Origin of the sequence: uncultured Bacteroides sp., from assembly GCF_958445495.1 — a bacterium.
Taxonomy (GTDB): domain Bacteria; phylum Bacteroidota; class Bacteroidia; order Bacteroidales; family Bacteroidaceae; genus Bacteroides.
Window position 1 is genome coordinate 57,672 of the sequence record NZ_CAUCSQ010000008.1, and the last position, 57,671, is coordinate 115,342.

Annotated in this window: 51 protein-coding genes, 1 tRNA gene and 1 pseudogene (2 of these 53 cut by a window edge); 28 read left to right on the plus strand and 25 right to left on the minus strand. The window is 46.3% G+C overall.

Translation table 11 applies throughout. From position 1 onward, the window contains the following. Positions 1 to 472 carry the 5' portion of a porin family protein gene (locus Q5076_RS04390; protein WP_303011161.1) on the minus strand. The gene continues 329 nt to the left of window position 1, outside the view, so 472 of the gene's 801 nt are visible here — the first part of the coding sequence; the start codon lies at positions 470 to 472; its stop codon lies beyond the left edge, outside the window. A 57-nt stretch (positions 473 to 529) separates the two neighbouring features. After that, a complete protein-coding gene (locus Q5076_RS04395) occupies positions 530 to 1,615 on the minus strand; it encodes a PCMD domain-containing protein (protein WP_303011162.1) in 1,086 nt (361 codons plus the stop codon). Between the two features lie 133 nt (positions 1,616 to 1,748). Between Q5076_RS04395 and Q5076_RS04400 the strand changes: the two genes are divergently transcribed. After that, the gene (locus tag Q5076_RS04400) at positions 1,749 to 3,032 is read left to right on the plus strand and encodes a serine dehydratase subunit alpha family protein (RefSeq protein ID WP_303011163.1); all 1,284 of its coding nucleotides are present in this window, start codon (positions 1,749 to 1,751) and stop codon (positions 3,030 to 3,032) included. Positions 3,033 to 3,105: 73 nt separating this feature from the next. On the opposite strand, the gene Q5076_RS04405 is transcribed toward Q5076_RS04400, so the two are convergent. Further along, positions 3,106 to 3,696, minus strand: coding sequence for a peptidylprolyl isomerase (locus Q5076_RS04405; RefSeq protein ID WP_303011165.1), 591 nt, complete (start codon positions 3,694 to 3,696; stop codon positions 3,106 to 3,108). A gap of 477 nt (positions 3,697 to 4,173) precedes the next feature. Here Q5076_RS04405 and ilvD point away from each other — a divergent pair, with 477 nt between their 5' ends. The 5 genes from ilvD (at position 4,174) to ilvC (ending at position 10,245) form a co-directional block, all read left to right on the plus strand. Beyond that, the gene (ilvD, locus tag Q5076_RS04410) at positions 4,174 to 5,976 is read left to right on the plus strand and encodes a dihydroxy-acid dehydratase (RefSeq protein WP_303011167.1); all 1,803 of its coding nucleotides are present in this window, start codon (positions 4,174 to 4,176) and stop codon (positions 5,974 to 5,976) included. Between the two features lie 62 nt (positions 5,977 to 6,038). Beyond that, positions 6,039 to 7,736, plus strand: coding sequence for a biosynthetic-type acetolactate synthase large subunit (gene ilvB, locus Q5076_RS04415; RefSeq protein ID WP_303011168.1), 1,698 nt, complete (start codon positions 6,039 to 6,041; stop codon positions 7,734 to 7,736). Between the two features lie 93 nt (positions 7,737 to 7,829). After that, complete coding sequence (ilvN, locus tag Q5076_RS04420) at positions 7,830 to 8,387, plus strand: acetolactate synthase small subunit (protein WP_303011169.1); 558 nt, start codon at positions 7,830 to 7,832, stop codon at positions 8,385 to 8,387. Further along, positions 8,387 to 9,130 (plus strand): acyl-[acyl-carrier-protein] thioesterase, encoded by a 744-nt coding sequence (locus tag Q5076_RS04425; protein WP_303011170.1) that lies wholly within the window; start codon positions 8,387 to 8,389, stop codon positions 9,128 to 9,130. The genes ilvN and Q5076_RS04425 overlap by 1 nt, the downstream gene beginning before the upstream one ends. 71 nt (positions 9,131 to 9,201) lie before the next feature. Then, positions 9,202 to 10,245, plus strand: coding sequence for a ketol-acid reductoisomerase (gene ilvC, locus Q5076_RS04430; protein WP_303011172.1), 1,044 nt, complete (start codon positions 9,202 to 9,204; stop codon positions 10,243 to 10,245). Positions 10,246 to 10,647: 402 nt separating this feature from the next. Here ilvC and Q5076_RS04435 read toward each other — a convergent pair whose 3' ends face one another. Next, a complete protein-coding gene (locus tag Q5076_RS04435; RefSeq protein ID WP_303011173.1) occupies positions 10,648 to 12,591 on the minus strand; it encodes an AAA domain-containing protein in 1,944 nt (647 codons plus the stop codon). 64 nt (positions 12,592 to 12,655) lie between these two features. Here Q5076_RS04435 and Q5076_RS04440 point away from each other — a divergent pair, with 64 nt between their 5' ends. The 6 genes from Q5076_RS04440 (at position 12,656) to Q5076_RS04465 (ending at position 20,524) form a co-directional block, all read left to right on the plus strand. After that, entirely contained in the window at positions 12,656 to 14,899 is a 2,244-nt protein-coding gene (locus Q5076_RS04440) for an aconitate hydratase (RefSeq protein ID WP_303011238.1), read from the plus strand. Further along, the gene (gene icd / locus Q5076_RS04445) at positions 14,889 to 16,109 is read left to right on the plus strand and encodes an NADP-dependent isocitrate dehydrogenase (RefSeq protein ID WP_303011174.1); all 1,221 of its coding nucleotides are present in this window, start codon (positions 14,889 to 14,891) and stop codon (positions 16,107 to 16,109) included. The genes Q5076_RS04440 and icd overlap by 11 nt, the downstream gene beginning before the upstream one ends. Positions 16,110 to 16,133: 24 nt before the next feature. Continuing rightward, positions 16,134 to 17,477, plus strand: coding sequence for a citrate/2-methylcitrate synthase (locus Q5076_RS04450; protein WP_303011175.1), 1,344 nt, complete (start codon positions 16,134 to 16,136; stop codon positions 17,475 to 17,477). 179 nt (positions 17,478 to 17,656) lie between these two features. After that, positions 17,657 to 18,418, plus strand: a complete 762-nt coding sequence (locus tag Q5076_RS04455) for a DUF1295 domain-containing protein (protein WP_303011176.1) — start codon at positions 17,657 to 17,659, stop codon at positions 18,416 to 18,418. 35 nt (positions 18,419 to 18,453) lie between these two features. Beyond that, the gene (locus Q5076_RS04460; protein ID WP_303011178.1) at positions 18,454 to 19,680 is read left to right on the plus strand and encodes an NADH:flavin oxidoreductase; all 1,227 of its coding nucleotides are present in this window, start codon (positions 18,454 to 18,456) and stop codon (positions 19,678 to 19,680) included. Next, on the plus strand, positions 19,673 to 20,524 hold the full coding sequence (locus Q5076_RS04465) for an SDR family oxidoreductase (protein WP_303011179.1): 852 nt from the start codon (positions 19,673 to 19,675) through the stop codon (positions 20,522 to 20,524). The genes Q5076_RS04460 and Q5076_RS04465 overlap by 8 nt, the downstream gene beginning before the upstream one ends. A gap of 432 nt (positions 20,525 to 20,956) precedes the next feature. Here Q5076_RS04465 and pfkA read toward each other — a convergent pair whose 3' ends face one another. The 3 genes from pfkA to cmk all read right to left on the minus strand — a co-directional run bounded on the left by pfkA (position 20,957) and on the right by cmk (position 23,755). Next, positions 20,957 to 21,937 (minus strand): 6-phosphofructokinase, encoded by a 981-nt coding sequence (pfkA, locus tag Q5076_RS04470; protein ID WP_303011180.1) that lies wholly within the window; start codon positions 21,935 to 21,937, stop codon positions 20,957 to 20,959. A 180-nt stretch (positions 21,938 to 22,117) separates the two neighbouring features. Continuing rightward, a complete protein-coding gene (locus Q5076_RS04475; RefSeq protein ID WP_303011181.1) occupies positions 22,118 to 22,984 on the minus strand; it encodes a 4-hydroxy-3-methylbut-2-enyl diphosphate reductase in 867 nt (288 codons plus the stop codon). 75 nt (positions 22,985 to 23,059) lie between these two features. Next, positions 23,060 to 23,755, minus strand: coding sequence for a (d)CMP kinase (cmk, locus tag Q5076_RS04480; protein WP_303011183.1), 696 nt, complete (start codon positions 23,753 to 23,755; stop codon positions 23,060 to 23,062). A gap of 220 nt (positions 23,756 to 23,975) precedes the next feature. Here cmk and Q5076_RS04485 point away from each other — a divergent pair, with 220 nt between their 5' ends. The 9 genes from Q5076_RS04485 (at position 23,976) to Q5076_RS04525 (ending at position 29,885) form a co-directional block, all read left to right on the plus strand. Beyond that, a complete protein-coding gene (locus tag Q5076_RS04485; RefSeq protein ID WP_303011184.1) occupies positions 23,976 to 24,659 on the plus strand; it encodes an energy transducer TonB in 684 nt (227 codons plus the stop codon). Between the two features lie 68 nt (positions 24,660 to 24,727). Beyond that, positions 24,728 to 25,702 carry a polyprenyl synthetase family protein gene (locus Q5076_RS04490; RefSeq protein ID WP_303011185.1) on the plus strand — a complete coding sequence of 325 codons (975 nt, stop codon included), beginning with the start codon at positions 24,728 to 24,730 and terminating at the stop codon, positions 25,700 to 25,702. Between the two features lie 22 nt (positions 25,703 to 25,724). Then, positions 25,725 to 26,441: a hypothetical protein gene (locus Q5076_RS04495; protein WP_303011186.1), complete on the plus strand. Its 717-nt coding sequence runs from the start codon at positions 25,725 to 25,727 to the stop codon at positions 26,439 to 26,441. Further along, the gene (locus Q5076_RS04500) at positions 26,435 to 27,211 is read left to right on the plus strand and encodes a TatD family hydrolase (RefSeq protein ID WP_303011187.1); all 777 of its coding nucleotides are present in this window, start codon (positions 26,435 to 26,437) and stop codon (positions 27,209 to 27,211) included. The genes Q5076_RS04495 and Q5076_RS04500 overlap by 7 nt, the downstream gene beginning before the upstream one ends. Positions 27,212 to 27,332: 121 nt before the next feature. Continuing rightward, positions 27,333 to 27,420, plus strand: a tRNA-Ser gene (locus tag Q5076_RS04505). 74 nt (positions 27,421 to 27,494) lie between these two features. Continuing rightward, the gene (locus tag Q5076_RS04510; protein WP_303011189.1) at positions 27,495 to 28,295 is read left to right on the plus strand and encodes a MotA/TolQ/ExbB proton channel family protein; all 801 of its coding nucleotides are present in this window, start codon (positions 27,495 to 27,497) and stop codon (positions 28,293 to 28,295) included. Positions 28,296 to 28,301: 6 nt separating this feature from the next. Continuing rightward, on the plus strand, positions 28,302 to 28,787 hold the full coding sequence (locus Q5076_RS04515; RefSeq protein ID WP_303011190.1) for a hypothetical protein: 486 nt from the start codon (positions 28,302 to 28,304) through the stop codon (positions 28,785 to 28,787). A gap of 34 nt (positions 28,788 to 28,821) precedes the next feature. Then, positions 28,822 to 29,415: a biopolymer transporter ExbD gene (locus tag Q5076_RS04520; RefSeq protein WP_303011192.1), complete on the plus strand. Its 594-nt coding sequence runs from the start codon at positions 28,822 to 28,824 to the stop codon at positions 29,413 to 29,415. A gap of 2 nt (positions 29,416 to 29,417) precedes the next feature. Then, positions 29,418 to 29,885: a biopolymer transporter ExbD gene (locus Q5076_RS04525; protein WP_303011193.1), complete on the plus strand. Its 468-nt coding sequence runs from the start codon at positions 29,418 to 29,420 to the stop codon at positions 29,883 to 29,885. A gap of 437 nt (positions 29,886 to 30,322) precedes the next feature. Here the strand turns inward: Q5076_RS04525 and Q5076_RS04530 are convergent, their stop codons facing one another. After that, positions 30,323 to 30,859 (minus strand): GNAT family N-acetyltransferase, encoded by a 537-nt coding sequence (locus tag Q5076_RS04530; protein ID WP_303011195.1) that lies wholly within the window; start codon positions 30,857 to 30,859, stop codon positions 30,323 to 30,325. A 51-nt stretch (positions 30,860 to 30,910) separates the two neighbouring features. After that, positions 30,911 to 32,188 (minus strand): IgA Peptidase M64, encoded by a 1,278-nt coding sequence (locus tag Q5076_RS04535; RefSeq protein WP_303011197.1) that lies wholly within the window; start codon positions 32,186 to 32,188, stop codon positions 30,911 to 30,913. A gap of 152 nt (positions 32,189 to 32,340) precedes the next feature. Between Q5076_RS04535 and Q5076_RS04540 the strand changes: the two genes are divergently transcribed. After that, positions 32,341 to 32,820 (plus strand): Lrp/AsnC family transcriptional regulator, encoded by a 480-nt coding sequence (locus Q5076_RS04540; RefSeq protein ID WP_303011199.1) that lies wholly within the window; start codon positions 32,341 to 32,343, stop codon positions 32,818 to 32,820. A 44-nt stretch (positions 32,821 to 32,864) separates the two neighbouring features. Here Q5076_RS04540 and Q5076_RS04545 read toward each other — a convergent pair whose 3' ends face one another. The 6 genes from Q5076_RS04545 to Q5076_RS04570 all read right to left on the minus strand — a co-directional run bounded on the left by Q5076_RS04545 (position 32,865) and on the right by Q5076_RS04570 (position 37,620). Then, positions 32,865 to 33,353 carry a dihydrofolate reductase gene (locus Q5076_RS04545; protein WP_303011200.1) on the minus strand — a complete coding sequence of 163 codons (489 nt, stop codon included), beginning with the start codon at positions 33,351 to 33,353 and terminating at the stop codon, positions 32,865 to 32,867. 225 nt (positions 33,354 to 33,578) lie between these two features. Continuing rightward, complete coding sequence (locus Q5076_RS04550; RefSeq protein ID WP_303011201.1) at positions 33,579 to 34,373, minus strand: thymidylate synthase; 795 nt, start codon at positions 34,371 to 34,373, stop codon at positions 33,579 to 33,581. A gap of 147 nt (positions 34,374 to 34,520) precedes the next feature. Beyond that, positions 34,521 to 35,792 carry a cardiolipin synthase gene (gene cls, locus Q5076_RS04555; protein WP_303011202.1) on the minus strand — a complete coding sequence of 424 codons (1,272 nt, stop codon included), beginning with the start codon at positions 35,790 to 35,792 and terminating at the stop codon, positions 34,521 to 34,523. A gap of 199 nt (positions 35,793 to 35,991) precedes the next feature. Then, positions 35,992 to 36,321: a DUF5056 domain-containing protein gene (locus Q5076_RS04560; RefSeq protein WP_303011203.1), complete on the minus strand. Its 330-nt coding sequence runs from the start codon at positions 36,319 to 36,321 to the stop codon at positions 35,992 to 35,994. Beyond that, positions 36,302 to 36,853, minus strand: coding sequence for an RNA polymerase sigma factor (locus Q5076_RS04565; RefSeq protein WP_303011204.1), 552 nt, complete (start codon positions 36,851 to 36,853; stop codon positions 36,302 to 36,304). Before Q5076_RS04565 ends, Q5076_RS04560 begins: the two co-directional genes overlap by 20 nt. Then, on the minus strand, positions 36,850 to 37,620 hold the full coding sequence (locus Q5076_RS04570) for a DUF6249 domain-containing protein (protein ID WP_303011206.1): 771 nt from the start codon (positions 37,618 to 37,620) through the stop codon (positions 36,850 to 36,852). The genes Q5076_RS04565 and Q5076_RS04570 overlap by 4 nt, the downstream gene beginning before the upstream one ends. A 107-nt stretch (positions 37,621 to 37,727) precedes the next feature. On the opposite strand from Q5076_RS04570, the gene Q5076_RS04575 reads away from it, so the two are divergent. Beyond that, entirely contained in the window at positions 37,728 to 39,272 is a 1,545-nt protein-coding gene (locus Q5076_RS04575; protein ID WP_303011208.1) for an rRNA cytosine-C5-methyltransferase, read from the plus strand. 47 nt (positions 39,273 to 39,319) lie between these two features. Here Q5076_RS04575 and Q5076_RS04580 read toward each other — a convergent pair. From Q5076_RS04580 to Q5076_RS04605, 6 genes and pseudogenes are all read right to left on the minus strand, one after another. Beyond that, positions 39,320 to 39,583, minus strand: a pseudogene (locus Q5076_RS04580) (hypothetical protein); the annotation flags it as partial. 56 nt (positions 39,584 to 39,639) lie between these two features. After that, on the minus strand, positions 39,640 to 40,833 hold the full coding sequence (locus Q5076_RS04585) for a TolC family protein (RefSeq protein WP_303011209.1): 1,194 nt from the start codon (positions 40,831 to 40,833) through the stop codon (positions 39,640 to 39,642). Positions 40,834 to 40,847: 14 nt separating this feature from the next. Beyond that, positions 40,848 to 43,967 (minus strand): efflux RND transporter permease subunit, encoded by a 3,120-nt coding sequence (locus Q5076_RS04590; protein WP_303011210.1) that lies wholly within the window; start codon positions 43,965 to 43,967, stop codon positions 40,848 to 40,850. Between the two features lie 76 nt (positions 43,968 to 44,043). Further along, positions 44,044 to 45,276: an efflux RND transporter periplasmic adaptor subunit gene (locus Q5076_RS04595; protein WP_303011211.1), complete on the minus strand. Its 1,233-nt coding sequence runs from the start codon at positions 45,274 to 45,276 to the stop codon at positions 44,044 to 44,046. Between the two features lie 88 nt (positions 45,277 to 45,364). After that, a complete protein-coding gene (locus Q5076_RS04600) occupies positions 45,365 to 45,775 on the minus strand; it encodes a DUF6769 family protein (protein WP_303011213.1) in 411 nt (136 codons plus the stop codon). A gap of 89 nt (positions 45,776 to 45,864) precedes the next feature. After that, positions 45,865 to 47,502: an ABC-F family ATP-binding cassette domain-containing protein gene (locus tag Q5076_RS04605; protein ID WP_303011214.1), complete on the minus strand. Its 1,638-nt coding sequence runs from the start codon at positions 47,500 to 47,502 to the stop codon at positions 45,865 to 45,867. A gap of 126 nt (positions 47,503 to 47,628) precedes the next feature. On the opposite strand from Q5076_RS04605, the gene Q5076_RS04610 reads away from it, so the two are divergent. Beyond that, the gene (locus tag Q5076_RS04610; protein ID WP_303011216.1) at positions 47,629 to 48,027 is read left to right on the plus strand and encodes a response regulator; all 399 of its coding nucleotides are present in this window, start codon (positions 47,629 to 47,631) and stop codon (positions 48,025 to 48,027) included. 296 nt (positions 48,028 to 48,323) lie between these two features. Here the strand turns inward: Q5076_RS04610 and Q5076_RS04615 are convergent, their stop codons facing one another. Together Q5076_RS04615 and Q5076_RS04620 are read right to left on the minus strand one after the other, a co-directional pair. Next, entirely contained in the window at positions 48,324 to 50,573 is a 2,250-nt protein-coding gene (locus tag Q5076_RS04615) for an inorganic phosphate transporter (RefSeq protein WP_303011217.1), read from the minus strand. A 90-nt stretch (positions 50,574 to 50,663) separates the two neighbouring features. Next, positions 50,664 to 52,763, minus strand: a complete 2,100-nt coding sequence (locus Q5076_RS04620; protein ID WP_303011218.1) for an RNA degradosome polyphosphate kinase — start codon at positions 52,761 to 52,763, stop codon at positions 50,664 to 50,666. A 55-nt stretch (positions 52,764 to 52,818) separates the two neighbouring features. On the opposite strand from Q5076_RS04620, the gene Q5076_RS04625 reads away from it, so the two are divergent. From Q5076_RS04625 to rfbB, 3 genes are all read left to right on the plus strand, one after another. After that, the gene (locus Q5076_RS04625) at positions 52,819 to 53,310 is read left to right on the plus strand and encodes a metallophosphoesterase (protein WP_303011219.1); all 492 of its coding nucleotides are present in this window, start codon (positions 52,819 to 52,821) and stop codon (positions 53,308 to 53,310) included. 78 nt (positions 53,311 to 53,388) lie between these two features. After that, positions 53,389 to 54,258 (plus strand): glucose-1-phosphate thymidylyltransferase RfbA, encoded by an 870-nt coding sequence (gene rfbA, locus Q5076_RS04630; RefSeq protein ID WP_303011221.1) that lies wholly within the window; start codon positions 53,389 to 53,391, stop codon positions 54,256 to 54,258. A 21-nt stretch (positions 54,259 to 54,279) separates the two neighbouring features. Continuing rightward, positions 54,280 to 55,416 carry a dTDP-glucose 4,6-dehydratase gene (rfbB, locus tag Q5076_RS04635; RefSeq protein ID WP_303011222.1) on the plus strand — a complete coding sequence of 379 codons (1,137 nt, stop codon included), beginning with the start codon at positions 54,280 to 54,282 and terminating at the stop codon, positions 55,414 to 55,416. On the opposite strand, the gene Q5076_RS04640 is transcribed toward rfbB, so the two are convergent. Further along, complete coding sequence (locus Q5076_RS04640) at positions 55,392 to 56,303, minus strand: 1,4-dihydroxy-2-naphthoate polyprenyltransferase (protein ID WP_303011223.1); 912 nt, start codon at positions 56,301 to 56,303, stop codon at positions 55,392 to 55,394. The genes rfbB and Q5076_RS04640 overlap by 25 nt on opposite strands. 89 nt (positions 56,304 to 56,392) lie before the next feature. Between Q5076_RS04640 and Q5076_RS04645 the strand changes: the two genes are divergently transcribed. After that, positions 56,393 to 57,442: a metallophosphoesterase gene (locus tag Q5076_RS04645; RefSeq protein WP_303011224.1), complete on the plus strand. Its 1,050-nt coding sequence runs from the start codon at positions 56,393 to 56,395 to the stop codon at positions 57,440 to 57,442. Here the strand turns inward: Q5076_RS04645 and nadD are convergent. Further along, positions 57,420 to 57,671 carry the final stretch of a nicotinate (nicotinamide) nucleotide adenylyltransferase gene (gene nadD, locus Q5076_RS04650; RefSeq protein ID WP_303011225.1) on the minus strand. 342 nt of this gene lie beyond the right edge of the window, so the window shows 252 of its 594 coding nt (coding positions 343–594); its start codon lies beyond the right edge, outside the window; it ends in the stop codon at positions 57,420 to 57,422. The two genes, Q5076_RS04645 and nadD, sit on opposite strands and share 23 nt — an antisense overlap.

The following is a 57,671-nucleotide window of genomic DNA, read 5'->3' on the forward strand; positions in this document are numbered from 1 at the left end:
AGCGGCCGCTTATTTTGTAGGCGGCTGTCAGGGGGACGGTGAGCCCCGCGGTGTGTACTTTGGTCTTTACGCCTCCTGTCCACATGCCGCTGACCCGTTCGCCTCCTTGTCCCAGAATTTCCATGCCGTAGTTCTTTACGGTGGCTTTGGTAGTCATCGCCTTGTTTTCGAGCCGCAGCCCGACGGTGACGCCCAATTTGTCCCGGACGGCGAACCATTTGGTTATTTCTCCTCCGATACTGATAGCCAGGGTGGGATTGTAGCCGTCTACCGAACGGATTTCCACAGGCAGGGGCAGCGGTGCCGTGCCGCCGATGTTGAATCCTGCTTTTATCTCGTATTCCAGTCCGCGGAGGGCGGAACGGACGAGTGTCTCGTTCCTGTCAACCTGGGAGTAGCCGGGCAGGGCTGTCCCTATGCATACCGACAGGCAGAAGATGAAAGAAAAACGGTTGAATCTTGTTGTTTTCATAAAAATGGGTTTATTCGTATGTAGTGCCGTCCTTCGGGCGGAAGAGCCCGGAGGGGCTTAGTTTTCCGGATGGTAAACGAGTTCTGCTTCGTCAATCAGCAGGGTGCTTCCGACCGCGCCGTTGAAATAGGCGCCTTCCAGGCTTGAAGTGAATACGATGGACAGGTTGTATTTCCCTTTTTTCAGCTTTTCCTTGTCGATGTATCTGCCGGGGAGCGTGACGAACGGGAGTTTGAAGTAGGTCCATTCGTCCGTTTCTCCGGCATTGTCTATGCGGGCGACGGAGACCAGGCTGGGGCTGGTGAAGGTATTCGTCCCGTCGAGGGTGGGGACGGATTCGCTTGTTTCGTACATGATGGCATAGATGTCGCATATGTCGCGTTTCCCTTCAACGTTTTTGCCTCCTTCCGTGAATTTGTCTCCCGCCTTGTATTTGTAGTATCCTGCAAGGAACGTGGGGACATGGCGGAACGGGAGCCCGAACTTGGTGGCTTCCAGCGGTTTGCTCATGGCGTTGTTTACATCGAAAGAGCCGATGAACAGGTTTCCGGCGGCGATGGGCATTCCTACCAGGCTGCCGAAGAACCCGGTGCTGCGCGTGACTAGCGACAGGCATTTGCCGGCTTTTCCTTCCGTTGCCTGGAAAGTGGGGTAGTCGTCTGCCGTCTTGGCTACTCCGGTCATGGCGTAACCGGCGTTTCCGCTCGCCCATTCCATCGTGACTTTCCCTTTTTCGCGTTCCACGAATATGTAGTACTTCTTTCCGCCGAGCGTGTCTTCAAAGCTGTAGTCGGTGGCGAGTTCCGTGTCGATGACGGATACTCGGTAGTTTTTCTTCCAGATGCCGTCGGCTGCCGTGACGGTATATCCTTGCGGGGATTCGAAATTGCGCACTGTTCCGCTTGCCGGGTCGATTGTGGCTCCCGGGGTGAGTGTAAATTCCGGTTCGAGGGTGGAAACGTCCGTGCCCGGACCGACGAATAGTGTCACCGAATTGTTGTTGATGATGGGGCTGGTAGTCATTTCCACGTCGGGAAGGCTGCAGCTTAGTATGTCCGCTTCCGCATTGGGGGCTTCTTTGCGGATGCAGGAAGATGAAACGAGTGCCGGCAGTAAACAGGCGATTACGTGTTTTGCTTTCATTTTTCTACTGATTCTTTCTGTTAAAGTTCGGTTTTCGGGAAGATTAATAACAATATGGAATTTAATTTGTTCGGAATAGGGTGTCCGGTAGAAAAGAATTTTCTATTTTTGTAACTGTAAACTTTAAGAACGCATGAATGAATCTGAAAGACAGCAAATTATAAAGCTGGTTAAAAGGGAAGTGATTCCTGCCATCGGATGTACGGAACCTATCGCTGTGGCTCTTTGTGTAGCCAAGGCAGCGGAGACATTGGGAATGAGGCCGGAAAGAGTAGAAGTACTGTTGAGTGCCAACATACTGAAAAATGCGATGGGAGTGGGCATTCCCGGAACAGGCATGGTGGGGCTTCCCATTGCTGTCGCGCTGGGGGCGTTGGGCGGCAAGTCCGATTACCGGTTGGAGGTACTGAAAGATTGCACTCCGGAAACCGTGGAACAGGGGAAGCGGTTTATTGCCGAAAAACGAATCTGCATTTCTCTGAAAGAGGGCATTGCGGAAAAGTTGTACATCGAGGTGGTTTGCCATGCCGGCGGGAAGACGGCGAAGGCTGTGATTGCCGGCGGACATACTTCTTTTGTTTATCTGGCGTCGGACGGCCGTGTGCTGCTTGACAAACAGCGGGCTGCCGATGAGGAGGAGGAAGAGGCGTTTCCCGAACTGAGTCTTCGGAAGGTGTATGACTTTGCGCTGGAGGCTCCTCTGGAGGAAATCCGTTTTATCCTTGATACCGCCCGTTTGAATAAGGCTGCCGCCGAGCAGGCGTTTCAAGGCGATTACGGGCATGCGTTGGGTAAAATGCTCCGCGGTACGTATGAGCACAAGATTATGGGGGACAGTGTGTTCTCCCACATCCTTTCTTATACTTCGGCTGCTTGCGACGCGCGTATGGCTGGGGCGATGATTCCTGTCATGAGCAATTCCGGCAGCGGGAACCAGGGCATATCCGCCACGCTTCCCGTGGTGGTCTTTGCCGAGGAAAACGGCAAGACTGAGGAGGAGCTTGTCCGCGCCTTGATGTTGAGCCATCTCACCGTGATTTATATCAAGCAGAGTCTGGGACGTCTTTCCGCTTTATGCGGCTGTGTGGTAGCCGCCACCGGTTCCAGTTGCGGAATTACGTGGTTAATGGGAGGTAATTACAACCAGGTCGCTTTCGCTGTTCAGAATATGATTGCCAACCTGACGGGCATGATTTGTGACGGGGCGAAACCGAGTTGCGCGCTGAAAGTGACGACCGGGGTGTCTACTGCCGTATTATCGGCTATGATGGCGATGGAAAACCGCTGTGTGACTTCTGTGGAGGGAATTATCGACGAGGATGTGGACCAGAGTATCCGCAATCTTACCAGGATAGGGTCGCAAGCGATGAATGAGACGGATAAAATGGTATTGGATATAATGACTCATAAATGTTGATTGATGAAGGCGGGGGAGGATTAGGAGGCTGTATCCGGAACCGGTTCCGGATACAGTCTTCTAATTTTCCGGCTTAGTGGCAATGTCCGCCTTCGCATCCGCAGTTGTCGCCGCATTCGTGGTCGCCGCAACCTTCGCCGCAGCTTCCGCATCCGCAACCGCATCCTTCGCCGCTCATCAGCTTTATCAGCTCTTGAATCTCTTCATTGGTGGCGGGGCGGTTTTCAATGACTTCGCCTTCGAATATCAGGTCGGCGCCCGCTAACGGATGGTTGAGGTCTACTACTACCACATCCGGCTTTATCTCTACCACGCTGGCATTCACCCGTTGTCCTTCGTTGGTCTGCAAAGGAACGATGTTTCCTTCTTTTATATGTTCGCTGTCGAATTTGCCGTCAATCTCGAAAATATGTTTGGGAAGGTCTATGACGTGTTGTTCGTCATATTCTCCGTATGCTTTGTCCGCCGGAATCGTGAAATCGAATTTGTCGCCTTTGGAAAGAGGGGTTAGCTGGTTTTCAAAATCTTCAAGGGTCGTACCCAGGCCTGAAATGAACTGGAAAGGGTGTTCCGCCTTGGCTTCTTCGAACAGTTCTTTTTCTCCGTCTTCCATTGTGTATAGTTTGTATGCAACGGTAATGTACTTGTTTTCTGCTGTTTTCATCTGATTTTTTTATTTCTGATTAATAAATTCCTGGAATATAGGCCGGCAAAGATACGAATTATTTGCTTGTCCTTGGGTATGGGGAAGGTAAATTTCAGATTATTAAGTGCTTTTGTCAGGAGGGGAAGGCGGGGGATAGGGTTAGACAATCGTTGTAAATTCAACCGTTAAGTGATAAAATAGAGAAATAATGCCGCTGTTTTCTTACAATTATTCGCTTTTATGTGATTTTTTTCTTCGATTTGTTTGGAGATAATAAAAAAGCCCTTACCTTTGCAGCACGAAAATAAAGCATAAGGAAAAATGAATATGTTACATACATCTATTAACCTGGCAGTCTTGCATATTATTCGCGTCGTGGTGGTCCCATCAAGAGCGTGAGAAAGGTTTTATGTATGTGTTCGTACCGTAAAAGATAGAATTTGGAGCCTTTCTCACTTGTGTGAGGGAGGCTCTTTAATTAAAAGATGGATTGAAATGAAAAAGCAGTTACGCAGTTCGTTTAGTACGCAAGGCCGTAGGATGGCGGGAGCCCGTGCATTGTGGGCGGCCAACGGCATGAAGAAGAGTCAGATGGGAAAACCTGTCATTGCAATCGTTAACTCGTTCACGCAGTTTGTGCCGGGACATGTGCATCTGCACGAAATCGGACAACTGGTGAAGGCGGAGATTGAGAAGCTGGGATGTTTCGCTGCGGAATTCAACACGATAGCGATTGATGACGGTATAGCGATGGGGCATGACGGGATGCTTTATTCGCTTCCCTCGCGCGATATCATAGCGGACAGCGTGGAGTATATGGTGAATGCGCACAAGGCGGATGCTATGGTGTGTATCAGTAATTGCGACAAAATCACTCCGGGCATGTTGATGGCGGCCATGCGCCTGAACATACCTGCCGTGTTCGTGTCGGGAGGCCCGATGGAGGCGGGAGAATGGAACGGACGGCATCTGGACTTAATCGACGCGATGATTCAGTCGGCGGACGAAAGCGTAAGCGACCGGGAGGTGGCCGATATCGAACAGAATGCATGTCCTACGTGCGGGTGCTGTTCCGGCATGTTTACCGCTAATTCCATGAACTGCCTGAACGAGGCTATCGGACTGGCTCTTCCGGGCAACGGGACGATTGTGGCTACGCACGAAAACCGTACGCAGCTTTTCAAGGATGCCGCCAGGCTAATCGTGGAGAATGCGAGGCTGTATTATGAGGAAGGGGATGAAAGCGTGCTTCCCCGCAGCATTGCCACCCGTCAGGCGTTTCTGAATGCCATGACTCTGGACATAGCGATGGGAGGCTCCACCAATACGGTCCTGCATTTATTGGCGGTGGCGCATGAAGCGGGGGTGGATTTTAAGATGGACGACATAGACATGCTGTCGCGCAAAACTCCCTGTCTTTGCAAGGTTGCCCCGAATACGCAGAAATATCACATTCAGGATGTGAACCGTGCCGGCGGCATTATCGCTATCATGGACGAATTGGCGAAAGGCGGCCTGGTCGATACTTCCGTCCGCCGTGTAGACGGAATGACCCTGGCGGAGGCCATCGGCAACTATTCGATTACCGCTCCGGGCGTATGTGAGGAGGCTATCCGGAAATATTCGAGCGCCGCCGGAAATAAGTTTAATCTCGTACTCGGCTCGCAGGCTGCCTATTATAAGGAATTGGATACGAACCGTACGGACGGGTGTATCCGTGATTTGGAACATGCTTACAGCAAGGACGGCGGGCTTGCCGTATTGAAAGGCAACATTGCGCAGGACGGTTGCGTGGTGAAAACGGCGGGTGTGGATGAAAGTATCTGGAGGTTCACCGGTCCCGCTAAGGTGTTCGATTCGCAGGAAGCGGCGTGCGAGGGTATTCTGGGCGGCCGGGTTGTCAGCGGCGACGTGGTTGTCATTACGCACGAAGGCCCGAAGGGCGGTCCCGGCATGCAGGAGATGCTTTATCCTACCTCTTATATCAAATCCCGCCATTTGGGGAAGGAATGCGCTTTGATTACCGACGGGCGTTTCAGCGGCGGGACTTCCGGGCTGAGTATCGGGCATATTTCTCCCGAAGCGGCTGCCGGAGGCAATATCGGCAAGATTGTGGACGGGGATATCATTGAAATCGACATTCCCGCCCGGACGATTAACGTGCGGTTGACGGATGAAGAACTGGCCGCCCGTCCGATGGCTCCCGTCACTCGTGACCGTTGCGTATCGAAGAGTTTGAAGGCTTACGCCAGTATGGTGAGCTCCGCCGATAAGGGGGCAGTGAGAATAATCGATTGACGGGCGGCGGTTTGCCGCATTGTCTTCGAATAATAAAATCGTCAAACAGTAAATCAGAATAGATGAGTAAAGATTTAATAACAGGTGCGGAGGCGTTGATGCGTTCGCTGGAACATCAGGGGGTAACTACTATTTTCGGTTATCCGGGCGGTTCTATCATGCCGGTATTTGATGCTTTGTACGACCATCAAAGTACATTGAACCATATTCTGGTCCGTCACGAACAGGGGGCTGCCCATGCGGCGCAGGGGTTTGCCCGCGTATCGGGGCAGGTAGGCGTATGTCTGGTGACGAGTGGTCCCGGAGCGACCAATACCATTACCGGCATTGCCGATGCCATGATTGACAGTACGCCTATCGTTGTGATTGCCGGGCAGGTGGGAACGGGTTTTCTCGGTACGGATGCTTTTCAGGAGGTGGATTTGGTGGGCATAACGCAGCCTATCTCCAAATGGAGTTATCAGATTCGCCGCGCGGAGGATGTCGCATGGGCGGTGGCGCGTGCGTTTTATATCGCCAGTAGCGGTCGTCCCGGTCCTGTGGTGCTGGACTTTGCCAAGAATGCGCAAGTCGAGAAAACGAAATACGAACCTACGAAACTGGATTTTGTCCGTAGTTATGTTCCGGTTCCCGATACGGACGAAGAGGCTGTGAAAATGGCTGCCGAACTGATTAACAATGCCGAACGTCCGCTGGTATTGGTGGGACAGGGCGTGGAGCTGGGAAATGCCCAGAACGAGCTGCGTGCCTTTATCGAAAAGGCGGATATGCCTGCCGGATGCACTTTGCTCGGACTTTCCGCTTTGCCTACCGAACATCCCTTGAATAAAGGCATGTTGGGAATGCACGGTAATCTGGGACCGAACATCAATACCAACAAATGTGATGTATTGGTTGCTGTCGGCATGCGTTTTGACGACCGTGTGACCGGTAATCTGGCTACTTATGCCAAGCAGGCGAAGGTCATCCATTTCGATATTGACCCGGCGGAAATAAATAAGAATGTAAAGGTGGATGTGGCTGTTTTAGGGGATTGCAAGGATACGCTGGCCGCCGTGACCCGGCTGTTGAAGGAGAACAAGCATACGCAGTGGAATGACAGTTTCAGGGAATATGAGAAGGTGGAAGAGGAAAAGGTGATTCGCCCGGAACTTTATCCTGTTACGGATTCGCTGACTATGGGGGAGGTTGCGCGTGCCGTGAGTGAGGCTACCCGCCACGAGGCTGTGCTGGTGACGGATGTCGGGCAAAACCAGATGATTTCCGCGCGTTATTTTAAATATACCAAAGAACGGAGTATCATTACTTCCGGCGGATTGGGGACTATGGGATTCGGCCTTCCCGCGGCTATCGGGGCTACTTTCGGCGCTCCGGAACGTACCGTATGCGTGTTTATGGGAGACGGCGGGCTGCAGATGAATATTCAGGAGCTGGGCACTGTCATGGAACGGCGGGCTCCGGTTAAAATCATCTGCCTGAACAACAACTTCCTGGGAAATGTGCGCCAATGGCAGGCGATGTTTTTCAACCGCCGTTATTCGTTTACTCCGATGCTGAATCCGGACTATATGAAGATTGCTTCCGCTTATGATATTCCTTCCAGGCGCGTTTGCTCGCGTGAGGAGCTGAAAGAGGCGATTCATGAGATGCTGGCTACGGACGGCCCGTTCCTGTTGGAGGCGTGCGTGGTGGAAGAAGGTAATGTCCTGCCGATGACTCCTCCGGGCGGTTCGGTCAACCAGATGCTGCTGGAGTGCTGAAATGATTATTAACTATCTGTTTTGGGTCTTGGATTGAGGCGACGTTGCCGGTCGCATCCAGGTTCGAGATTCAAAGTTCAAAATTCAAGATTGATGAAGACATTATATACTATTATCGTTCATTCCGAAAACATTGCCGGATTGCTGAACCAAGTGACAGCCGTGTTTACCCGCCGACAGATAAATATCGAAAGCCTGAATGTTTCCGCCTCTTCCATTAAAGGCGTGCATAAATATACCATTACCGCCTGGACGGATAAGGATACCATCGAGAAGGTGGTCAGGCAGATAGAGAAGAAGATTGATGTGATTCAGGCGCATTATTTTACGGAGGATGAAATCTATTTCCACGAAATCGCCTTGTACAAGGTGTCTACTCCTGCATTCCAGGAGAATCCGGAAGCGTCTAAATTGATTCGTAAGTATAATGCGCGTATCGTGGAGGTGAATCCGGTGTTCTCGATTGTGGAGAAAAACGGCATGAGCGAAGACATAACTTCGCTTTACGGTGAACTTCGGGCATTGAATTGTGTTTTGCAGTTTGTCCGTTCGGGACGTGTGGCGATTACGACCAGTTGTTTTGAACGGGTGAACGAGTTTCTGGACGGACGGGAAGCGAGATATAATGAAAGCAAAAAACAACAGGAATAATGGGTGAAGGAAATAAAATAGGGGTTTATAAGTTCGTGGCGGAACCGTTCCATGTGGATTTTAACGGACGTCTCACTATGGGGGTGCTGGGAAACCACTTGCTGAACTGTGCGGGTTTTCATGCGAGTGACCGTGGTTTCGGCATCGCGACGCTGAATGAGGATAATTATACGTGGGTGCTTTCGCGCTTGGCGGTCGAACTGGACGAGATGCCTTACCAGTATGAGGATTTTTCGATTCAGACGTGGGTGGAGAATGTCTACCGCCTGTTTACAGACCGTAACTTCGCTATTCTCGACAAGGACGGCAGGAAGATTGGCTATGCGCGTTCCGTATGGGCGATGATTAACCTCAAGACTCGCAAGCCGGCGGATTTGCTCGCATTGCATGGGGGGAGCATTGCGGATTATGTGTGTGACGAACCTTGTCCCATAGAAAAGCCTTCCCGCATTAAAGTGACGGGCGGACGGCCTGTAGCCGGCTTGACGGCGAAATACAGCGATATAGATATTAACGGCCATGTGAACAGCATCCGTTATATCGAGCATATCCTTGATTTGTTTCCGATTGATGTGTACAGGACGAAACGAATCCGGCGTTTTGAAATGGCGTATGTGGCTGAAAGTTATTTTGGGGACGAGCTTTCTTTTTTCTGTGATGAGGCGGACGGGAATGAGTTCCACATAGAAGTGAAAAAGAACGGCAGCGAGGTTGTCTGCCGCTCGAAAGTGATATTCGAATGAGTGATTGAAGAAGATAACATAAATTAATAACGGGCGGCGTAAGCTGCCGAAACTAAAAAACAAAAAAGAAAATGGCACAGTTGAATTTTGGCGGTACTATTGAGAATGTAGTAATCCGTGATGAATTTCCTTTGGAAAAGGCTCGTGAAGTATTGAAAGATGAGACAATCGCCGTAATCGGTTATGGTGTGCAGGGTCCCGGACAGGCATTGAACTTGCGTGATAACGGTTTCAATGTGATTGTCGGCCAGCGTCAGGGAAAAACTTACGATAAAGCGGTAGCGGACGGATGGGTTCCGGGTGAGACTTTGTTTGGCATTGAGGAAGCTTGCCAGAAAGGCACGATTGTCATGTGCCTGTTGTCTGACGCTGCGGTAATGTCCGTATGGCCTACTATCAAACCGTATCTGACTGCGGGAAAGGCTCTTTATTTCTCCCATGGTTTTGCTATTACGTGGAATGACCGTACGGGAGTGGTTCCTCCTGCCGATATCGATGTGATTATGGTCGCTCCCAAAGGTTCGGGCACTTCTTTGCGTACCATGTTCCTCGAAGGACGCGGATTGAATTCTTCTTACGCTATCTATCAGGATGCTACGGGAAAGGCTATGGACAGGACGATAGCGCTGGGTATCGGTATCGGTTCGGGCTATTTGTTTGAAACGACTTTCCAGCGTGAGGCTACTTCGGACTTGACCGGCGAACGCGGTTCGTTGATGGGTGCAATCCAGGGGTTGTTGCTGGCTCAGTATGAGGTGTTGCGTGAAAACGGCCATTCTCCTTCCGAGGCGTTCAACGAGACGGTGGAAGAGCTGACTCAGTCATTGATGCCGTTGTTTGCCAAGAACGGTATGGACTGGATGTATGCTAATTGTTCCACTACTGCCCAGCGTGGTGCTCTTGATTGGATGGGCCCGTTCCACGATGCTATCAAACCGGTAGTTGAAAAGTTGTACAACAGCGTTAAAACCGGCAATGAGGCGCAGATTTCCATTGACAGCAACTCACAACCTGATTATCGCGAGAAACTGAATGAAGAACTTCGTCAGTTGCGCGAGAGTGAAATGTGGCAGACTGCTGTTACGGTACGCAAGCTGCGTCCCGAAAATAACTAACCGGTTGCCTTTATTATTACTCAGGCATAGAAGCGGAAGGAATATTTCTTTCCGCTTTTTTCATATATTCGGATTAATTAAGTAGGAAAATACAAGTTTGTTGCTATCTTTGTAGCATGATGTGGAAAAGTTGCCGCAGGGTATTTATACAGGCGGCATCGAAATAAGGACAAAATGTGATTCGTACTTTCCCGTCATTAACGGCTTGTTTTTGGGCTTTGGAGGATTTATTCTGACGGAGTGAGGAAACGGCCGGCGTTTTTTTATCGGGCTGTGTTCCGGAACTGGGAATGTTTCCGGCACGGTGAGATGGAAAAGGGATATGAAATGGAAAAATTGTTTGTTTTGTTTGTGTTAAAAAGAGTCTTGTTTCGTGAGAAAAGAGATTTTGGGAAAAGAGGATTATAGGTAATCCTCTTTTTTTATAAATGCCATGAGCCTTTTGTAGAAAGGATGTTTGGTAAGTGTAGCCGCGTCTCCGAAGATTACCAGTTTCATCCGTGCCCGGGTGATGGCTACGTTCATCCGTCTCAAATCATTCAGGAAGCCTATTTGCCCGTTTTCGTTTGCCCGGACAAGGCTGATAAAGATTACGTCCCGTTCCTGGCCTTGGAAACCGTCTACCGTATTGACTGTGATGAGGCTCCGGAGGGGCCGGAGAAAACTGTTCTCCCTGATTTTGTTTCTCAGGTACTGCACTTGCGCTTTGTAGGGTGAAATCAGTCCGAAATCAATGTTTTCGTCCAGTATCCTTGCTTTGCCGATTCGATTGATATAGGTCTCCAGTTCCCGGAGCAGCAGGTTGGCTTCCCGTTTGTTGATTCGTCCGAAACTTTCTCCTACAAATTCTTCGTGGAAGTTCATTCCGGAGGTATCTATCCAGTTCATCGGGGTGTCGAAATCGAGGATGCCCCGGTAACGTATTTCCGGTGCGGCTTCCAATTCTCCGTGATAGAACCATTCGGAAGGGAAACGCATGATGGATTCGTGCATCCGGTATTGTACTTTGAGCAGTGACACGGCAGAGGGTTTCTGTTGCGTTACTTTTTCCATCAGGGTGTGGTCCAGTCCGTTTCGGGCGGCTTCGATGCATTTCACGGTAGGAGGGAGCTGGCAGTGGTCGCCGGCAAAGATTACCCGGTCGGCCTTGCGGATTGCAATCCAGCAGGCGGCTTCGAGCGCTTGGGCGGCTTCGTCTATGAATAAGGTGGAAAAGTGCCGGCCGGCGAGCAGGCGGTGATTGCTGCTGACCAGAGTGGAGGCGATTATCCGGGCGCTGTCGAAAAGGTCGGCGTTGATTTGTATTTCCAGTTCTGTGGCGCGGTCGCGGAGACGGCTGATGCGGTTGCGCATGCTTTCCCGTTCGGAATAGTTTCCCTTGCGTACCCGGCCGGCTGTCTCACGGATGGACTTGCGTATCCCCCAGAGTTCCGGATAGGCCGGATGATTCTCGAACCGGCGCTCGTAGGTGAATGATAGCATTTTATCGTTCACCCGCGTCGGGTTGCCGATGCGTAGGACGGGGACGCCCCGGTCTGCCAGTTTTTCACTTATCCAGTCTACGGCTGTGTTGCTTTGCGCACAGACGAGTACTTGCGGTTCCCGGCGTAATGTTTCGTAAATCGCTTCGACGAGCGTGGTTGTTTTTCCTGTTCCCGGAGGGCCGTGGACAACGGATACGTCGCGTGTGCACAGTACTTTATTGACGGCTGCTTCCTGTGTGCTGTTTAACCACGGAAACCGGACGGGATACAATTCCCGGAAACCGGGCTTTTGGGTTCCCAAAAGGATGTCGCGCAATTCCGAGAGGCGGTTTCCTTTAGCACGGACGACGTCTTCCAGTGCTTCGAACATCGCCCGGTAGGATGTTTCGTCGAAATAGAGCTGTACTCCCAATGCTTCGTCTGTCTGCAATTCCGTTATCGCTCCTGCTCCGGGAAGCACCACTGCCATTCTTTCTTCATCTGCATAGCTGACGGTGGCAATGAAATTCATATATTTTACTTCCCCGTCGAAAGACTGGCGGAAAAAACAGACCGGACGGCCGAATTCAAATGCGTGTTCTATCTCTTTATTTTCCGTCCGTGTAATATCTATTACAAACTGATTTAAAGAATTGTAGTAACTTCGGCCGAGGGAGACGGGATACCAGCAAAGCCCCCGTCTGACTTTGCGGGCGACTCCCATGATTTCGGTTTGCCGTTTGAACTCCTCTTTCTCGTATTCGTACTCCATCCGCAACAGGAGTTGCTGGTGCTGGAGAGCGGAAATCGGACTTTTCGAGTTATTATTCATCATGGATGCAAAGGTAGCAAATCTTCTTTCTGTGGAGAAAATATATTTCATTTTGTTAAACATAACTCGAACACTGTTCGTTAATCTAATAGATAGACTAAAAATGAGAAGTGATATGGTGTATGATATGACGATGCTTGAGGCTTTCTATAAAGCTTACAAAGGGAAAGTGGAATCTGTGAGGGGCATTCTGGAACGTCCCCTGACTTTGACCGAGAAAATTTTGTATGCGCATCTGTATGATGCGGCTGATTTGAAGGATTACAAAAGGGGTGAGGATTATGTGAATTTCCGTCCTGACCGTGTGGCTATGCAGGATGCGACTGCCCAGATGGCTTTGCTTCAATTTATGAATGCCGGCAAGGAAAAGGCGGCTGTGCCTTCGACAGTGCATTGCGACCACTTGATACAGGCTTACAAGGGCGCGAAAGAGGATATTCTCACTGCAAAGGCGGTGAATGAGGAGGTGTATGATTTTCTTCGTGACGTGTCTTCCCGTTACGGTATCGGTTTCTGGAAGCCGGGAGCCGGTATCATTCACCAGGTGGTGCTCGAGAATTATGCTTTCCCCGGCGGCATGATGGTAGGAACGGATTCCCATACTCCGAATGCCGGCGGTTTGGGCATGGTGGCTATCGGTGTGGGCGGAGCCGATGCCGTGGATGTGATGACAGGCATGGAATGGGAATTGAAAATGCCGAAAATCATCGGGGTCCGCCTGACCGGCAAGCTTAGCGGCTGGACTTCTCCGAAGGATGTGATTCTGAAACTTGCGGGTATCCTGACTGTAAAGGGTGGGACGAATGCGATTATCGAGTATTTCGGTCCGGGGACCGAGTCGCTTTCCGCTACCGGAAAGGCTACGGTTTGCAATATGGGGGCTGAAGTGGGGGCCACTGCTTCGCTTTTCCCGTTTGACGGGCGGATGGCAACTTATTTGAGGGCTACCGGAAGGGAGCGTGTCGTTGACTTGGCAGAAGCCGTAGATGCCGACTTGCGCGCTGACGAAGCGGTGACGGACGAACCTTCAAAGTATTACGACCGGGTGATTGAGATTGATTTGTCGGAATTGGAACCTTATATAAACGGGCCTTTTACGCCGGATGCCGCTACTCCGATTTCCGAGTTTGCGGAGAAGGTATTGGTAAACGGCTATCCTCGCAGGATGGAGGTCGGATTAATCGGTTCATGTACCAATTCTTCTTATCAGGACTTGAGCCGCGCCGCTTCTCTGGCGAAACAGGTGGCGGAAAAGAATTTGAGCGTCGCTTCTCCGCTGATAGTGAATCCGGGGTCCGAGCAAATCCGCGCTACTGCCGAAAGGGATGGAATGATTGAGGCTTTCGAACGGATTGGCGCAACGATTATGGCGAATGCCTGCGGTCCTTGCATCGGACAGTGGAAACGCCGTACGGACGATTTGACGCGGAAAAATTCCATCGTCACTTCTTTCAACCGCAATTTTGCCAAACGGGCGGACGGTAATCCGAATACTTATGCTTTTGTTGCGTCTCCCGAACTGACTATGGCATTGACGATAGCCGGTGATTTGTGCTTTAACCCGTTGAAGGACAGGTTAGTCAATCACAACGGTGAAAAAGTGAAGTTGTCCGAACCTGTCGGAGACGAGCTTCCGATGAAGGGGTTTGCTTCGGAAAATGAGGGATATGTCGCTCCTGACGGGGTGAAGAGGGAAATCAGGGTGAAACCGGATTCGCAACGTTTGCAACTTCTGGCTCCTTTTCCCGCCTGGGACGGAACGGACCTTCTTAATATGCCTTTGCTGATAAAAGCGCAGGGCAAGTGTACGACGGACCATATTTCTATGGCGGGGCCGTGGCTCCGTTTCCGCGGACATCTGGAAAATATCTCGGATAATATGCTGATGGGGGCTGTCAATGCTTTCAATGGCGAAACGAATAAGGTCTGGAACCGTTCTACAAATACTTACGGAACGGTTTCCGGTACGGCGAAGATGTATAAGGCGGAGGGTATTTTTTCCATTGTTGTGGCCGAAGAAAATTACGGGGAAGGTTCTAGCCGTGAACATGCGGCTATGGAACCGAGGTTCTTGAATGTACGTGTCATTCTGGCGAAGAGTTTTGCCCGTATCCATGAGACGAATTTGAAGAAACAGGGAATGCTTGCCGTTACTTTTGCCGATAAGGCCGATTATGATAAGATTAAAGAACATGATGTGCTTTCCGTCATCGGTCTGGCGGACTTTGCTCCGGGACGTAACTTGAAGGTTGTTCTTCACCATGAAGACGGGACAAGGGAGAGTTTCGAAGTGAGGCATACATACAATGAGCAGCAGATTGGCTGGTTTCGTGCCGGTTCTGCCCTGAATGCAAGATAATTTAAAACAAAGACGGAATATGAATAAAGTAACTATGCGAAATGACGGTACGCTACTGGTACCTGACATGCCTGTCATTCCTTATATTACAGGGGACGGGGTAGGAGCCGAAATAACTCCTTCCATGCAAGATGTGGTGGATGCGGCGGTCCGGAAAGCTTACGGGGGCGGACGCCGTATTGAGTGGAAAGAGGTATTGGCGGGAGAACGGGCTTTCAATGAGACCGGTTCATGGCTTCCGGATAAAACCATGCAGGCGTTTCAGGAATGCCTGGTAGGTATTAAGGGACCGTTGACGACACCGGTCGGCGGCGGAATCCGTTCGTTGAACGTGGCTTTGCGGCAGACGCTTGATTTGTATGTCTGCCTTCGGCCTGTCCGCTGGTATCAGGGGATACAGTCGCCGGTGAAGGCTCCTGAGAAGGTGAATATGTGCGTGTTTCGTGAAAATACGGAGGATATTTATGCGGGTATCGAGTGGGAGGCGGGTAGCCCGGAGGCCGAGAAGTTTTATAAATTCCTGAAAGATGAAATGAAAGTGGAAAAGGTGCGTTTTCCTGCGACGTCTTCTTTTGGCGTGAAGCCTGTTTCCCGTGAGGGGACGGAACGTCTTGTGCGTGCTGCATGCCAGTATGCGCTTGAGCATCATCTGCCTTCCGTCACTTTGGTACATAAGGGAAATATTATGAAGTTTACCGAAGGTGGGTTTAAAAAGTGGGGGTATGAACTGGCGCAACGTGAGTTCGGTGATGCTTTGGCGGATGGCAGGTTGTCGGTAAAGGATTGCATTGCGGATGCTTTTTTACAGAATACACTGCTGGTTCCCGAAGAGTATTCGGTAATAGCGACTCTGAACCTGAACGGGGATTATGTTTCCGACCAACTGGCGGCGATGGTGGGGGGCATAGGCATCGCTCCGGGAGCGAATATCAATTACAAGACCGGGCATGCCATTTTTGAGGCGACACACGGAACTGCTCCCGATATAGCGGGCAAGGATGTGGTGAATCCTTGTTCCATCCTCCTTTCGGCTGTGATGATGCTTGAGTATCTGGGCTGGACGGAGGCGGCGGCTCTTATTGAGAAGGCGCTTGAACAGAGTTTCTTGGAAGGGCGTGCCACTCATGATTTGGCGCGTTTCATGCCGGACGGTATTTCCTTGTCTACTACTGCTTTCACTCGTGAGATAGTGGAAAGGATTGAAAAATAAGAAAAAGACTAAATACAGATGAATATGAAGAAAGAGTATCTGATTTACAAGCTTTCCGAGGAAATGAAGGAGGCTACCCGGATTAATAATGAATTGTTCCCCAAGTTCGACGTGAAACGAGGGCTGCGTAATGAGGACGGTACGGGCGTGCTGGTGGGTCTGACGAAGATTGGCAACGTGGTGGGTTATGAACGTATTCCGGGAGGTGGATTGAAACCTATTCCGGGAAAGTTGTTTTATCGCGGTTATGATGTGGAAGATATTTCCCATGCTATTATTAAGGAGAAACGTTTCGGTTTTGAGGAGGTGGCTTATTTGTTGTTGTCCGGCCGGTTGCCGGATAAGGAGGAACTGGCTTCATTCTGCGAATTGATTAATGACAATATGGCATTGGAACAGAAGACAAAAATGAATATTATTGAGTTGGAAGGAAATAATATCATGAATATTCTCGCGCGCAGCGTGCTTGAGATGTATCGTTTTGACCCGAATGCGGACGATACCTCACGCGATAATCTGATGCGGCAGAGTATCGATCTTATTTCGAAGTTTCCCACAATTATCGCTTATGCCTATAATATGCTTCGCCATGCCACTTTCGGACGTTCGCTGCATATCCGCCATCCGCAGGAGAATCTTTCCATTGCCGAGAATTTCTTATATATGTTGAAAAAGGACTATACCGAACTGGATGCGCGTACTCTTGACCTTCTGTTAATCTTGCAGGCGGAGCACGGCGGCGGTAATAACTCGACTTTTACGGTCCGTGTCACCTCTTCTACCGGAACGGATACTTATTCGGCGATTGCCGCAGGCATCGGCTCTTTGAAAGGGCCGCTTCACGGGGGCGCTAACATTCAGGTTGCCGATATGTTCCATCATTTGCAGAAGAATATCAAGGACTGGACAAATGTGGACGAAATCGATACGTACTTCACTCGTATGCTGAATAAGGAGGTGTATAATAAAACCGGACTGATTTATGGCATAGGGCATGCCGTTTATACGATTTCCGACCCGCGGGCGCTTCTGTTGAAGGAACTGGCACGTGATTTGGCACGTGAAAAAGGGAAGGAACATGAGTTCGCATTCCTGGAGTTGCTGGAGGAGAGGGCTATTGATACTTTCGGGCGTATTAAGAATAACGGAAAGACCGTATCGAGCAACATTGATTTTTATTCGGGATTTGTATATGAAATGATTGGGTTGCCGCAGGAGATTTTCACTCCTTTGTTTGCAATGGCGCGTATTGTCGGGTGGTGTGCCCACCGTAATGAAGAATTAAACTTTGACGGCAAACGCATTATACGTCCGGCATATAAAAACGTGCTTGAAGAGTTGGTTTATACTCCGATTAAGAAACGCTGATACGTATAGTCTCTTTTACGGAATGGATAATTCCCCCGGTATAGGTTTCGCTGATGTCCGGATATATGTCCGGGGATGACACAAAACTGTTTGGAATCATAGAGTTTTTATTTAAGGAGTTTTGTGGGGCAGTTATTCTCATTTTTTGTTACTTTTGCATATGACAAAAGTATATGGATATGAGTGTGGCTGCTTTTCATTTGTTTCTGGGCGTAATGAGCCTGGTTGCGTTAATTGTTTTTATTGCCCTTTACTTTGTGAAAGCCGGATATGGTATTTTTCGTACTGCTTCATGGGGAGCGGCTATCTCGAACAAACTGGCATGGATATGGATGGAGGCTCCTGTGTTTTTGGTCATGTGCTGGATGTGGGCGCACTCGGAACGTTGTTTTAATCCTGTTGTATTGACATTTTTTATATTTTTCCAGATTCATTATTTTCAACGTTCCTTTGTCTTTCCTTTGTTGTTGAGGGGAAAAGGGGAGATGCCTCTGGCAATTATGTTTATGGGGATTCTTTTCAATTTGTTGAATGGGTATATGCAGGGACAGTGGATATTTTATCTTGCGCCGGAAGAAATGTATTGTTCCGATTGGTTTGTATCGCCGTGGTTTATAGTGGGTACTTTGTTCTTTTTTACCGGAATGTCGGTGAACTGGCATTCGGATTATATCATCCGGCATCTGCGGAAACCTGGAGATACCCGGCATTATCTGCCCCGGAAGGGGATGTTCCGTTATGTTACTTCCGCCAATTATTTCGGGGAGGTAGTGGAATGGGCAGGATGGGCTATATTGACTTGTTCGCTTTCCGGACTTGTGTTCCTGTGGTGGACGGTTGCCAACCTTGTTCCTCGCGCTGACGCGATTTGGCTTCGTTATCGTGAGGAATTCGGCGATGAGGTTGGAAAGCGGAAGCGGATATTTCCTTTTGTTTATTAGTAATTTCCTTTTGTGTACGAAAAATCTGTGTTGCTATGGAATCTGTATTATTTACTCCGGTTACTTTCGGGCCTTTGACTATTCGAAACCGTACCATCCGTTCGGCGGCTTTTGAAAGCATGTGTCCGGGAAACGCTCCTTCACAAATGTTGTTGGATTACCATCGTTCGGTAGCTGCGGGCGGGGTCGGCATGACGACTGTGGCTTATGCTGCCGTGACGCGAAGCGGCCTTTCTTTTAACCGTCAGTTGTGGTTGCGTCCTTCGGTCATTCCCGGATTGCGCAGGGTGACGGAGGCCATACATCATGAGGGAGCAGCGGCAAGCATACAGATAGGGCATTGCGGGAATATGTCTCACAAAAACATTTGCGGGGTGACTCCCGTATCCGCTTCTTCCGGTTTTAATTTGTATTCTCCGACATGGGTGCGCGGGATGAGAAAGGAAGAGTTGCCCGAAATGGCGCGGGCCTACGGAACTGCTGTCAATCTGGCAAGGGAGGCGGGTTTTGACGCCGTTGAGGTTCATGCCGGACACGGATATCTGATTAGTCAGTTCCTCTCTCCTTACACCAACCGTAGGAAAGATGAATACGGAGGGGGATTGGAAAACCGGATGCGCTTTATGGATTTGGTAATGGGGGAGGTGATGAAAGCGGCGGGCGGAGATATGGCGGTTTTCGTGAAAATGAATATGCGTGACGGTTTCAAGGGAGGAATGGAGCTGGAAGAGACATTACAGGTGGCAGGACGTTTGCTGGAGTGGGGGGTACACGGCTTGGTGTTGAGCGGGGGCTTTGTCAGCCGTGCGCCGATGTATGTGATGAGAGGGGCGATGCCTATTCGTTCGATGGCATATTATATGGATTGTTGGTGGCTGAAATATGGGGTCCGCATGTTTGGAAAGTGGATGATTCCGGCGGTTCCTTTCAAAGAGGTGTATTTTCTGGAAGACGCATTGAAATTTCGTAAGGCGTTTCCGGATGCTCCGTTGGTTTATGTGGGCGGCCTTGTTTCCCGTGAGAAGATAGATGAGGTTTTAAATGCCGGTTTTGACGCCGTGCAAATGGCGCGCGCCTTGCTTAATGAGCCGGGATTTGTTAATCGGATGGCAAAAGAAGGGTGTGCCCGTTGCAATTGCGGCCACAGTAATTATTGCATCGGACGTATGTATACCATAGAAATGGCTTGCCACAAGCGTTTGAATGAGAAACTGCCTCCTTGTTTGCAAAAGGAGATTGAAAAACTGGAAAACAATGAATGAGGTGAAGTGGGCAATTATTACAGGTGCTGACGGAGGGATGGGAACGGAAATTACACGTGCCGTAGCTACAGCCGGTTATCATGTTATAATGGCTTGTTACAATCCCCGGAAGGCGGAAGTTATACGGCAGCGTTTGGTTAATGAAACCGGTAATCCGAATCTGGAGGTAAGGGCTATCGACCTTTCTTCCATGCGGTCTGTCGTTTCTTTTGCCGATGAGATTCTGGAACGTAGGCTTTCCGTTTCTTTGTTGATGAACAATGCCGGAACGATGGAGACCGGATTTTCCGTTACCGTTGACGGCTTTGAACGGACGGTGAGCGTGAATTATGTAGGACCTTACCTGCTTACGCGGAAACTGATTCCTGCTATGGTACGGGGCACGCGCATTGTGAATATGGTTTCGTGTACTTATGCAATCGGACGTCTTGATTTTCCTGATTTTTTCCATAAGGGAAAGACTGGAAGTTTTTGGAGGATTCCTATTTACAGCAATACGAAACTGGCTTTATTATTGTTTACTCTGGAGCTTTCCGAACAGCTTCGTGAAAAAGGAATCACGGTCAATGCCGCCGACCCCGGAATTGTTTCCACCGATATTATTACTATGCATAAGTGGTTTGATCCGTTGACGGATATTTTTTTCCGGCCTTTCATCCGTAAACCGGGAAAGGGGGCTTCTACGGCAATCGGTTTGTTGCTGGATGAAAAGGAAGCCGGCGTGACGGGACAATTATATGCAAATAACCGTCGGAAGAATTTGTCCGGCAAGTACGTTAACCATGTACAAAAGGAATTGTTGTGGGAAATAACGGAACGTTCTCTGGCACAATGGCTGGCTTGATTTTTATGCCATCTTTAAAAACGGATGCCGGGTGAGGAGAGTGGCTGGAGAGGGATTTGGGTATTCCTCCTCCGGAAATGGAGAAAAAATAAAAATGAACCGTGACGGGAGAACTGAATGCGGTCAACGGCAATTGGCATTGAAGGGCAGATGACTGTGGAAGGGTAAACCGGTTCTTCGTCCTGTTTCAAAAAGAGGGAATTTTCCGGATATTTCTACTTATCGGATTTCAAAAGTGCGGAATTCTTTGAATATCCCCCTAGTAAATTCCCTCGTTTCAGCCTCTATCCGTAGACGGTATGAGGAAAAACGAGGGAATATCTTTCAAGAGGTTTCAATCTGTTGGGTTTTCGATTCTTACCATTTGTTTTGAGACCGCTTTTTCTTTCTATCTTGTTATTTGATATGGATGACGGAAAAGTTTGCAGCCGGCTAGATTGAAAGTTCTTTTAATACGTTGACAAGGTCTCTTTTGATGGGTTTGTCATTTTTGATTGCCTTGCTGAACGGTACGTAAACGATTTCATCGTGTTCGATTCCAATCATGACATTACGTTGGTCTTCCATGATGGCATCGATGGCTGCCGCTCCCAAACGGCTTGCCAGGATACGGTCATGGGCCGTGGGGCTGCCGCCGCGTTGTAAATGTCCTAAAATAGTCACTCGCACGTCGTATTGCGGATATTCGTTTTTAACACGTTCCGCATAGTGCATGGCGCCTCCTGTCAATTCGCTTTCCGCCACCAATACGATACTGCTGTTTTTGGATTTGCGGAATCCGTTTTTAATAAATTCTTCCAGTTGGTCTACTTCCGTGCTGAATTCCGGAATAATGGCGGCTTCCGCTCCTGATGCGATTGCGCCGTTCAGGGCGAGGAAACCGGCATCGCGTCCCATCACTTCGACAAAGAACAGGCGTTCGTGCGAGGTGGCTGTGTCGCGAATCTTGTCTACCGCATCCAGAATGGTATTCAATGCCGTATCATATCCGATGGTAGTATCTGTTCCGTAGAGGTCATTGTCAATCGTTCCCGGAAGTCCGATGCACGGAACGTCAAATTCCTGCGCGAAAATGCGGGCGCCTGTCAAAGAACCGTCTCCGCCGATGACTACCAAAGCGTCGATGCCTTCCCTTTTCATATTGTCGTAGGCTAATTGACGGCCTTCCGGAGTTGTGAACTCCTTGCAACGGGCTGTTTTAAGGATAGTTCCGCCCAATTGGATAATGTTGCTTACGTTCTGGCTCTTAAACTCTTTGATTTCGCCTGTGACCAGGCCTTTATATCCTCTGTATATACCTTTAACTTGCAATCCGTTGTAAATAGCCGCCCGTGTTACCGCACGAATGGCTGCATTCATTCCCGGAGCATCGCCGCCGGAAGTCAAAATACCGATACACTTAACTGTTCCCATAATTTAAATATTAGTTTGACGCGGCAAATGTACAATAAAAAGTTGAAAGCGGAGTTTCAGAAGTTTTTTTTCGTGTGAAGAAAACATTAAAAATGCTCAATTTGTTCCCTTTTACTTTCTTTTTATTCTTTACATAACGAAAAGGTTATAAGAATATTGGCGCATTGCCGCTTTTTGAAATCAAGATATCAATGATTGAATGTGCTTGTATATTTTTTCCATCAGCCATTTGGGGGTTGAAGTTGCCCCGCATACTCCGACGGATGTCACGTTTCGGATTAAAGAGGGGTCGATTTCTTCTTCGTTGTCTATCAGATGGGAGTTGGCATTTACTTTCAGGCACTCTTCAAACAGCATCTTTCCATTTGAACTTTTCTTTCCGCTTACAAAGAATATCAAATCATGTGATGCCGCAAATTCTCTGAGTTTGGGCATACGGTTGGCGACTTGGCGACAAATGGTGTCATAATATTCGAAAGTCGCAGCCGGCGAGATATGCTGTCTGATATATTCTACAATTTCTTGGAATTCATCCAAAGATTTTGTTGTCTGTGAAAAAAGACGGATGTTTTTGCTTAAATCCAGTTTTTTCGCTTCTTCCGCCTTTTCAATGACTATTGCTTTCCCGTCTGTCTGTCCTACGAGACCTAATACTTCCGCATGGCCGTTTTTGCCGTATATGACGATTTGTTTTTCCGGATGTTCTTTCTCCAGATATTCCTGTTTGATGCGTTTTTGCAGTCTGAGGACTACCGGACAGGTCGCATCGATGATTTCGATGTTGTTTTCACGGGCAATCATATAAGTCTCCGGCGGTTCTCCGTGTGCCCGGAGTAATACTTTGGCATTCCGCAACTTTTTGAATTCATCCCGGTTGATAGTGATTAACCCCATTTCTTTCAATCTGTCCACTTCCCGGCTGTTATGCACAATGTCGCCCAGGCAATAAAGCGTCTCTCCTTTTGCCAGTTCCTCTTCTGCCTTGTGGATGGCGGTTACTACGCCAAAGCAGAAGCCTGAACCTTCGTCTATTTCTACTTTGATCATGATTTATATTGAATCTGCATATCCGGTTTTTGAGAATCCCGGCGGCAAAGTTTTTAGTTCTGGGATTTTTCTTGTTTATTGCTTATATGACCCGACTGTCTTGCGGTATTGTTCAAGAAGCCATTTTTTCTGTTGTTCGACGGTTAAGTCCGTATTATCCAGTAACAAGGCGTCGTCAGCCTTGCGCAACGGGCTTACGGTACGATTTTGGTCGATATAATCCCGTTGTTTTACATTCTCCAGGATTTCATCAAAGCTGGCTTCCTGGCCTTTTGCTTTCAGTTCGTCATAACGGCGTTGAGCGCGTATTTCCTGTGTGGCGGTTACGAATATTTTCAATTCGGCGTTCGGAAACACGGTGGTTCCGATATCCCGTCCGTCCATCACGATTCCTTTGTCCGCTCCCATCGCCTGTTGTTGCGCTACCATTTCCTCGCGTACGAAATCCAATGCACTGATGGGGCTCACTTTGGATGATACGGCCATTGAACGGATTTTGTTTTCCACATTAACCCCGTTGAGGTATGTTTCGGGACGTCCTTCCTGATTTAAATGGAAAGAGATATGGATATTCTTTATGTTTTTTTCCAGTTTTTCCGTGTCGATGCCGTCACCGGTAAAAATTCCGTTCTCCATGCTGTATAAGGTGACTGCACGATACATTGCCCCGCTGTCAATGTATATATATCCTACTTCGCGGGCTAAATCTTTTGCCATTGTGCTTTTCCCGCAGGAGGAAAAGCCGTCGATTGCTATTATTATCTTTTTCATGTCCGGTTCATTTGATTTGCTGCCAAAGATACGCTTATTTTGAAAATCAGCCATGAGTTTCTCCATAAAATGCTGTGAGATAAGTATGAAAGAATTAAAAAAGTTAAAAAGCCGGATAAAAAGAAGGAAAGAAACGGAGGGTTATCTGAAAATGTGCTATATTTGCCCAACGACATAAGAGGAAGACACTTTTTTATTAATCATTATATTAATTAAATTTATGGAAGTTAAAAAATCACCCAAAGCAGACCTTGAAGGCAGAAAGTCTACATGGTTGCTCGTCGGTTACGTGGTGGTATTGGCTTTCATGTTCGTGGCGTTCGAATGGACTCAGCGTGATGTGAAAATCGATACAAGCCAGGCTGTAGCCGATGTTGTGTTTGAAGAGGAAATCATTCCTATTACCGAGACCCCTGAACAACAAGCTCCGCCACCGCCGGAAGCTCCTAAAGTAGCCGAATTGCTGGAGATTGTCGATGATAAAGCCGAAATTGATGAAACGACAACTATTATCAATGAGGATAATGTAGCTCCGGTAGAAGTAAAATATGTGCCGGTGCAGGTTGTTGAAGAAGAACCGGAAGAACAGACTATCTTCGAAGTGGTAGAGAATATGCCTGATTTCCCCGGCGGACAAGCTGCTTTGATGCAGTATTTGGCTAAGAATATTAAATATCCGACTATTGCACAGGAAAACGGAACGCAAGGACGTGTAATCGTACAGTTCGTCGTTAACAAGGACGGTAGTATCGTGGATGCGAAAGTTGTACGTAGCGTTGACCCCTATCTGGATAAGGAAGCCCTTCGTGTGATAAATACCATGCCGAAGTGGAAACCGGGTATGCAGCGCGGAAAACCCGTACGTGTTAAATTTACGGTTCCTGTAATGTTCAGATTGCAGTAATTTGTGTACATTATAACTAAGAGGCTGCCAAAAGCAGCCTCTTTTTATTCATTAATTTTTTATTCATCATGTTTACAGCTTCTCAACTGCTCGATAAAATTAATAATCATATTTCTGAAATTCAGTTTACCCGGACACCGGAAGGACTTTATAAACCGATTGAGTATATTCTTTCATTGGGGGGCAAGCGGATACGGCCCGTGCTGATGCTGATGGCGTATAATTTGTATCGTGAGGATATTACGTCCATTTATGACCCTGCCGCCGCAATTGAAGTTTATCACAATCATACGTTGTTGCATGATGATTTGATGGACCGTTCCGATATGCGTCGGGGAAAACCGACTGTACATAAAGTCTGGAACGATAATACCGCTGTTTTATCGGGTGACGCGATGCTGATTCTGGCATTCCGGCTGATGGAGTCCGTTCCCGCAGGATATTTGAAGGAAGTGATGGACCTGTTTACGCAGACAATGTTGGAAATCTGTGAAGGGCAACAGTTGGATATGGAGTTTGAATCCCGTGGAGATGTTACCGAAGATGAATATATCGAGATGATTCGCCTTAAAACGGCTGTGTTGCTTGCCGGCAGTCTTAAAATAGGAGCTGTTTTGGCAGGGGCGTCTGACAAGGATGCCGATAATCTTTATAATTTCGGAATGCAAATCGGAGTGGCGTTCCAATTGCAGGACGACTTGTTGGATGTGTACGGAAACCCGGAAGTGTTCGGGAAGAAACTCGGCGGTGACATTCTTTGCAATAAAAAAACATACATGCTTATCAAAGCGCGGAGTCGTGCGGACGAGAAACAACGGGAAGAGCTGGAACGTTGGATGAGTGCGGAAACTTATCAACCTGCAGAGAAGATAGAAGCGGTAACCGGACTGTATAATCAATTGAATATCCGTACTGTCTGTGAAAATAAAATGCGTGAGTATTACACGCTTGCTATGGAGAGCCTTGAGGCTGTCGCCGTAGCTGAAGATAGAAAGAAAGAACTTAAGAATTTGGTGAAACTGTTGATGTATCGTGAAATATAGTTCTCTAGGTTCTTAAAAACATATGCCGTACAGACGACTTCCAAATACAGACCAAGCCAGGGTTCGGGCGCTGAAAGCAGCGGTCGAAAAGGGGGAATTGTATAATGTGCGTGAATTGGCTATTTCATTGAAAACGTTGTTTGAAGCGCGTAATTTCCTGCAAAGGTTTGAAGCTGCACAGATTTATTATATGCAATGTTATGAAAACCAGTCACGGTCCAGTCGTAAGCATCAGGCGAACGTGAAGACGGCCCGTCTGTACATTTCCCATTTTATCCAGGTGCTTAACTTGGCTGTGTTGCGGGATGAGATTAAAATGGTGCATAAAGAAATGTATGGATTGCCTGAAGCGAATGTGGTTCCGGATTTGTTGAGTGAGGCTGCATTGGTTGAATGGGGGAAGAAAATAATCGAAGGGGAACAGCGGAGGACGGCACAAGGCGGCATACCTATCTATAATCCGACTATTGCGCGCGTGAAAGTGCATTATGATATATTTCTGGACAGTTATGAACGGCAAAAAAACTTCCAGGCATTGACTAACCGCAGTCTGGACGAATTGGCTTCCATGCGTGAACAGGCCGATAAGCTGATACTGGATATCTGGAATCAGGTGGAAGCTAAGTTTCAGGATATCACTCCTAATGAGGCTCGGTTGGAAAAGTGTCGTGCTTATGGGTTGATTTATTATTACCGTTCCAATGAGAAAGCTAAAGAAGAAAACGAAATAACATGTTGATAGATACTCATTCTCATCTTTTTTTAGAGGAATTTTCGGGGGATTTGTCTCAAGTAATCGAACGTGCGAGGAAAGCGGGGGTTTCTCATATTTTCATGCCTAATATCGACAGCACGACGATTGAGCCCATGTTGGCAGCCTGTGCGGATTATCCTGATTTCTGTTATCCGATGATTGGTTTGCATCCGACTTCGGTCAATGGAACGTATGAGCATGAACTGGCGATTGTACATGAACGCCTGTCGGTTCCGAATAATTTTGTTGCTATCGGGGAGATCGGACTTGACCTTTATTGGGATAAGACTTTTCTGAATGAGCAACTGCTGGTTTTTGAGAAACAGATAGAATGGGCGCTTGAATATGGATTGCCGGTTGTCATTCATTCGAGAGAAGCGTTCGAATATATATATAAGGTGATGGAACCTTATAAGAATACTTCGTTGACCGGAATTTTTCACAGTTTCACGGGGACAGCGGAGGAAGCGGCAAGATTGTTGGAGTTTGACGGTTTTATGTTAGGTATTAACGGGGTGGTTACGTTTAAGAAGTCGTCTTTGCCGGAGGTATTGCCGGCAGTGCCTTTGGAACGCATTGTGCTTGAGACCGATTCGCCTTATCTGACTCCTGTCCCGAATCGCGGAAAGAGGAATGAGAGCGCCAATGTGAGGGATACGCTTCATAAAGTTGCGGAAATTTATCAGATGAATCCGGCATATATAGCGCAGGTTACTGCTGAAAATGCGCTAAAAGTGTTTGTAATCCGCAAATAAAGGCGTGCAAGGTTTTAAATTATATTAATTTGCAGTATTTATTCAAGATAAAAAACGGATAATGCTTCAAGAAAAGAAAAAAAAGGATACATTTGTAGCAGAAAAAGCGGAAAACACATTGGGAGAGATGCTCGAGTGGTTGAAGAGGCACGCCTGGAAAGCGTGTATACGCCAAAAGTGTATCCGGGGTTCGAATCCCCGTCTCTCCGCAGAAATGAAAGAGAGATGAGAAGTAAATACAATAATAATAATCAATTAATTAATCTTAAAAATTAGACACACAATGAAAAAGTTATTTGCAATTGTTGCTGTGATTGGGGCCTTGACATTTGGCTCAACTCAACTTGCTCAGGCTCAAGATGCTCCTGCGGCAGAACAAACTGAACAACAAGCTGCTCCTGCTGCTGAAGCTACTACGGCTGCTGCTCCTGCTGCAGAAGAGGGCGGTATCCACAAAGAGATTAAAGTTAAATTCATCGAAGGTACTGCATCTTTCATGAGTTTGGTAGCAATCGCTTTGGTGATCGGTTTGGCTTTCTGTATCGAACGTATCATCTATTTGAGTTTAGCTGAAATTAACACGAAAAAATTCATTGCATCTATCGAAGCTGCTTTGGAAAAAGGTGATGTGGAAGCTGCAAAGGACATTGCCCGTAATACCAGAGGTCCCGTCGCTTCTATCTATTATCAGGGTTTGATGAGAATCGACCAGGGTATCGATGTAGTTGAGAAATCCGTTGTATCTTACGGTGGTGTACAGGCCGGTTATCTTGAAAAAGGATGTTCATGGATTACTTTGTTTATCGCGATGGCTCCGTCACTCGGATTCTTGGGTACTGTAATCGGTATGGTGCAGGCGTTCGATAAAATCCAACAGGTAGGTGATATCTCTCCGACAGTTGTTGCAGGCGGTATGAAAGTTGCCTTGATTACAACTATCTTCGGTTTGATTGTTGCTTTGATTCTTCAGGTGTTCTATAACTATGTCCTTTCTAAGATTGAAGCTCTTACCAGTGAAATGGAAGACTCTTCCATCTCTTTGCTTGACATGGTAATCAAATATGATTTGAAATACAAAAAATAATTCGAAATGAGTAAGTTAACATATAAGGCATCGTACTACGCATTGTATGCGATGTTTGCTGTCATCTTGATCGTATTGGGCATCTTCTTTTTGGGAGGAGACGCTACAGGCGATGCGGTGATTCCGGGTATAGATCCCGAAATGTGGCAGCCTGCTCAAACAGACGCCTTACTCTATTTGATGTATGCTTTGTTTGGCATTGCTATTGCGGCCACTGTGATTGCTGCTGTATTCCAATTTGGCGCAGCTTTGAAAGATAATCCGGCAAATGCGATTAAATCGTTGCTCGGTTTGGTTCTTTTGGTTGTTGTTTTAGTTGTAGCTTGGGCTATGGGTGATGGTACACCGATGAATATTCCGGGTTATGACGGTACGGACAACGTTCCTTTCTGGCTGAAACTGACTGATATGTTCCTTTATTCTATTTACATCCTGTTGTTTGTAACTATCGTTGCAATTATTGTAAGTGGTATAAAGAAAAAATTATCGTAATCAATTGGAAATACCAATTAAATAAGTATTTAAAATGGCAAAAGGAAAAAGAAAAGTTCCTGATATTAACTCAAGTTCTACGGCGGATATCGCTTTCTTGTTGCTGATCTTCTTTTTGATTACGACATCAATGGATACGGACCGTGGTTTGGCAAGACTTTTGCCTCCACCTCCCGAAGATGAAAAGAACGAGAATACCGATAAGATTAAAGAACGTAATATCTTGCAGGTTTATCTGAATAAAGATGATGCCTTGATGTGCGGAAATGATTATATCGGTGTCGATCAGTTGAGACAAAAAGCCAAAGAATTTATTGCCAATATCAATAATGCAGAGAATATGCCGGAAAAAACACAGAAAAATGTGGAATTCTTCGGTACTACTCTTGTTAATGATAAGCATGTAATCTCTTTACAGAATGACCGTGGATCTTCTTATCAGGCATATATCAGTGTGCAGAACGAATTGGTGGCTGCATACAATGAATTGAGAGACGAGTTGGCTAAAGAAAAGTTCGGAGTGGATTATGCGGAACTGAATGACGCGCAGCAGAAGGCGGTTCGTGAAATCTATCCGCAACGAATTTCTGAGGCAGAACCTAAAAAATACGGAGAAAAAAGGAAGTAATAATGGGAAAATTTAATAAGACTGGTAAACGTGAAATGCCGGCATTGAATACTTCTTCGTTGCCTGACCTTATCTTTACTTTGTTGTTCTTCTTTATGATTGTAACAACAATGCGTGAGGTAACATTAAAGGTGCAGTTTACACTTCCGCAAGGTACTGAACTCGAAAAACTGGAGAAGAAATCATTGGTGACATTCATTTATATAGGTGAACCTACTCAGGAATATCGTGCGAAAATGGGTACTGAAAGCCGTATTCAGCTTAATGACAGTTATGCTGAAGTTGGTGAAGTGCAAGACTTCATCTTCCAGGAACGCGCTAGTATGAGTGAAGGTGACGCCGCTAAGATGACTGTGTCTCTGAAAGTGGACCAGAAGACAAAAATGGGTATTGTTACTGACGTAAAAAATGCTCTTAGAAAGTCTTATGCTTTGAAGATTAACTATTCTGCTACTAAACGTGGTGAATAATTAGTTAATTTGAAATATAAAAAGAAAGAAGGCATTCAAACTGAATTTGAATGCCTTCTTTTTTATTTTTTCCAGACCCCAGAGTAAAGTAAAGGATTTCTTTTATCATGGAGAATTGCTTTCATGGTGATTGGCTTTTATGCTATTTCTGTTATTTGAAGTCAAGTGAGGAAGAAGAGGTTGCCTCAGAATGGAAATTGACGGTTGAGAATCCTATGGATTGAAACTTTAAAAGGAAAAAATCTCCCCTGTTCTTGCTTTGCATTCTGATGAATTGAAGCGAAAATAGGGGAGATTTTTGTATTATAACTTTGTAAGTGCGGTTGCCCCATTTTTCTATTTTGCGACAACCTCCTTGTTATAAATTAAAACTTTATTGTATTGGAATAGGCTTTGTTCCTCTTACAGGAGAGAAAAAGATTATGGATAGATACTTTTTATTCCTTAACTCCATAAACAACAGTATGAAGTTTATGTCTGATATCTTCATAATCTTTCTCCGGGTCTAGGCTGCCATGTACCATTAGATACATCGGAAGGAAATCGTCTCCCGGCTTGTAAGGAGGTTGATGGTAGTCTTTTTCCCATAAGGTAAATCCTTGGCGTTGATAAAAGTTGATACGGCGTTGCGCCATTTCTTCTATCGGACGTTCCACTTCCAATACGATAGGAAGTGTTAGTTCTTTGCACAGAAACTCTAATGTCCGTTTTCCGTATCCGCCATTGCGCAGAGCCGGATCGGTAGCGAAATGTTCTACATAATAAAAGTTCTCAAAATCCCAATATGTGATAAAACCGACAGGAAGATGGTCGTCGAAAATAATATTGTTGTGAAAATTATCTGTCCGGTCTGTATATTCGCGCAGCTCTTCCAACTGTCGGTATTCTTCCGGCGGGAAAGAGTTTATGAGGAGGTCTTCCATGAATTTATAATGCGATACATCCGATGTATGGATTGGCTGAAGTCTAATCATAAGGCCTGGTTTTTGAGTTTGACAATAAATTTGTTTTCGATAATCCTTTATTTACGGTACATAGAATTCGATGATTCGACGAATGGCGCGTTGGCATATCGGGCAGAATTCCGGATACTCGTTTGTTTTCATGCGGCAGTTGTACGTTGCACGGTAGACACCCTTGAATGAATATCCTCCTCCTTCATATACGCCTATCGGATATTTTTCTCTTTGTTCTGTCGGGGTGGGTATCGGAGTATTCGGAACAAGCATATCCTGCCATTTTGAGGCGAAATCGACTCGTGTGGAGATGTTTTGCTCCCAGGGTTCCACATCCAGCGGATAGGTATCGGTCATTGTGTCGTTTTCATAAAAATATTCGTCGGCCAGTCCGGCGAAACTATGCCCGAATTCATGGACAACGACCGGTTTGAACATCGGGTGGTGGGCGGTAGTCAGAGTATATGAGTTATAAATTCCCCCGCCGCCGTAAACATGGGTGTTGGCAAGAATAATAATGTGCTCATAAGGAATACCCGCTAATGCGTTATGAATGGATTTTACCCGGCTGGTAGTCAGGTATCGCTCTGAATAGAAAGTGTCGAAATGTGAATGGACGGCAGTTTGTTTCCACAGGTTCTCACGTGGAACGCTTACGCCGCTGTCTATGGACGGGCTGGCTACCGCTACGATGTTGAATTTCTGTTTCATTGACCGGAAGGGTTCATGCGAGAACAAACTTTCGCAAGCCTGCCGTGCATCTTGATAAAATAGATCCATTTCTTTTTCTGTATATCCTTCGGCAAGGATGGCGACATCAATGCAATCTTTTTCGTTGCCGCTTTGATGCATGTAGCGATGTGGGGTCACGTGTGAAGTGCCGCGTTTATGGATTAAAATATCATCAGGGGTCACCGTGTGTTTGTAGCTCGCCATTATTTCCCTACGCGGGGAATATAATGTGATTTCTATTTCCACAGCCTTTTTGGGAAAAGGAAGGAGAAAAGTATTTTCAAACCCTTTTGCAGTGACCTGGGCTTCATCCGTAGACAACCATTCGTGGAACAGAGAAGAGAAAGATGTCTTGTAGATGCATTGGCCGGTCGCTTTATCTTTTACGATAATCTGGCCGTTACCGGCTAGGGGAAGTTCGGATAAATGATGGCGTCGTCCCGCCCAGGAGGGAAGTTGGGACAGCTCATCCAGATAGATGGCTTGCTGTTTGGCATCTCCGGTGAAAATGTAGTCAACCCGTAATGTTTTGTCTTGAAAAAACTCTGCAAAATTCTGCGAATAACTTCCTAAAGTTATAAACAAAAAAAGTATTGTACAATAAAATTGTTTCATATAAGTAGCATATTTATGTTTTTTGCAAAGGTACAAACTATTATTGACTTATCCACTTCTTGCAAATAAAAGTAATAAACTATAGTATTTGTTGCCGGAAAATCGCTAACTTTGCATAAAAGATTCATAGATTAAAACAATTTGATTCAAAAATGGGACATCATCAATTAGACGCTTTGGATGAACAAATTCTGAAATTAATTGCCGGAAATGCCCGTATTCCTTTTTTGGAAGTGGCGAGGGCTTGCAATGTTTCCGGAGCCGCGATTCATCAGCGTATTCAGAAGTTGACTAACCTTGGTATATTAAAAGGTTCGGAATATGTCATCGATCCAGAGAAAATCGGCTATGAGACTTGTGCTTATATTGGTATATATCTGAAAGATCCCGAATCTTTCGATTCGGTAACAAAAGCTTTAGAAGCAATTCCGGAAGTTGTGGAATGCCATTTTACCACCGGAAAGTATGATATGTTTATTAAGATTTATGCCAAGAACAATCATCATTTGCTGAGCATTATCCATGATAAGTTGCAACCATTGGGGCTGGCACGTACAGAAACGTTAATCTCCTTCCATGAAGCCATTAAACGGCAGATGCCAATCATGGTTGATGTGGAAGAAGAGGATTGATTGCATAAAAGCCGTCTGTAAGACGGCACGTATTGCAAGGACATTTATCCTTTTACGTAATTCACAAAAGCATAGGGGCAGGGATGTTTCTCATCTGCGGGATGAGTCTCTCTGCTTTTTTCATGCCATACGGTAGGGGATATTTCCGGGAAAAAAGCATCCGCTTCGGGTGCTGTGTCGTCAATTTCCGTCAGGCAGAGTTCGTCTGCCAAAGGAAGTGCCTGCCGATAAACGCTTGCACCGCCGATAATATATACTTGTTCGTCTTCTTTACAGTTTTGAAGGGCTGTTTCGAGTGAGGAGAAAACTTCCGCTTCCGGGCATATGGTGTCCGGATTGGAAGAGAGTACTATATTCCTGCGGTTGGGTAATGCGCCTTTTGGAAGTGATTCAAAGGTTTTTCTTCCCATGATGATTGTGTTTCCGGTTGTCAGTGTTTTAAAACGTTTCAAATCATTGGGTAACCAGAAAAGGAGTTTGTTATTGAATCCGATAGCCATGCGGCGGTCTATTGCAGCTATGATTGATATCATGGTTTTTATGCTTTTTTCTAAAAAACACATCGAAACCGGCGATTGTTTTATCGGCCTGTGCAATGTTTGCCATCTATGAGACAAACCATGCGGCGGTTTTTATTTTGATGCCGTTTTTAAGAATTTGTTTTATTGTTAATAATACTTGTCGTATTCGGAGTTTCTATATTCAAAGAATATGGAAATTCTCGCCTGTCATCCTTTAAAAGGAGAGGAGAGAGCCGCTTATACAGCTACTACCCCTGCAATGTGTGGATGCGGATTATAATTCACCAGTTCAAAATCCTCGAATTTGAAGTCGAAGATGTTTTTAATATCCGGATTGATTTTCATTTGCGGCAACGGCCGCGGTTCGCGTGTCAGTTGCAGCCTGACTTGTTCCAAATGGTTCTGATAGATATGGGCGTCACCGAAAGTGTGGACAAAGTCGCCGGCTTTTAATCCTGTAACTTGAGCCATCATTTGCAACAATAGGGAATATGAAGCGATGTTGAAAGGGACGCCGAGAAAAATGTCGGCGCTGCGTTGATAAAGTTGCAGGCTTAACCGTCCGTCCGCTACATAAAATTGGAAAAAAGCATGACAGGGAGGAAGGTTCATGTTGTTTAAATCCGCAACATTCCAGGCACTTACAATGATACGGCGTGAATCCGGATTATGTTTGATAGTTTCTACCGCCTCACTGATTTGGTCGATGAATCCACCGTTGTAATCAGGCCATGACCTCCATTGATAACCGTAAATGTGCCCAAGGTCTCCGTTGGCATCCGCCCATTCATTCCAGATACGGACTCCGTGGTCTTGCAGGTATTTTACATTGGTATCTCCTTGCAAAAACCAGAGTAGTTCATATATGATTGATTTTAAATGTAATTTCTTGGTTGTTAAACAAGGAAATCCATCATCAAGATTAAAGCGCATCTGATGGCCGAAAACGCTGATGGTCCCGGTACCTGTGCGGTCATTTTTTTTTGTGCCTTCAGTCAATACGCGGTCGAGCAAATCCAGATATTGTTTCATAATTGAATAATTTACTTAAAAATAGCATTTTAAGATTGTACAGATTGAAGATTGGTACTAATTCTGCGTTTCTATTTTTTCCTGCACAATTAAATAATCTATGTATCTGATTAATCCATAGGGTAAAAGATGATTCTTTGTGCAAAATTACAAAAATGGGGTGAATAAATTAGCAAACCAACCGACGAACTTCTTCCAGGGAGAACGCTTTTTCCAAAATTCCGGCGTTAACTGAGTACAGTGTCCAATATCGTCATGGAACATGGCATTCAATTCTGCCGTTGTATTTTTATCAAAGATAAAAGCATTTGTTTCATAGTCATACCGTAAACTGCGGCTGTTTAAATTGGCGGTTCCGACCGTACAGAACAAATCGTCAACCATCATAATTTTGGAGTGGTGAAATCCTCCGTTATACATATAAACGGTGGCGCCTCTTTTCATCAGTTTATGAAGTTTATAAAGTGCGGCGTCGGGAGTGAATGGGATATCTGAGGCGGAAGACACCATAATTCTCACATCCACACCGCGGTCGATTGTACGTTTCAGGGCTTTGGTGATTGAAGAAGTGGGTACGAAGTAAGGATTGACGATATGCACGTTTTTTTGTGCGGAATATATAGACATTGCATAAGCATGGCTTAACATACGGCTGTTTTGTTTGGGGGTACGGTCAACAATGGCGATTACAGTATTCGCACTGTCGCTTTTTGCTTTATGGTCTGGAAAATAACTTTTTCCACCGATATCCTGTTTAGTCTCTTTATTCCAAATTGTAAGGAAGATTTTTTGAAGCTCATTGACCGCATCGCCTTCTATACGCATGTGCATGTCACGCCATGTTCCTATTTTAGGAAGTCCGTTGATGTAATAATCGGCGATGTTCATTCCTCCCGTATAAGCTACTTCACCGTCGATGACGGCTATTTTCCGGTGATCGCGGTGTGCGGCATGGTTGATGTAAGGGAAAGTGAACGGGTCGAACTTGACGATTTCAATGCCTTGCTCACGGATTTTCTTGAGATGTTTCTTTTTAAGCGGTTTGTTATTCGACCAGTTTCCGAAGGCGTCAAACATAGCCCGTACTTCGACGCCTTCTTTTACTTTTTCGGCCAGGAGTGCAAACAGGGAGTTGGCGATAGAGTCGTTTCGGAAATTGAAATATTCCAGATGTACGTGATGTTTGGCTTGCCGGATAGCTTCGAATAAGTCTATGAATTTCTCCCGTCCGCTTTTTAGGAGTTTTACTTTATTATTGTCGGAAATGGGAATATCCGATTCCTTTAGAAAACGAAGTACAAGGGAGTCGCTTGTGAGTCCGATAGAATCTCTGGGGTGTGTCATCAAACTGTCAATGACACTTGCCTGGACATGCAGTAAAGGCAGAAACAGGAATAAAATGAATATATATAGTTTCAAAACTCTTCTCTCTATTTTAGTTTACAGGGCTTCAAAGATACAATTTCTGTATCTGGGCTTACTTGCTGTAAAGGATAGATTTATTATTGTTTAATAGTCATGAGAGTTTATAAGGATTTATTAAGACTTTTGTTTTAGTTCACAAAGGCCGGCCTGTTTTTAACCGGATTCTTGTCGGCAGGAAGATTTTTTATATGGCTTATGCTAATGAGGCTATCTTTTTGGTTGCCATGAACATTAATACTATGCCTGCAATGATGAGTGATTGCGGGTCGGGATGGGTTGTTCCATGATTAATCATGTTGACAAAGACTTCCCAGATTGTTTTCCATACAGCCTCAAATCCTCCTAATCTACAGAAAAGTACGATTCCTATGGCTGTTATGAAAGAATTCCAGATATATATCAATCGATTGCTCCGATTGGGTAAATGATGCATTACGCGATGGCTGAATCCGTTATCAGCTATTTCTTGTTTGTTTTCTGCAAAGAAATTCTGCAGAAGTTTATCATTGTCTGTTTTTGTCATAACCGTTTTGTTTTAAATATATTGCTAGTTTCTCTTTTCCGCGTGACAAGTGGCTTTTTACCGTTCCTGCCGGTATTCCCATAATCCCGGCTATTTTGTCAATGCTCACATCTTCCATGTAAAACAAGGTGATACAGGTCCGTTCCGCTTCTTTTAATATTTTGAGTGATTGGTAGATATCTATTTTTTGCCCGACATTTTCTTGTTCAATGCAGTTGGCCGTATCTATTTCTCTAGTATCCAAAGCAGACGTCTCTTTTCGGTTGCGAATATAATCATAAAAAATATTGTAGGCAATCCGGTACAACCATGTTGAAAAACTGGATAGATTCCTGAATGAGGCTATGTTTGTGTAGGCTTTGATAAATGTATCTTGTGCCAAATCATCACTCAATTCATTGTCTCCACAGGTCAGGTTCAGAAAAAAACGTCGGACGGACGACTGGTATTTCTTTATTAATGAATCGAAGGCCTTGGTATTTTTGAACACGACGACCTGTGCGACTAGCGATATATCACTGAATTGTTTCATCGGTTCTCTTCATTCTTTTCTTCATTGGTTTCTCCTGCTTTTGTGTCCGGAGAGATGATACCGGAACGGTTTTCTGTTCTTGTTTCGGTTGAGCCATCTTTATCATTGCCGTATCGGGTATGATTTTGCGAGACAGGAGTCTGTTCATTTTTATGTTGCATGTAGCCTATCAACCATTGTCCGATTCCCATAAACATGACGAGCAGTCCGATGGAGGCTATTTCAAATTCTTCTGTGATGGCCCAAAGGAATATGAAAAGTCCGATGCCGGTAAAGGTGTTTTTGATTCCTCGAGAGCGTTGGTCGGTGGGCTTGTTTTCGCGGAGGAGTTCTTCAGGCAACGGTTGCCCTGTGGCAAGTGCCTGTTCGATTAGGCGGTAACGGGCTTGCCGATTCTTATATCGGAAGAAAAAAATAATGAATATGATAAATACCGGAAGCCCGAAAACGGCAATAATGGTGATGATAGGGAGTAGCGTGCTGTTTCCCAGGTTGTCGAATGGGAAATCATTGTCATCCGCATGGAGGCCGATGCTAGTGCTTCCTTGTCCGTGGCTCGTGTCTTTGTTCGTAGAACCGGAGACCGTTGTATCCGGTTCCACCGTGGCGGCTGTTACGTCAATCTTGTCTGTCTTGGCACTTTTTTTCTCGTTTGCGTTTATCTCCGTTTTTCGTATGGAATCGCGTGCAGCATTTGTCTGAGGTTGGGCACTTGCCGGAGAAGAGGCTGTAAATACAAACAGTAAAGCGATTAAAATTTGTTTCATATCAGTAATTTTAAGTTGTTTCTTTACCTGTTAGACGTACTTAATAATATGGAAAGTTGCAAAGAGACGAAATATTTTTGATATTTGCAGGAATTAATAGATAGAAAATGAATCTACCCGCTTCTTTTATCGATTATACCCGTTCTTTATTGGGTGACGAGGAATTTGAGAAACTGGCTTCTGCTTTACGGCAGGAACCTCCCGTAAGCATACGTTTGAATAACAGGAAATGGAGGATGGACGACAGGATATTTTCCGCTGTTCGGCAGAGCGGCGTAGCTTGTCCCCGATTGTCTGTTGGCAGTTGTTTGTCGAACCGGGTTCCTTGGGCTTCCGAAGGATATTATTTGAATGAGCGCCTGACTTTTACATTCGACCCTTTATTTCACGCAGGCTGTTATTATGTGCAAGAGGCTTCTTCTATGTTTATAGAGCAAGTATTCCGCCGGTATGTTACAAAGCCGGTGATAATGCTTGACTTATGTGCCGCACCGGGGGGAAAATCTACTCACGCCCGTAATCTGCTCCCTGACGGAAGTTTGTTGGTCGCTAATGAAGTTGTCCGGAATCGTTCGCAGGTTCTTGTGGAAAATCTGACGAAATGGGGACATCCGGATGTTATTGTCACGAATAACGAGCCTTCCGGTTTTTCAGCGTTATCTTCGTTTTTTGACATAGTTCTGTTAGATGTACCTTGTTCGGGAGAAGGGATGTTCCGTAAAGATTCGACGGCTATTGAGGAGTGGAGTGTGGAGAATGTTGAAATCTGTTGGCAGCGCCAGAGACGGATTGTTGCGGATGTCTGGACAAGTTTGAAACCTGGAGGAATTCTGGTTTATAGTACGTGCACTTATAATACGAAAGAGGATGAGGAGAATGTACGTTGGATTCAACAGGAATATGGTGCGGAGTTGTTGGCTGTGGATGTTTGTGACGAATGGAATATTACGGGAAATTTGCTTTCGGAGAGGCTGGGTCCGGTATATCATTTCTTCCCTCATAAAACCAGGGGGGAAGGTTTTTTCCTGGCAGCATTCAGGAAACCTGCAGAGGAAGACGGAGAGCTGGAAACTACCGCCTGTTCTTTTCCGAAAAACAGATTCTCGAAGAAAAAGAATAAACGGGAGGAAGCACTTCCTTTTTTAAAAGAGAATATCGTGGCCGCTAAAAGCTGGTTGAATGAGACAGTTGTCGGAAAATATGCTTTGTCGGTAACGGAAGGGGCTGAAATATATGCTTTTCCGCAGCAGTACGTAGACGAACTGGCTATTCTGAAACAGAATTTAAAAGTGATAATGGCAGGCACTGCCATCGGTAAGGTGAAAGGGAAAGACTTGGTTCCTTCCCATGCTTTGGCTATGAGTACTTCGCTTTTGAAACAAGATGCTTTCGCTGTTGAGGAAGTAAATTATGAACAAGCTGTCGCTTATTTGCGAAAAGAGGCCGTTACTTTGTCAGTAACAGCCCCTCGTGGTTATGTTTTGCTTACTTATCAGCATATTCCTCTTGGGTTTGTAAAGAATATCGGTAACCGTGCCAATAATCTTTATCCGCAAGATTGGCGTATCCGTAGTGGGTACTTGCCGGAAGAGATACGTATATTATCAAATTTGATTACGGAAGTGTGCCGGCAGGCATCTCCAGATAAGTGAGTGCGAACCTGACTTGTTTACCGGTTCCGGTTTCTCCTTCATCCGTTGAGAATGCCGCATACGTAAATCTGGCGTCCGGCAGGCACTCCGGTCCACCCGCTTTCAGTTCCGGCACTTGCAATACGGATATCATTGATTTCCAATGAATAATCCCCATTCCCGCTTTCTAATCCGAGATAACGTTTTCCTCCCATAGGCACTTCGTATCCGTCTTCGTAAAAACGGAGCGGATTGACGTCATCATCTTTGCAGGCGTTTGATAAACTAAGAATGCAAGACAGAGCGAACAAACGGAAAAGTTTAGATTTCATATTTGATATTTACGGCAGAAATAATATACTCTCCAGAATAATCCCAGTCTTTTCTTTCATAATTTATTTTTGTAAATCCGTGCCATCGCCTTCTGGTACTGGTTTTCCAGTTGCAGGTAATTCTGGTGGCTTTGATAGATTACGGATACTTCGACAAAATACTCAATCATGCTGATTTGTCCTCCGGTCAAAGCTTGTTTCAACAATGCGAGGTCTTGTTGTGACTGGAATGTTTTTTTATATTGTTCCATTGACCCGTACAATGTCTTAGCTTCGCGATAGAGCTGTGACAATTCGGATTCGGCCTGTAATGCGGCATTGTCTTTTTGCAGGTCGATATTCAGCGCTTGTGTCTTTGCTATTTTCACTTTATTCCGATTCTCGAAAATAGGGAAAGAAAAGCCTACCACTATTCCGTTAAAGGGGGCTCCCGTCTCGGTATTGCGGCGGTAGCCCAGCTCTAGTTTAGGCAGCCATTGCGACTTGTTTACCGTGATTTGTTTACGGGCAACAAGGCTTTCGTCATTCAGAGCCATTAAAGTGCGGTCGGCAGACAATACTTCCGATTTCAATATTTGATAGTCGGACGGGAAAGGAACCGGAGGATACTGGTCCTCTTCAAAAACTACGGGTATGTTTCCGTTCAACGCATTCAGTTCCTGCATTTTGTTACGGAGTGTTGTCTCATTCAGTGAAGCCTCTGTACGGACATTCAGCAGTTCCAGGTTTATCTTATTAGTCTCAAGTGCATTCGCATCTCCGGTTTGGAGCCGTTTGGCGTACATCTCCGCCAGAATCTCCGCATTATGAAGACGTTCTTCCAAAATCCGTTTTTGTTGGCGCAACATGATAATATCCAGGCAAACTTCTTTTGCCTGCAGTAACTTATTCTGACGGAGCACGTCGGCCTGGCTGTTGTAAGCGTTGGCTTTCAGGCGGCTTAATTTGTTACGTGTCACATACAGGCTGGGAAAGTCAAAACTTTGTGAGATGACAAGTTCCCCTATTGTTTCACTCTTGTCTTCCGCTCCCCAAAGGTGAGCGTAAGACAGAGTCGGGTCGGGCAAATTATTTTCCGTTTTTGCCTCTAGTTTCTGTGAAGTCACCAGTTGCGCATTTGCCTGTAATTCTTTATTATTTATCTCTATGTTTTTTAATACTTGTTCTATGTTGTTTTGGGCTTGTACTTTATTGGCCGATATAAGGAGTACAGCGCTCATTACAGAACATATAATAATCATTTGTTTCATACTTGTTTTTTATTTTACTGTCTTTCACTATGAGTCGGTGCTAATTCCGGCTTTTTCTGGTTGTGCATCATCAGGTAAACAATCGGGATAATAAAACCGTTCAGGAAAGTGGATGTCAATAATCCTCCTAAAATGACCTTAGCCATCGGGCTCTGTATCTCATTGCCTGGCAAATCGCCTCCTATAGCCAGCGGGATTAGCGCCAGTGCGGAAGACAATGCGGTCATCAGGATTGGATTCAGACGGTCGAGAGACCCCTGGATAACACTGTCATACAGTCCCACTCCTTCTTCTTGTTGTAAATGGTTGTAATGGCTGATGAGCAACATACCGTTTCTTGTTGCGATGCCGAATAAAGAAATGAAACCGATAATGGCGGGAATGCTGATTTCTCCAGTCGTGATAACCAATGCGAACACGCCTCCGATTAGTGCAAGCGGCAGGTTCAATAGAATGACCCCCGACTCTTTTACGCTGCGGAATTCATGGTAAAGCAACAGGAAGATGATGACAATGCTGATGAATGAAGTCAGCGCCAATGTCCGGCTGGCGGCCTGTTCGCTCTCAAACTGCCCTCCGTATTCGATATGGTAACCTTCGGGAAGACGTATTGATGCGTCGATTTGTTTTTGAATATCGTTGACGACACTGCGGAGGTCACGGTCGGCTACATTGGCGGAGATTACTATTTTCCGTTTTACATTTTCACGGTTGATAGTGTTCGGTCCCATCGCCGAAATCACCTCTGCTACATAGTTAAGCGGAACTTTACGCCCGTTGTCGGTATCTATCATCAGATTACGGATTTTCTCTATTTCGTCGCGCGCATCGTCTTTTACCTTGATGATAAGGTCGAAACTCTTTCCCTGTTCGTACACTTGTGAAATGACTTTTCCCGCCAGAGCTACATTTATATACTCCGAAAATTCCGGTAAGGTGATGCCGAACTTAGCCAACATTTCCCGCTTAGGCTGGATTTTTAATTGCGGGCGTTCGATTTGTTGTTCCACATTTAAATCGGCAATGCCGGGAATGTCATTGATTACTTCTTTTATCTCATTGCCGAGTGAGAACATTTTATTCAGGTCGTCTCCGAATAGTTTGATAGCGATGTTCGCTTTTGTCCCGGAAAGCATGGCATCGATTCGGTGACTGATCGGTTGTCCGATTTCGATGTTGGCTCCGGTGATTGTGCCGAGTTTCTCACGTACTTCGGCAACCAGTTCGTTGCGTGAGCGTTCTTTTAGTTCGAAAGGAGCCTCTATTTCCGAAACATTTACACCGAGAGCATGTTCGTCCAATTCGGCGCGTCCTGTCTTACGGGCTACCGTTTGGATTTCAGGAATCGTTAATAACAATTCTTCGGCACGGTGTCCCATTTGGTTGCTCTCTTCCAAAGAAATACCCGGAAGCGAGCTGATGTTTATCGTGAATGAACCCTCGTTGAAAGAAGGCAGGAAACTGCGTCCGAGCGTGAAAAATACGCCGAGAGCAATTACAAAGAGTGCAACCGTGCTTCCCAGAGTCACTCGTTTGTGGGCTAATACCCATATAAGCGCCTTTTTATAGATACCTTTCATCCAGCGTGCCAGAAACGCTTCTTTCAGTTCCTTATCGGTTCTGTTGCTCCCCAGTAGATAAGAACATAATACCGGGGTGAGCGTCAGGGCAACTACCGTTGAAGCAAATAGAGCTACAATGAAAGCGATGCCCAGAGGGACGAGCATGCGCCCTTCCATCCCGCTCAAAAAGAACAGAGGTACGAAGCTGACAACGATGATTAGCGTCGAATTGAGGATAGGCATGCGGACTTCTTTGGAAGCGTTGAATACGACTTCCAGCGTACTGAGCCGTTCGGCCTCCGTTTTCAGCCGGTTCTCTCTCAGGCGTTTGTACACATTTTCCACGTCGACAATTGCGTCATCCACTAATGAACCGATGGCTATTGCCATACCTCCGAGACTCATCGTGTTGATGGTTAATCCCATGTAATGCAATGTGAGTATGGAAACGAGCAGTGAAAGCGGCAATGTAACTAATGAAATGAGCGTGGTACGCACATTCGCCAAGAATAGGAAAAGTACGATTACGACAAAGATTCCTCCTTCGAGGAGAGATTTCTTTACGTTTCCGATAGAACTCTCGATAAAGCGGCTCTGGCGGAAAATATCTGTCGATACTTTTACGTCTGCCGGCAGGTTTTTCTGGAGGTCTTTTAAGGAAGCTTCCAGTTTGCTTGTCAGTTCCAATGTGCTTGTAGCCGGCTGTTTGGTTACGGTCAGCAGTACGGCAGGTTTGCCTCGTTCGGAAGCAGTTCCCAGTTTCGGAGCTTTCGGGCCGATTTTTACATCGGCGATGTCCTCCAGTTTTACGGGAAAGGCGTTTACCGTTTTTATGACGGCTTTGCCGAGTTCCTCTACTTTCGGGGTAGAGAGTACCCCGCGTACGATATATTCATTTCCGAACTCATAGAGTACCCCGCCATTCGCATTCAGGTTCATGTCTTGGGTAACTGCCATTACTTCACTCATTGAAACACCGTAGTGGCGCATCCGTTCGGGGTCCAACTGAATCTGGTATTCTTTGATGTCTCCGCCTAGTACGGCCACCTGCGCTACCCCTCCTGTAGACAACAGGCGCGGGCGAATTGTCCAGTCGGCAATTGTACGGAGGTCAAGCATGGAGGTGGAATCGGCAGTCAGCCCGACAATCAGCATCTCGCCTAAAATGGAAGATTGGGGGCCCAGTGTCGGCTTGCCTACATTGACGGGAAGCGATTCACCGACCACCGCCAGTTTTTCGCTGACAATCTGGCGGGCAAGGTAAATATCCGTCCCCCAGTCAAATTCGACCCATACGACGGAAAAACCATTGGTCGAAGAAGAGCGGACGCGACGTACTCCGGTAGCCCCGTTAACGGCGGTTTCTACAGGAAAGCTGACAAGCTGTTCCACTTCTTCGGCGGCCATTCCGTTGGCCTCAGTCATGATGACTACCGTAGGGGCGTTCAGGTCGGGAAATACGTCTACTTCCGTGTGCATGGCGGTATAAGTTCCGGCAATGAGCAGGAGAAAAGCCGCACAGAGTACAACCAACCGGTTGTGCAGGGAGTAATGTATAATTTTATTAAGCATTTTTATCTATGGATTATGAGTGATGAATTTCCGGTTACTGTCAGAATCTCGGTCCGTACAATCTCCGGACAATTTATTAATGTTCGTGGCTGTGTGCGGGAATGGCATTGCCGGCACTTGCCAGACGTACCTGGTAGGCCCCTTCGGTAACAACCCGGTCACCTGTTTTTATGCCACTCAGGATTTGTACGCTCCGTCCGTTGTCGGCTCCTAACGTAACTTCCTGTTTCTTATATCCTTCCTCGTCGAGCTGCAGATATACGAAATAAACTCCCTGCTCTTCCGTTAAAGCCGTACGGGGAAGGGAAAGGACATTCTCCTGTTGAGAGGAAAGCAGATATATTTCCACAAAAGAGCCGGCGATGATATCACCTTTGTTGTCGAACTCAAAAGTCACGGGTACATAGAAAGAATTGTCTCCCGACGATTTTCCGAAAGAGAGAAGTTTGCCGTTGAGCGATTTTAATTCATACACCTTGTTGTCGTAAGGGGTACGGAAATTGGCGGAATTGATGTTATGGAGATACGGGTAATATTTTTCCGACACTTCGGCACGGAGAAAAAGCCGGCGGTTTTGCGTTACGCTGACTAAGGGCTGCCCGATTGTTACGTAATCCCCTTCTTTCACCAGGATATTTTTAATGTATCCGCTAATCGGAGCCATAATGTTCTGTCCGATTGCCGAATGGTTCTTTGCAAGGGCTTCGTAACTGATGCGGGCATTTTCATAATTTTGTTCGGCTTGTGCGAAATCCTTATCGGATACAATCTTGTTTTTTACAAGTTTCTTCATACGTTCGTATTCCTTCTTTGACACCTCGTAGGCGATGCGGGCGCGTTGTACCGGGTCGCCGTCTGCAATGTTATGTGAAGAAATCGTTATTAGCGGAGTGCCTTGCCCTACGCTCATTCCTTCTGTCACCTTGCCGCGGAAAGAAACGACACCGGCCACTGTGGCTACGGCGACGGATTCGTCCCCCTGTGCGGCTAATACCTGTCCGCTGGTCTTGATTACTTGCCGGAACGGCGCCGGTTCTACTATGTCTGCCTTTACGCCGGCAGCTTCAGCTTTCGCTTTCGGGAGAATGATTTCATCGCTATGTGTTTCCGTTCCGGCAGCCTGGTTGTATGCGTGAGAATGTTCGGGACCCTCTGCCTCGTGAACGTGTCCTTCCGTTTCGTGGTCGTGTCCATCGTGGTTGTGTGTGACGGTACTCTCGTCATGGCTTTCATGACCTTGCGTGTTTTTGTTATTGCAGGAACCCAGGGTGAATAACCCCAGAGCCCCTATAATGATAAGTTTTCTCATAAATTATAATTTTCCTACTGGTTTTTACTGTTTTTGCGTTACAAAGATAGGATAATGCGGATGCAACCGATTTGCATTCACATCGACCTTATGCGAAAACAGAGTAGGGAGGGGCGCGGAGGAAGGCGTCACGGGAAATATCGGTACCGTGCAGGGAATCTCGGTAGACATAATAGTTTTTGACCCGTTTCTCTTGCGGTTTGAGCAAGTGTTCGATAATGCCGTCCGTGAACAGAGTGGCGATAAGGATGTAATCCGGCCCGCTGTCCGTATGAAAAGAGGGAGTGGGGGAATGAAAGCGTGTCATGCATTCGCTGCTGCAGCACGAATCGCTTCCCGGATGATGGTTCGGTTTGGGGCATTGCTGTTCTACGGGTAAATCCTGTTTCAGGCAAATCATGCCGTTAGGATGATGATGATGAGGGACAACGGACACTATCAACATGATGATGTTGATAAAAAACAGTAAAGTCACTATAGTCCGTTTGTTCTCTTTCATCTTCTTCTAACCACCTGTTATAAATGAGGTTACAAATATACAAATACTTTCTTTCCGATTGGATACCGCTAATGTCTTTTTATTATTTATTATTTCTTTTCCAGTTCTTGCAATGAATCCATTTTCTTTTTTTCCAAAAATTCGTAAATTCCGCAAAGATGCTCTTTTACTTTCCGGTTGCCGAATTCATAGACCTTTGAAACCAGGCCGTCGAGAAAGTCGCGGTCGTGGGAAACGACAATCAATGTTCCGTCAAATTCAAGTAACGCCTGTTTCAGGATATCCTTGGTTTTCATGTCGAGGTGGTTTGTCGGTTCGTCCAGAATCAGAAGATTGACCGGTTCCAGTAACAACTTAATCATTGCCAGCCGGGTCCGTTCTCCTCCGGAAAGCACTTTAACCTTTTTCATCGACTCTTCCGGACCGCCGAACATGAAAGCCCCCAGCAAGTCACGGATTTTATTCCGGATTTCTCCTTTGGCTACATCATCGATTGTTTGGAAAACCGTTAGGTTCTCATCCAGTAAAGAAGCCTGGTTCTGGGCGAAATAACCGATTTGTACATTGTGACCGAGCGTGAGCGTTCCCTCATGTTCGATTTCTTTCATGATACATTTTACAAGCGTAGACTTGCCTTCGCCGTTCTTGCCGACAAAAGCGACTTTATCACCGCGTGCTACGGTTAAGTTGGCGTTACGGAATACTACATGGTCGCCGTATGCCTTGCCGACTCCTTCCATGATTACCGGGTAACTTCCCGAACGGGGAGAAGGCGGAAACTTCAGTCGCAGGGCAGACGTGTCTTCTTCGTCCACTTCCAGGATTTCCAGTTTTTCCAGCATTTTCACACGGCTTTGCACTTGCAGCGTTTTCGAATACGTCCCTTTGAAACGTTCGATGAACTCTTTGGTTTCAGCGATGAATTTCTGCTGTTCGTCATAAGCCTTTTGTTGTTGTTCGCGCCGTTCTTTACGCAGTGTCAGGTATTGGGAGTAATTTACCTTATAGTCATAAATACGTCCCATCGTCACTTCAATGGTGCGTGTCGTGATGTTATCTACGAATTTGCGGTCATGGCTGATGACGATAACCGCTTTTCCGTTATTAATCAGAAACTCTTCCAGCCATTGGATAGATTCGATATCAAGGTGGTTGGTCGGTTCGTCGAGTAAAAGGACATCCGGTTTTTGCAACAGTAATTTCGCAAGCTCGATACGCATTCGCCATCCGCCGCTGAATTCATTGGTCGGGCGGTTGAAATCCGTTCGGGTGAAACCGAGGCCGAGGAGCGTTTTCTCCACATCCTCTTCGTAGTTGGTGGCATCGATAGAATAGAATTTCTCGCTTAGTGCGGAAACCTCTTCAATCAGAGCCATGTAGCTATCGCTCTCGTAGTCTGTCCGTATTTCGAGTTCTTTGTTTAACCGTTCTATCCGCGCCTCCATTTCATGCAGGTGTGCGAACGCCTGGGCCGTTTCCTCAAACACGGTCCGTTTGTCTTCCGTCATAAGATGTTGCGGCAGATAAGCCACCACACAGTCTTTGGGAGTCGAAACCTTGCCACGGGTCGGTTGCCGGACACCCGCGAGGATTTTAAGAAGCGTACTTTTACCTGCTCCGTTTTTCCCCATCAAGGCGATACGGTCTTTCTCGTTAATAACAAAGGAAATATCACTGAATAAAGTAGTGCCGCCAAACTCTACGGCCAGTCCGTCTACAGAAATCATATTATTCTTTATAAATTGCAATTTGCCCTGCAAAGATAGCGAAATATATGAATCTTTTTTATAACTTGCGCGCTGAAAAGAGAGACCGGCTCGGAAATACAAATAAAATAACAATATACAAGCAACATGGAAAATGGACAGGTAAATGAATTCAGACCACTCATTTTGGTAGCGGAAGATGATGACAGCAACTTCAAATTAATCAAGGCCATAATAGGTAAAAAATGTGACATAGAATGGGCGAGGAACGGTGAGGAAATGATACAGTTGTTCCTGCAGCACCAGGAGCATGCCAGTGCCATGCTGATGGATATTAAGATGCCGGTAATGAATGGGTTGGAAGCTACGAAAATTATCCGTGAAACGAATAAGGAGATTCCTATTATCATGCAGACTGCCTATGCTTTCAGTTCGGACAGGGAAAACGCGATGAACGCGGGTGCTACCGAAGTGTTGGTGAAGCCGATTACATTAAACATCCTTCGTACCACGTTAAGCAAGTATTTACCTGATTTGAAATGGTGACAGGGACATCGGGGAAATGAGTGGCGGATGACGGATGCGAGCGACGTATCGGCAATTTAAAATCCGTCCATTTTAAGTCTGTAAATAAAGCCTTCCCGATGGGAATTGCAATATGAGTAAGTGAATTTATTTCTTCCTGTAGCCTTGAAGAGGCAAACTTCTGCAATCAGTCATTGTATTTTATATAATATATCTTGCACACTGCCGGATTTTTTCAGTAAAACAATGAAAAATACCGCGATGTGCAAGATAAACTTTTAGTGACCGGAAGAGACGATGTAATTCCCTCCCGTTTTTTATGGCATTTCCGCTTCTATCTGGAACTTACGGCTGACTTTCATGAGGTTAATCGTATAAGTCACCACATTTTGCGCTTCCTGAACCATTGTCAGATAGACCATGCTGACACGGATACTTCCGGACTGGCTTTGAATGCGTTGCAATTCTTTGCGTTTAAGCAATGAAAGTTGCCCGTTAAGTTCGTTTGCACGGTGAATATCCTCCTCCATGTTGTCATAATCGTTGTTCTCTATTTTTTTACGGCATTGTTGAATCAGATAAGTGATATCTTCGGCTACATCACCGAATTCACCTTTTTGGATAGCGTCTAACGGATTGAAATTGTTATCGATATGCTCCAGGCACGGTTCGCAAAGTCGGGAAATACAGTAAACCAGTTCACTGGCGAAATCGTTGCCCTGGTAATAATAGAGCCCTTTTTCGAGAACAGTGTTATTGTCGAGACGGCACATGGCTACGGTTCCCGTACGTTTCATCTGTTTGATAAGTTGTTTTTCAAACTTGGTAGCTCCCATCGCGCGGCGTAATCCTCTCAGGTTTTCATGGATAAACGAGTTGACGGTCAGCTCAAAGTTGGTTTCTGCATATTCGAGTACCTTGCCAAGTTCCTCGCGGGTGTGCTTGCGCATTAATTGCAGGGCTTCCTCACTGTCCGATGTCTGCATCAACTGTTTCAGGGTTTCGTTGCCCTGTTCTTTCGCTTTACGTTTTTTGTACATTACTTGGCTGCGTATCAGGATAAATACAGCCAGGGCTATCAGTACGATGATAGAAATGTTGCCTCCGTAATGTAATACCATGGTTACAAAGAAACAGATAGTAAAAGCTGCTCCGGCAGTGATAAACCAGCCGCCGATAACGCTTAGTACGCCTGTGATGCGGTAAACGGCAGAATCGCGTCCCCATGCACGGTCGGCCAATGAACTTCCCATTGCTACCATGAAAGTGACATAAGTCGTTGACAGAGGAAGTTTCAAGGAAGTTCCCAAAGCGATGAGAAGGCCTGCCAATACCAGATTTACGGAAGCCCGGACAAGGTCAAAGGCCGCTCCGTCGGCAATAATCGCCTCATCTTTCCGGAAACGGGTGTTTATCCATTTTTTGGTGCTTTCAGGAGTGATTTGCGATATTCCGTTTGCCAGTGTCATGCTGAAACGGACCAATGTACGGGCTATAGGAGTACTTCCGAAATTCTCCTCTCCTTCATCCTGGCGCGAAAGGTCAACGGAAGTTTTGATAACAGCATGTGCTTTTTTAGAAGTGCAGAGTGCGTAAACCATAATCATGCCCGCACCTATCAGGAAATACCAGGGAGTTTTGGCAGGACCGAGCAGGGAAGTCATCAGGAAACTTTCCGGATTCCCGTTTCCGTTAGCCGTAAAATCCATAAAAGAAGAGAAACCGGCAAGAGGGACACCGATGAAGTTAACGAGGTCATTGCCGGCAAAGGCGAGAGCGAGGGCGAAAGTTCCCATCAACACCACGACTTTGAAAACATTGATTTTCAACCAGTGGAGTATCTGCATTAAGATGGTAAAGAATACAAAAGAAACGCCGATGAGCGTCCACGTGTTTTCCTGTATCCAATGTTTGTTCTCAGGAGTCATGAAAGAACTGTCTTTCAGTCCTTTGATAAGCATGAAATAAATGATAGAGGTAGCGGCTATTCCTCCGAAAAGCGCAATGCTGTATTTTATCTTTTTTGTGTAGTTGAAAGTAAATATCACACGTGCCAGCCATTGAACGAGCATTCCGAAGAAAAAAGCGATTGCTACGGATACGAAAATCGCCATAATGACCGAAAGAGCTTTATCGGTATTTATCAGGTCGCCCAATCCGAGCGTGTCGCTATTGTGTACCTTTATGAGCGAGAGTGCGAAAGTACCTCCCAACAATTCAAAAACCAGAGAAACCGTGGTAGAGGTAGGCATTCCCATAGAGTTGAACACATCCAGCAAGACTACATCCGTGAGCATGACGGCCAGCAGGATACACATGATTTCGGCAAAGTAGAAATGTTCGGGTTGGTAAATGCCGTGCCGGGCAATGTCCATCATGCCGTTAGAGAGCGAAGCTCCGATAAAGATTCCTACCCCGGCAATAAACAGGATTGTTTTAAATGAAGCGGCTTTGGCTCCTACGGCCGAGTTAAGAAAGTTGACAGCATCGTTACTTACTCCGACGATAAGGTCGAATATGGCAAGTACGAAAAGGAAGATGATAATACATAAATAAATTGTCTCCATAAAGTTGTGTATGTTATTTCCACCTGCAAAGGACGGAGTTTAAGGTTGCAGGGAAATGTCATACATGTTACATTTATGTTACAATCCCATTCAGGTATTCTTTTTACTTAACCAGTCATAGAAAGCATATTGCGCCCGGACGCCGGGTGTTCCGGGACTTCTTTTCTTGAATACATTCTGTAATCGGCCGTCTACCCAACATGCCTTTTGATTGTCAGACAGTTGGATATTCAACATTTCAATCAGGCCGGTACGCAGTTCGGAATCGAGAATCGGGGTGACAGCCTCTATGCGCCGGTAAAGATTACGGCGCATCCAGTCGGGAGAACCCATAAATACCTTAGGATGTCCGTCGTTGTTGAAATACCAGACACGCGCATGCTCCAGAAAACTGTCTACGATACGGGTAATACGGATGTTGCGGCTGTATGGTTGTCCGGGAATCAGGCAACAGATGCCCCGGATGATAAGGTCAATCCGGACCCCGTGTTCGGACGCCTCATAGAGGCGGTTAATCATTATCGGGTCCTGGAGAGCGTTCATTTTAAGGATGATACGGGCGGTCTTACCCTGGTCGGCAAGCTCTATTTCACGGTCGATGAGGCGGTTTAATTCAGGGATAAGATTAAAACGGGCGACAAGGAGAGTGGTGAATTGGAGATTCTCTTTGCCTTGCAAGGTACGGAAAAGGTTATAAAGGTCGTTTACGATTTCTTTACGGCACGTGAAAAGACCGCAGTCAGCATAAAGAGTCGCCGTTTTCTCATTAAAGTTACCGGTACTGATATAGGCATAGTTGGGTATCTTCTTACCGTTGAGGCCGCGGCGGCGGACAAGAGCCACTTTGGCATGCACTTTCAAGCCGGGAATACTATATATGATTTTGATACCGGCAGCTTGCATCATTTCGGCGGTAGCCAAATTGTTTTCTTCATCGAACCGGGCTTTCAGTTCGACGAATACAGTCACCTTCTTGCCGTTTTGCGCGGCGGCTATCAATGTGTTGATAACGGCAGAATTCTCCGCTACGCGATATTGGGTCACCATAATCTCCCGTGTTTCGGGATTGTGCACGGCTTCGTAGAGAAAATGGATGAAATGTTCGAAAGAGTGATAAGGATAATATAACAGCAAGTCCTTTTGGGCGACATAGTTGAAAATAGACTCTTTCTCATCGAGTACGGTCAGTTTCATCGGTTTCGGTTTCTCGGAGCCGTGGACTGACTTGTTCGGATTCGGGAGATGCCGCAAGTCCTCCAGGTTCAGGTGCTTGTCTCCGGGCACAAGCTCGTCGCGCTGTATGTGGAAAGCGTCGATTAAGAAATCGAGGAAATCCTGCGGCATGGCACGGTCATAGACAAAACGGCATACATCGCCTATCTTGCGCTTTTTCACCTTCTTCTTCAGTTGGGCTACCAGGTCGGCGCTGCTGGCCGTATCGTCAATGAGGATATCCGCATCGCGTGAGATTTTGATACTGTAGCAAGAGTCAACGTCATATCCGGGAAAAATGAGAGTAAGATTCGCCTTGATGATGTCTTCGGTAAACATCAGATAATAATTCTTGTCGTGAGGCGGAAGCTCGATAAAACGGGGAACCTTGGTGTAAGGCTGTTTCATGACGAAGTAATAAGGTTGCCGGGCGGTGTCCGGACATTCCCCTTTGGCATATTTCTCTTTAGCCTCTTCTCTTTTCAAGTAAACCCGTATGGCGAGATAAAGACGGTTGTCCCGCAGGAAAGAGACGATTTTGTCTTTGGAAACAGGCACAGGTTGCAGATAAGGGAAGATTTCTTCCCGGAAAAAATCCTTGATAAATTGTTGATGGAACGGTTCCACGTGGCTGTCCTGATAAAAGACGATATGGTTTTTGCGCAATGCGGGTAATATTAGCTGTTCGTAGATTCGGACGCGGTCGTCCAGTTGCCGTGTGACCTCCCGGTTGATTTCTTCCACCAGTTCGCGTGCCGATTGTACGGTTTCTTCATCGCTTTCCGTAGCGCCTGATGCGATAGCCTTATGGTCGGCTACCCGTATCTTGTAAAATTCTTCCAGGTTGGAAGAATAGATGGAAATGAAATTAATGCGTTCGTAAAGCGGCAAGCGCTCATCCATTGCCTCCAGCAGTACGCGGTAATTGAATGAGAGCCAACTGATATCTCGTTTGAAATAACTATATTTGTTTTCCATGTGCTTTAAGATTTTTCCAAATATAGTATCTTTGCAGGATTAAACAAAGAAATTTATGACAAGAATTGGATTATTGTCGGATACTCATTCTTATTGGGACGAGAAGTATCTGGAGTATTTTGAATCATGTGATGAAATCTGGCATGCGGGAGACATCGGTTCGCTTGAAGTAGCGGAAAAGTTAGCTGCATTTCGTCCGTTCCGGGCTGTCTACGGCAATATTGACGGCCAGGAAATCCGGAAATTATTCCCGTTGGTAAACCGTTTTACGGTAGATGGGGCGGAAGTCCTGATGAAACATATCGGAGGTTATCCGGGGAAATACGATTCCTCTGTCATCGGCACTCTGATGGTGCATCCGCCCAAACTGTTTATCAGCGGACACTCCCATATATTAAAGGTAAAATATGACAAGACGCTGGGCATGCTGCATATCAATCCGGGAGCTGCGGGGATGTCCGGATTCCATAAAGTACGGACATTAGTGAGGTTCACAGTTGACGAGGGGACATTTAAAGAGCTGGAGGTTATCGAATTGGCGGATTGAAATATTGGCACATTATTTTTGTCATTTCGGAATTCTTTCCCACCTTTGTACCCAGTTAACGAATAACTCAGACGAACAATGAAAGGAATTATTCTGGCCGGAGGAAGTGCTACTCGCCTTTATCCGCTTTCTAAAGCGATTTCCAAACAAATAATGCCTGTGTATGACAAACCGATGATATATTATCCGTTGTCTACATTGATGTTGGCTGGAATACGCGAAGTCCTGATTATATCGACTCCACGCGATTTGCCGATGTTTCGTGACTTGCTGGGGACGGGTGAGGAATTAGGCATGTCTTTTTCTTATCAAGTTCAGGAACGGCCCAACGGCCTGGCCCAAGCCTTTGTCTTGGGGGCAGGTTTCTTAAATGGCGAACCGGGCTGCCTGATTCTGGGAGACAATCTGTTTTACGGCCAGAGGTTTTCCGCGATGCTTCGCAGGGCTGCCGGTACGGAAAAAGGAGCCTGTATCTTTGGCTATTACGTAAAGGACCCCCGTGCTTATGGAGTCGTGGAGTTTGACGAAACAGGCAAAGTCATTTCCTTGGAAGAAAAACCGGCAGTTCCGAAAAGCCATTATGCTGTTCCGGGCCTGTATTTCTATGATGCAACCGTAACGGAAAAGGCGGCCTCCCTGCGTCCTTCCGCCCGTGGAGAATATGAAATAACAGACCTGAACCGCCTCTACCTGGAAGAAGGAACATTGAAAGTCGAGCTTTTCGGCCGCGGGTTCGCATGGTTGGATACCGGAAATTGCGACAGCCTTCTGGAAGCGTCCAATTTCGTAGCTACCATTCAGAACCGGCAGGGCTTTTATGTCAGTTGTATCGAAGAGATTGCCTGGCGGCAGGGTTGGATTCCGACCGGACAGTTGCTTTTACTCGGACAGCGGCTTGAAAAGACGGAATACGGCAGATACCTCGTTGAATTGGCGAAACAATCCTAAAATCAATATAATAAGAATAATATGAAAACTTATCTGGTGACCGGTGCCGCAGGATTTATCGGTGCAAACTATATCAAATACATCCTGGCGAAACACAATGACATAAAAGTTGTGATTCTGGACGCTTTGACCTATGCGGGAAATTTAGGCACAATAGCCAAAGATATCGACAACGAACGTTGTTTCTTTATCAAAGGTGATATCTGTAGCCGTGAAATAGTGGATAGTTTGTTTGCGGAGTACCGTTTTGACTATGTGGTGAATTTCGCAGCCGAAAGCCATGTAGACCGTAGTATAGATAATCCCCAGCTTTTTCTGATTACCAATATTCTCGGTACGCAAAACTTGTTGGATTGTGCCCGTCGTGCATGGGTGATGGGGAAAGACGAGCAAGGCTATCCTACCTGGAGGAAAGGAGTGCGTTTTCATCAGGTCTCTACCGACGAGGTGTACGGCTCTTTAGGAGCGGAAGGATATTTCACGGAGACGACGCCGCTCTGTCCGCACAGCCCGTATAGCGCATCCAAGACCAGTGCGGATATGGTAGTGATGGCCTATCATGATACTTATAAGATGCCGGTGACGATTACCCGCTGTTCAAACAATTACGGGCCCTATCATTTCCCGGAGAAGCTGATTCCGTTGATTATCAAGAATATCCTTGAAGGTAAACACCTGCCCGTCTATGGCGACGGGAGCAATGTGCGCGACTGGCTTTACGTAGAAGACCATTGTAAAGCCATCGACCTCGTAGTGCGTAAAGGAAAAGAAGGAGAAGTCTATAATGTGGGCGGGCATAATGAAAAGACCAACCTGGAGATTGTGAAACTCACCATCGCAACCATCCGCCGGCTGATGACGGAAAATCCTAACTACCGCCAGGTATTGAAAAAGAAAGTGAAAGGCGAAGGCGGGGAAATCTCTGTCGACTGGATAAATGACGATTTGATAACCTTCGTCAAGGACCGTCTGGGACATGACCAACGTTATGCGATTGACCCGGCTAAAATCACGGCGGAGTTAGGTTGGTATCCCGAGACCAAATTCGAGACAGGCATCGTGAAAACGATTGAGTGGTATCTGAATAACCAGTCATGGGTAGAAGAAGTGACTAGCGGAGATTACCAGGGATACTACGAGAAGATGTACGGGAAATGAAGCAGAAACCCAATTGATAAAAGAATTCCCATAAACAGCATATTGCGCGAGGTCTCGCCCAGTATGCTGTTTAGTTTTTTGCCGCTGCGTATTCTCACCATTTTTCTCCAGGTGAGAACATGAGGAATCAGATAAAGTTGGGGGAGGAGCGCGGCATAAACATATCCTTCCGATAAGAAATACAGGCAAAGTAAAGAAGCCGCCACTCCTAACGACAGGTAAAGATAACGTCCGAACTTCTCTCCGAACCGTACGATGACAGTCTTTTTCCCGCTTCGTGCGTCCGCCTCACGGTCCCGGTAATTATTGACGACCAATAATGTGTCGATAAGCAATCCGCAGATTAAAGAAGCCGCCGTGACACTGTCCGTCCATGCCAGTGCCTGTACATAATAAGTTCCGCCCACCGGGACAAAACCGAAAAACACAATGACTAAGACATCCCCCCAGCCGTTATAAGACAAAGGGTAAGGGCCGGTAGTATAGAGAAAAGCGAATATGACGCAAAGCACCCCTACGATAATCAGTTCCCATCCGGCATAGAACAACAGCGTGCAACCGATGAGGCAGGCAAGCGAGACGGTGATGATAATTCCGGTTTTCATTGCCCCCGGAGAAATCCATCCTTGCGCGCAAGCACGTTTGGGGCCTAGCCGGTCTTCCCGGTCTGTCCCTTTCAGAAAATCGAAAAGGTCATTGATGAAGTTGGCGGCAATCTGCATCAAGCCTGCGAACAGACAGCAGACCAGTGCGGGAACCCATTCGAAGCACCCGTCCACAGCAGCCAGTGAAGTACCTATTAAAACGGGAGTGACCGCCCCCGTAAGAGTCTTGGGACGTGCTGCTAATATCCATGCTTCCAGAGAATTACGCTTTACTTCTTCCATGATTTAATATATTATAAAGAGTTTTGACGGACAAAGATACATGATTTTTCGTATCTTTGCGCTCCCGTAATACTTCAAACTAAGAGAAGATGAAGAGAATAATTTATCCGATAATCCTAATGACGCTATTTTCACTTGTTTCTTGCAAATCCAAAAGAAATCTAGTCGTCACGTTGCCGTCGCCACTCCTGAATACCGATTCGATTTATCCGGATACCGCCCGTGCCTCAGCCGGTTTGTTTGCTCCGGACTATTCACAGTTGAAAGAGCTGGATACCTCGAAAAAGAAAGAAAAACCGGTAAAAACGCAACTGCCTGCTGCATGCGAGCCTTCCAACCGGGTACTTCGCGGGACGAAGATAACATCTTCAATCTCGAAAGTGCCATCTGCCTATACAGGGGTAGACCGCATCGTAGAATATAGTTTTACCCATCGGGATGTTCCCGAAGCCTTCGAGGGATTCCGCATTGCTTTCATTTCCGATTTGCATTATAAAAGCCTGTTGAAAGAAAAAGGCCTGAACGATTTGGTCCGCCTGCTGATTGACCGGAAAGCAGACGTATTATTAATGGGCGGCGATTATCAGGAAGGTTGTGAATATGTAGACCCCTTGTTCTCGGCACTTTCCCGTGTAAAAACTCCGATGGGCATTTACGGAGTGATGGGAAATAACGATTATGAGCGGTGTCATGATGAAATCGTCCGTACGATGGAACATTACGGAATGCGCGTATTGGAACACGAAGTAGATACGCTTCGCAAAGACGGGCAGCAGATAATTATCGCCGGAGTACGTAATCCTTTCGATTTGACCCGTAACGGAGTATCCCCCACACTGGCGCTGTCTGCCGAAGACTTCGTGATTCTGCTGGTACATACCCCGGATTATATAGAAGACGTCTCCGTAGCCAATACAGACCTGGCTTTGGCGGGCCATACCCATGGGGGACAAGTACGTATTTTCGGCATTACCCCGGTCCGGAACTCCCGTTACGGCAACCGTTTCATAACCGGGCTTTCCTATAACACGGCCAAAATCCCGATAATTATAACCAATGGCATCGGTACATCACAACTGCCCGTCCGAATGGGTGCGCCAGCGGAGATAATAATGATTACTCTCCATCGTTTGAAATAGCGTTTATGTATTCCCAGACTTTGGGATGCAGGAAATAACGGAGGTCTTTTCCCTTTTCCAGAGCTTTCCTGATGAATGTAGAACTGATATCGAACACCGGAGAGCGGACAAACCGTACATGTTCCGGCAACAAGCTCTCTTCTTTCGCTCCTATGGGAAATCCGGGACGAGGATAAATAAGAATCCGGTTATCTCTGATAATACAGTCCGATTTATACCAACGGTCGAA

Coding starts and splice junctions, on each gene's coding strand:
- Q5076_RS04455 (WP_303011176.1), top strand. CDS start 17,657: ATGAGTGTGGCTGCTTTTCATTTGTTTCTGGGCGTAATGAGCCTGGTT.
- Q5076_RS04405 (WP_303011165.1), bottom strand. CDS start 3,696: ATGAAAACAGCAGAAAACAAGTACATTACCGTTGCATACAAACTATAC.
- ilvB (WP_303011168.1), top strand. CDS start 6,039: ATGAGTAAAGATTTAATAACAGGTGCGGAGGCGTTGATGCGTTCGCTG.
- Q5076_RS04605 (WP_303011214.1), bottom strand. CDS start 47,502: ATGATTTCTGTAGACGGACTGGCCGTAGAGTTTGGCGGCACTACTTTA.
- Q5076_RS04610 (WP_303011216.1), top strand. CDS start 47,629: ATGGAAAATGGACAGGTAAATGAATTCAGACCACTCATTTTGGTAGCG.
- ilvN (WP_303011169.1), top strand. CDS start 7,830: ATGAAGACATTATATACTATTATCGTTCATTCCGAAAACATTGCCGGA.
- Q5076_RS04515 (WP_303011190.1), top strand. CDS start 28,302: ATGAGTAAGTTAACATATAAGGCATCGTACTACGCATTGTATGCGATG.
- rfbB (WP_303011222.1), top strand. CDS start 54,280: ATGAAAACTTATCTGGTGACCGGTGCCGCAGGATTTATCGGTGCAAAC.
- Q5076_RS04590 (WP_303011210.1), bottom strand. CDS start 43,967: ATGCTTAATAAAATTATACATTACTCCCTGCACAACCGGTTGGTTGTA.
- Q5076_RS04535 (WP_303011197.1), bottom strand. CDS start 32,188: ATGAAACAATTTTATTGTACAATACTTTTTTTGTTTATAACTTTAGGA.
- Q5076_RS04425 (WP_303011170.1), top strand. CDS start 8,387: ATGGGTGAAGGAAATAAAATAGGGGTTTATAAGTTCGTGGCGGAACCG.
- Q5076_RS04595 (WP_303011211.1), bottom strand. CDS start 45,276: ATGAGAAAACTTATCATTATAGGGGCTCTGGGGTTATTCACCCTGGGT.
- Q5076_RS04545 (WP_303011200.1), bottom strand. CDS start 33,353: ATGATATCAATCATAGCTGCAATAGACCGCCGCATGGCTATCGGATTC.
- Q5076_RS04510 (WP_303011189.1), top strand. CDS start 27,495: ATGAAAAAGTTATTTGCAATTGTTGCTGTGATTGGGGCCTTGACATTT.
- Q5076_RS04500 (WP_303011187.1), top strand. CDS start 26,435: ATGTTGATAGATACTCATTCTCATCTTTTTTTAGAGGAATTTTCGGGG.
- Q5076_RS04570 (WP_303011206.1), bottom strand. CDS start 37,620: ATGAAACAAATTTTAATCGCTTTACTGTTTGTATTTACAGCCTCTTCT.
- Q5076_RS04490 (WP_303011185.1), top strand. CDS start 24,728: ATGTTTACAGCTTCTCAACTGCTCGATAAAATTAATAATCATATTTCT.
- Q5076_RS04575 (WP_303011208.1), top strand. CDS start 37,728: ATGAATCTACCCGCTTCTTTTATCGATTATACCCGTTCTTTATTGGGT.
- Q5076_RS04600 (WP_303011213.1), bottom strand. CDS start 45,775: ATGAAAGAGAACAAACGGACTATAGTGACTTTACTGTTTTTTATCAAC.
- Q5076_RS04620 (WP_303011218.1), bottom strand. CDS start 52,763: ATGGAAAACAAATATAGTTATTTCAAACGAGATATCAGTTGGCTCTCA.
- Q5076_RS04615 (WP_303011217.1), bottom strand. CDS start 50,573: ATGGAGACAATTTATTTATGTATTATCATCTTCCTTTTCGTACTTGCC.
- Q5076_RS04565 (WP_303011204.1), bottom strand. CDS start 36,853: ATGAAACAATTCAGTGATATATCGCTAGTCGCACAGGTCGTCGTGTTC.
- Q5076_RS04645 (WP_303011224.1), top strand. CDS start 56,393: ATGAAGAGAATAATTTATCCGATAATCCTAATGACGCTATTTTCACTT.
- Q5076_RS04435 (WP_303011173.1), bottom strand. CDS start 12,591: ATGAAATATATTTTCTCCACAGAAAGAAGATTTGCTACCTTTGCATCC.
- Q5076_RS04530 (WP_303011195.1), bottom strand. CDS start 30,859: ATGATTAGACTTCAGCCAATCCATACATCGGATGTATCGCATTATAAA.
- rfbA (WP_303011221.1), top strand. CDS start 53,389: ATGAAAGGAATTATTCTGGCCGGAGGAAGTGCTACTCGCCTTTATCCG.
- Q5076_RS04560 (WP_303011203.1), bottom strand. CDS start 36,321: ATGACAAAAACAGACAATGATAAACTTCTGCAGAATTTCTTTGCAGAA.
- Q5076_RS04465 (WP_303011179.1), top strand. CDS start 19,673: ATGAATGAGGTGAAGTGGGCAATTATTACAGGTGCTGACGGAGGGATG.
- Q5076_RS04520 (WP_303011192.1), top strand. CDS start 28,822: ATGGCAAAAGGAAAAAGAAAAGTTCCTGATATTAACTCAAGTTCTACG.
- Q5076_RS04450 (WP_303011175.1), top strand. CDS start 16,134: ATGAAGAAAGAGTATCTGATTTACAAGCTTTCCGAGGAAATGAAGGAG.
- Q5076_RS04640 (WP_303011223.1), bottom strand. CDS start 56,303: ATGGAAGAAGTAAAGCGTAATTCTCTGGAAGCATGGATATTAGCAGCA.
- Q5076_RS04485 (WP_303011184.1), top strand. CDS start 23,976: ATGGAAGTTAAAAAATCACCCAAAGCAGACCTTGAAGGCAGAAAGTCT.
- Q5076_RS04625 (WP_303011219.1), top strand. CDS start 52,819: ATGACAAGAATTGGATTATTGTCGGATACTCATTCTTATTGGGACGAG.
- Q5076_RS04585 (WP_303011209.1), bottom strand. CDS start 40,833: ATGAAACAAATGATTATTATATGTTCTGTAATGAGCGCTGTACTCCTT.
- Q5076_RS04440 (WP_303011238.1), top strand. CDS start 12,656: ATGGTGTATGATATGACGATGCTTGAGGCTTTCTATAAAGCTTACAAA.
- Q5076_RS04475 (WP_303011181.1), bottom strand. CDS start 22,984: ATGATCAAAGTAGAAATAGACGAAGGTTCAGGCTTCTGCTTTGGCGTA.
- Q5076_RS04395 (WP_303011162.1), bottom strand. CDS start 1,615: ATGAAAGCAAAACACGTAATCGCCTGTTTACTGCCGGCACTCGTTTCA.
- Q5076_RS04400 (WP_303011163.1), top strand. CDS start 1,749: ATGAATGAATCTGAAAGACAGCAAATTATAAAGCTGGTTAAAAGGGAA.
- ilvD (WP_303011167.1), top strand. CDS start 4,174: ATGAAAAAGCAGTTACGCAGTTCGTTTAGTACGCAAGGCCGTAGGATG.
- pfkA (WP_303011180.1), bottom strand. CDS start 21,937: ATGGGAACAGTTAAGTGTATCGGTATTTTGACTTCCGGCGGCGATGCT.
- cmk (WP_303011183.1), bottom strand. CDS start 23,755: ATGAAAAAGATAATAATAGCAATCGACGGCTTTTCCTCCTGCGGGAAA.
- ilvC (WP_303011172.1), top strand. CDS start 9,202: ATGGCACAGTTGAATTTTGGCGGTACTATTGAGAATGTAGTAATCCGT.
- Q5076_RS04525 (WP_303011193.1), top strand. CDS start 29,418: ATGGGAAAATTTAATAAGACTGGTAAACGTGAAATGCCGGCATTGAAT.
- icd (WP_303011174.1), top strand. CDS start 14,889: ATGCAAGATAATTTAAAACAAAGACGGAATATGAATAAAGTAACTATG.
- Q5076_RS04550 (WP_303011201.1), bottom strand. CDS start 34,373: ATGAAACAATATCTGGATTTGCTCGACCGCGTATTGACTGAAGGCACA.
- Q5076_RS04540 (WP_303011199.1), top strand. CDS start 32,341: ATGGGACATCATCAATTAGACGCTTTGGATGAACAAATTCTGAAATTA.
- Q5076_RS04495 (WP_303011186.1), top strand. CDS start 25,725: ATGCCGTACAGACGACTTCCAAATACAGACCAAGCCAGGGTTCGGGCG.
- Q5076_RS04460 (WP_303011178.1), top strand. CDS start 18,454: ATGGAATCTGTATTATTTACTCCGGTTACTTTCGGGCCTTTGACTATT.